The sequence below is a fragment of the Pseudomonas sp. SCPG-7 genome, assembly GCF_002156405.1.
Lineage (GTDB): Bacteria > Pseudomonadota > Gammaproteobacteria > Pseudomonadales > Pseudomonadaceae > Aquipseudomonas > Aquipseudomonas parakoreensis.
In genome coordinates this window covers 1-57,671 of sequence record NZ_MVOO01000007.1, presented here as the reverse complement: position 1 = coordinate 57,671, position 57,671 = coordinate 1, and the positions used below count along the sequence as shown (strand labels likewise).

General features: G+C 58.3%; 45 protein-coding genes and 4 pseudogenes (1 of these 49 running past the window's edge). 17 read left to right on the top strand and 32 right to left on the bottom strand.

The genetic code is table 11. The features are described 5' to 3' along the window. From B1722_RS14800 to ycaC, 8 genes and pseudogenes are all read left to right on the top strand, one after another. Positions 1-396, top strand: the end of a protein-coding gene (locus B1722_RS14800) for a hypothetical protein (protein ID WP_086793153.1). 1,497 nt of this gene lie to the left of the window's left edge; only the last 396 of its 1,893 coding nucleotides appear in the window; its start codon lies beyond the left edge, outside the window; the stop codon is at positions 394-396. 42 nt (positions 397-438) lie between these two features. Next, positions 439-2,325 (top strand): hypothetical protein, encoded by a 1,887-nt coding sequence (locus tag B1722_RS14795; RefSeq protein WP_140396020.1) that lies wholly within the window; start codon positions 439-441, stop codon positions 2,323-2,325. 128 nt (positions 2,326-2,453) lie between these two features. Beyond that, positions 2,454-2,573: pseudogene (locus B1722_RS29065) on the top strand (LysR family transcriptional regulator); the annotation flags it as partial. 215 nt (positions 2,574-2,788) lie between these two features. Further along, positions 2,789-4,459: a hypothetical protein gene (locus B1722_RS29060; RefSeq protein ID WP_140396019.1), complete on the top strand. Its 1,671-nt coding sequence runs from the start codon at positions 2,789-2,791 to the stop codon at positions 4,457-4,459. A gap of 237 nt (positions 4,460-4,696) precedes the next feature. After that, complete coding sequence (locus tag B1722_RS14785) at positions 4,697-5,113, top strand: DoxX family protein (protein WP_041066213.1); 417 nt, start codon at positions 4,697-4,699, stop codon at positions 5,111-5,113. Then, the gene (locus tag B1722_RS14780) at positions 5,106-5,732 is read left to right on the top strand and encodes an antibiotic biosynthesis monooxygenase (RefSeq protein WP_041066216.1); all 627 of its coding nucleotides are present in this window, start codon (positions 5,106-5,108) and stop codon (positions 5,730-5,732) included. The genes B1722_RS14785 and B1722_RS14780 overlap by 8 nt, the downstream gene beginning before the upstream one ends. Before the next feature lie 45 nt (positions 5,733-5,777). Beyond that, positions 5,778-7,616, top strand: a complete 1,839-nt coding sequence (locus tag B1722_RS14775) for an amidohydrolase (protein WP_086793150.1) — start codon at positions 5,778-5,780, stop codon at positions 7,614-7,616. A 68-nt stretch (positions 7,617-7,684) separates the two neighbouring features. Next, on the top strand, positions 7,685-8,308 hold the full coding sequence (gene ycaC, locus B1722_RS14770) for an isochorismate family cysteine hydrolase YcaC (protein WP_041066222.1): 624 nt from the start codon (positions 7,685-7,687) through the stop codon (positions 8,306-8,308). A gap of 199 nt (positions 8,309-8,507) precedes the next feature. Here ycaC and B1722_RS14765 read toward each other — a convergent pair whose 3' ends face one another. Together B1722_RS14765 and B1722_RS14760 are read right to left on the bottom strand one after the other, a co-directional pair. Continuing rightward, positions 8,508-9,935, bottom strand: a complete 1,428-nt coding sequence (locus B1722_RS14765; RefSeq protein WP_041066224.1) for a mechanosensitive ion channel family protein — start codon at positions 9,933-9,935, stop codon at positions 8,508-8,510. Positions 9,936-10,112: 177 nt separating this feature from the next. Beyond that, positions 10,113-11,129, bottom strand: coding sequence for an alpha/beta hydrolase (locus B1722_RS14760; RefSeq protein ID WP_086793148.1), 1,017 nt, complete (start codon positions 11,127-11,129; stop codon positions 10,113-10,115). 129 nt (positions 11,130-11,258) lie between these two features. Here B1722_RS14760 and B1722_RS14755 point away from each other — a divergent pair, with 129 nt between their 5' ends. Together B1722_RS14755 and B1722_RS14750 are read left to right on the top strand one after the other, a co-directional pair. Continuing rightward, positions 11,259-12,146 (top strand): LysR family transcriptional regulator, encoded by an 888-nt coding sequence (locus tag B1722_RS14755; protein WP_041066230.1) that lies wholly within the window; start codon positions 11,259-11,261, stop codon positions 12,144-12,146. A gap of 200 nt (positions 12,147-12,346) precedes the next feature. After that, positions 12,347-13,153 (top strand): class I SAM-dependent methyltransferase, encoded by an 807-nt coding sequence (locus B1722_RS14750; protein ID WP_086793146.1) that lies wholly within the window; start codon positions 12,347-12,349, stop codon positions 13,151-13,153. A gap of 307 nt (positions 13,154-13,460) precedes the next feature. Here B1722_RS14750 and B1722_RS14745 read toward each other — a convergent pair whose 3' ends face one another. The 17 genes from B1722_RS14745 to B1722_RS14665 form a co-directional block, all read right to left on the bottom strand. Beyond that, positions 13,461-14,153, bottom strand: a complete 693-nt coding sequence (locus tag B1722_RS14745; protein WP_041066238.1) for a GNAT family N-acetyltransferase — start codon at positions 14,151-14,153, stop codon at positions 13,461-13,463. A gap of 55 nt (positions 14,154-14,208) precedes the next feature. Then, positions 14,209-15,000: a ChbG/HpnK family deacetylase gene (locus B1722_RS14740; protein WP_041066240.1), complete on the bottom strand. Its 792-nt coding sequence runs from the start codon at positions 14,998-15,000 to the stop codon at positions 14,209-14,211. Then, positions 14,972-16,150 (bottom strand): GNAT family N-acetyltransferase, encoded by a 1,179-nt coding sequence (locus tag B1722_RS14735; RefSeq protein ID WP_086793144.1) that lies wholly within the window; start codon positions 16,148-16,150, stop codon positions 14,972-14,974. Before B1722_RS14735 ends, B1722_RS14740 begins: the two co-directional genes overlap by 29 nt. 4 nt (positions 16,151-16,154) lie before the next feature. Then, positions 16,155-16,844 (bottom strand): GNAT family N-acetyltransferase, encoded by a 690-nt coding sequence (locus B1722_RS14730; RefSeq protein ID WP_041066246.1) that lies wholly within the window; start codon positions 16,842-16,844, stop codon positions 16,155-16,157. A 176-nt stretch (positions 16,845-17,020) separates the two neighbouring features. After that, positions 17,021-18,940, bottom strand: a complete 1,920-nt coding sequence (locus B1722_RS14725; protein ID WP_086793142.1) for a hypothetical protein — start codon at positions 18,938-18,940, stop codon at positions 17,021-17,023. Continuing rightward, the gene (locus B1722_RS14720; protein ID WP_041066252.1) at positions 18,937-20,241 is read right to left on the bottom strand and encodes a lipopolysaccharide biosynthesis protein; all 1,305 of its coding nucleotides are present in this window, start codon (positions 20,239-20,241) and stop codon (positions 18,937-18,939) included. The genes B1722_RS14725 and B1722_RS14720 overlap by 4 nt, the downstream gene beginning before the upstream one ends. Then, positions 20,238-21,239, bottom strand: a complete 1,002-nt coding sequence (locus tag B1722_RS14715) for a polysaccharide deacetylase family protein (RefSeq protein ID WP_086793140.1) — start codon at positions 21,237-21,239, stop codon at positions 20,238-20,240. The genes B1722_RS14720 and B1722_RS14715 overlap by 4 nt, the downstream gene beginning before the upstream one ends. Before the next feature lie 13 nt (positions 21,240-21,252). Then, positions 21,253-22,389, bottom strand: coding sequence for a glycosyltransferase family 2 protein (locus B1722_RS14710; protein WP_086793139.1), 1,137 nt, complete (start codon positions 22,387-22,389; stop codon positions 21,253-21,255). Then, positions 22,382-23,350: a glycosyltransferase gene (locus tag B1722_RS14705; RefSeq protein WP_086793138.1), complete on the bottom strand. Its 969-nt coding sequence runs from the start codon at positions 23,348-23,350 to the stop codon at positions 22,382-22,384. The genes B1722_RS14710 and B1722_RS14705 overlap by 8 nt, the downstream gene beginning before the upstream one ends. Then, on the bottom strand, positions 23,347-24,714 hold the full coding sequence (locus B1722_RS14700; RefSeq protein WP_086793136.1) for an O-antigen ligase: 1,368 nt from the start codon (positions 24,712-24,714) through the stop codon (positions 23,347-23,349). The genes B1722_RS14705 and B1722_RS14700 overlap by 4 nt, the downstream gene beginning before the upstream one ends. Next, a complete protein-coding gene (locus B1722_RS14695; protein WP_041066267.1) occupies positions 24,711-25,802 on the bottom strand; it encodes a glycosyltransferase family 4 protein in 1,092 nt (363 codons plus the stop codon). Before B1722_RS14695 ends, B1722_RS14700 begins: the two co-directional genes overlap by 4 nt. After that, positions 25,799-27,391: a Wzz/FepE/Etk N-terminal domain-containing protein gene (locus tag B1722_RS14690; RefSeq protein WP_086793134.1), complete on the bottom strand. Its 1,593-nt coding sequence runs from the start codon at positions 27,389-27,391 to the stop codon at positions 25,799-25,801. The genes B1722_RS14695 and B1722_RS14690 overlap by 4 nt, the downstream gene beginning before the upstream one ends. 17 nt (positions 27,392-27,408) lie before the next feature. Continuing rightward, a complete protein-coding gene (locus B1722_RS14685) occupies positions 27,409-28,434 on the bottom strand; it encodes a polysaccharide biosynthesis/export family protein (RefSeq protein WP_041066273.1) in 1,026 nt (341 codons plus the stop codon). Between the two features lie 21 nt (positions 28,435-28,455). Continuing rightward, the gene (locus tag B1722_RS14680; protein WP_086793132.1) at positions 28,456-29,103 is read right to left on the bottom strand and encodes a CpsD/CapB family tyrosine-protein kinase; all 648 of its coding nucleotides are present in this window, start codon (positions 29,101-29,103) and stop codon (positions 28,456-28,458) included. After that, positions 29,103-29,849 (bottom strand): sugar transferase, encoded by a 747-nt coding sequence (locus B1722_RS14675; RefSeq protein ID WP_041066278.1) that lies wholly within the window; start codon positions 29,847-29,849, stop codon positions 29,103-29,105. Before B1722_RS14675 ends, B1722_RS14680 begins: the two co-directional genes overlap by 1 nt. An 18-nt stretch (positions 29,850-29,867) precedes the next feature. Beyond that, on the bottom strand, positions 29,868-30,905 hold the full coding sequence (locus B1722_RS14670) for an NAD-dependent epimerase (RefSeq protein ID WP_041066280.1): 1,038 nt from the start codon (positions 30,903-30,905) through the stop codon (positions 29,868-29,870). Then, the gene (locus B1722_RS14665) at positions 30,902-32,254 is read right to left on the bottom strand and encodes a UDP-glucose/GDP-mannose dehydrogenase family protein (protein ID WP_041066283.1); all 1,353 of its coding nucleotides are present in this window, start codon (positions 32,252-32,254) and stop codon (positions 30,902-30,904) included. The genes B1722_RS14670 and B1722_RS14665 overlap by 4 nt, the downstream gene beginning before the upstream one ends. Before the next feature lie 390 nt (positions 32,255-32,644). Between B1722_RS14665 and B1722_RS14660 the strand changes: the two genes are divergently transcribed. The 6 genes from B1722_RS14660 (at position 32,645) to B1722_RS14635 (ending at position 39,819) form a co-directional block, all read left to right on the top strand. Beyond that, a complete protein-coding gene (locus B1722_RS14660) occupies positions 32,645-34,342 on the top strand; it encodes a sulfatase-like hydrolase/transferase (RefSeq protein WP_086793130.1) in 1,698 nt (565 codons plus the stop codon). Positions 34,343-34,536: 194 nt separating this feature from the next. Then, the gene (locus B1722_RS14655; RefSeq protein ID WP_086793128.1) at positions 34,537-35,190 is read left to right on the top strand and encodes an ABC transporter ATP-binding protein; all 654 of its coding nucleotides are present in this window, start codon (positions 34,537-34,539) and stop codon (positions 35,188-35,190) included. Beyond that, the gene (locus tag B1722_RS14650) at positions 35,187-37,658 is read left to right on the top strand and encodes an ABC transporter permease (protein ID WP_086793127.1); all 2,472 of its coding nucleotides are present in this window, start codon (positions 35,187-35,189) and stop codon (positions 37,656-37,658) included. The genes B1722_RS14655 and B1722_RS14650 overlap by 4 nt, the downstream gene beginning before the upstream one ends. Beyond that, positions 37,648-38,718, top strand: a complete 1,071-nt coding sequence (locus B1722_RS14645; protein WP_086793126.1) for a lipocalin-like domain-containing protein — start codon at positions 37,648-37,650, stop codon at positions 38,716-38,718. Before B1722_RS14650 ends, B1722_RS14645 begins: the two co-directional genes overlap by 11 nt. A 157-nt stretch (positions 38,719-38,875) precedes the next feature. After that, the gene (locus B1722_RS14640) at positions 38,876-39,118 is read left to right on the top strand and encodes a hypothetical protein (RefSeq protein WP_086793124.1); all 243 of its coding nucleotides are present in this window, start codon (positions 38,876-38,878) and stop codon (positions 39,116-39,118) included. Between the two features lie 116 nt (positions 39,119-39,234). After that, entirely contained in the window at positions 39,235-39,819 is a 585-nt protein-coding gene (locus B1722_RS14635) for a hypothetical protein (protein WP_086793122.1), read from the top strand. A gap of 329 nt (positions 39,820-40,148) precedes the next feature. Here B1722_RS14635 and B1722_RS14630 read toward each other — a convergent pair whose 3' ends face one another. Further along, positions 40,149-40,955, bottom strand: coding sequence for a glycosyltransferase family 2 protein (locus tag B1722_RS14630; RefSeq protein WP_086793120.1), 807 nt, complete (start codon positions 40,953-40,955; stop codon positions 40,149-40,151). Positions 40,956-41,170: 215 nt separating this feature from the next. Between B1722_RS14630 and B1722_RS14625 the strand changes: the two genes are divergently transcribed. Further along, positions 41,171-41,983, top strand: coding sequence for a VanW family protein (locus tag B1722_RS14625; protein ID WP_086793118.1), 813 nt, complete (start codon positions 41,171-41,173; stop codon positions 41,981-41,983). 37 nt (positions 41,984-42,020) lie between these two features. Here the strand turns inward: B1722_RS14625 and B1722_RS14620 are convergent, their stop codons facing one another. From B1722_RS14620 to B1722_RS29045, 12 genes and pseudogenes are all read right to left on the bottom strand, one after another. After that, positions 42,021-42,518, bottom strand: a complete 498-nt coding sequence (locus tag B1722_RS14620) for a hypothetical protein (RefSeq protein ID WP_041066309.1) — start codon at positions 42,516-42,518, stop codon at positions 42,021-42,023. A gap of 68 nt (positions 42,519-42,586) precedes the next feature. Then, the gene (locus tag B1722_RS14615; protein WP_254616342.1) at positions 42,587-42,904 is read right to left on the bottom strand and encodes an Imm50 family immunity protein; all 318 of its coding nucleotides are present in this window, start codon (positions 42,902-42,904) and stop codon (positions 42,587-42,589) included. Between the two features lie 273 nt (positions 42,905-43,177). Then, on the bottom strand, positions 43,178-43,648 hold the full coding sequence (locus B1722_RS14610) for a hypothetical protein (protein WP_041066313.1): 471 nt from the start codon (positions 43,646-43,648) through the stop codon (positions 43,178-43,180). A 333-nt stretch (positions 43,649-43,981) separates the two neighbouring features. Further along, positions 43,982-44,482: a hypothetical protein gene (locus B1722_RS29050; RefSeq protein WP_140396017.1), complete on the bottom strand. Its 501-nt coding sequence runs from the start codon at positions 44,480-44,482 to the stop codon at positions 43,982-43,984. Positions 44,483-44,496: 14 nt separating this feature from the next. Next, positions 44,497-47,157, bottom strand: a pseudogene (locus B1722_RS29860) (RHS repeat-associated core domain-containing protein); the annotation flags it as partial. Positions 47,158-47,184: 27 nt separating this feature from the next. Beyond that, entirely contained in the window at positions 47,185-47,694 is a 510-nt protein-coding gene (locus B1722_RS14600) for a DUF2247 family protein (protein ID WP_086793117.1), read from the bottom strand. A gap of 439 nt (positions 47,695-48,133) precedes the next feature. Continuing rightward, positions 48,134-48,941: pseudogene (locus B1722_RS14595) on the bottom strand (RHS repeat domain-containing protein); the annotation flags it as partial. 319 nt (positions 48,942-49,260) lie between these two features. Then, positions 49,261-49,881, bottom strand: coding sequence for a hypothetical protein (locus B1722_RS14590; RefSeq protein WP_086793116.1), 621 nt, complete (start codon positions 49,879-49,881; stop codon positions 49,261-49,263). Further along, positions 49,878-54,695 (bottom strand): RHS repeat-associated core domain-containing protein, encoded by a 4,818-nt coding sequence (locus B1722_RS14585; protein WP_256578852.1) that lies wholly within the window; start codon positions 54,693-54,695, stop codon positions 49,878-49,880. Before B1722_RS14585 ends, B1722_RS14590 begins: the two co-directional genes overlap by 4 nt. Further along, complete coding sequence (locus B1722_RS14580; RefSeq protein WP_086793115.1) at positions 54,692-55,435, bottom strand: DUF4123 domain-containing protein; 744 nt, start codon at positions 55,433-55,435, stop codon at positions 54,692-54,694. The genes B1722_RS14585 and B1722_RS14580 overlap by 4 nt, the downstream gene beginning before the upstream one ends. Continuing rightward, entirely contained in the window at positions 55,425-57,467 is a 2,043-nt protein-coding gene (tssI, locus tag B1722_RS14575) for a type VI secretion system tip protein TssI/VgrG (protein ID WP_041066322.1), read from the bottom strand. The genes B1722_RS14580 and tssI overlap by 11 nt, the downstream gene beginning before the upstream one ends. A 131-nt stretch (positions 57,468-57,598) precedes the next feature. After that, positions 57,599-57,671: pseudogene (locus tag B1722_RS29045) on the bottom strand (type VI secretion system tube protein Hcp); the annotation flags it as partial.

The following is a 57,671-nucleotide window of genomic DNA, read 5'->3' as shown; positions in this document are numbered from 1 at the left end:
CGACATGCCGATGGCCGCACTAAAAGTTTGATTTCATGGGGGCTGGCAGCGGTGGGCGGCACGATGCCAAGTGATATCAAGCAAACGCTGATGGCCAGCAGGATTCGCAAGATTTACAACACCAATGGCGCTTTCGCGGCGATCGTAGACCAAGGCACAACCGAAGGCGTTGTGATTGCATGGGGGCGGTCGTCGCAGGACGGTGGACTAATACCGACTGGACTACGTAGTGCATTAAGCAGTGGCGTAGTCGAAATTTATACCATCCAGGCGATGCCTGCCCCCTCGACAGCTACTGTCCCGGCTGCTTTTGCCGCCCGCAAGTCGAACAACAAATTCGTGACGTGGGGAGCTCACGTCAAACAGGAAGAGTTCGAACCCGAAAGAAACAGCTGATATTCCGCAGGAACGCGGTTGATCAATCTAGAGGATTTCGAGATGAGCACTAAAGCCGAACCTATTGCACGTGACGTCATCATCATCGGGGATCCGGTAATGGGTGGTTACTTGCGTGGCAGCTATCGCTACCAAAATGCTGATGAAAATCCAGAAGGCAGCTCTCGCTACCAGTGGTATCTCAATGGCATGCCAATCGAGGCGCCGGAGGGGGTAGCTATCGACTTGAAAATCAAGAACGCCTACACCGATCGGACCATCATATTTGGCGTTACCCCAGTCTCCGCAACAGGAGAGGTGGGCGAAGAAGTGAGCTCTGCCGCCAAAGAAGTGACCTCCGGATTTCAAGGGATCAGTACAGAAGAAAATGAGAACAGTTTTTTGAAACAGTGGGGTAATTTTTCCTTTTATGGTGCGGAACCCCAGGATCGAGTGTTTGTATCGACGGGAGGCGCGTTTGGCCTGATAGACCCGGACACCCAGGATATTTATTTTGAAGGTCAAACGGGATGGGGCCTGCCGGTACCACCTGACATCGTTAACTTTTTGAAAAACAATCCAGCGGCCCGAATGTTCACGACTGAAAAAGATTTTGCAGCGTTAGTTGATAATGGGGAAAGCAATCAGTTGTTGGTCTGGGGTGCCAACATTCCCGCCAATCACTCAGTCAAATTGACGGATATCAAATCGGTATACAGTAACCGTGTCTGCTTTGCTTTCATTTATAAAAACGCTACAGGTGATGCCAATAGAATCGGTGCTATTGGTTTGAGAAACTCCGGTGATGTTATTCCCGAGCAAATCCAGGGAGCTCTGCGTTTTGATGAACCTGTCGCCATTCATGCTACGGAAAATGCGTTTGCGGTGCGAACCCAAGGCGGAAAGGTTTACGCGTGGGGGAATCAAACTAATGGAGGTTCAATAAGTGCCCAGGCTCAAGTACTCCTCAATGGTATGTTTGTTGATCGAATTATTGCCGCTGCCGCTTCTTTTTGTGCGATCAGCCGCGACGGCAGCATCGCGACGTGGGGAAAAGCTGCTGACGGAGGGGCGATTCCATCGAGTAAGTATGAGGCGATAATTGACGACGGTGGCGTGAGTTCGGTTATAGCGTCTACGACAGCATTTTGTGCGATTACTCACGATAGACATAAGGCCGTCAGTTGGGGGGTGGATGGGGAGGGAGGGTTGATGTCTGCGACGGCATCGTTGATCGCAGCGCGGGGCGGAGTAATGCTGTGCAAGGCATCACGCTGGGCTTTCTGTATGGTTACTGAACGTGGCGAGGCGGAGTCCTGGGGGGCGCAACGCTACGGTGGAGCCTCAATAACCGATTCCACTCGCAGGGAGATCGAAGCGGTGATCAAGGAGATGAATCCCCATCCCGGCTATGCCTGCAGTCATGTGGGTAGCCGTGCAATCACGATTCCAGGCGAGGTCAGAATTTACGCAAATGACCTGAGCTTTTTTCTGGTGAGCCAATATGCTGATGGTCGGACCCAAGCGGTCATACCCTGGGGCATGAATACGCACGGCGGGGCATTTGGTTCCGGGGTGAGGCAGGCATTGATGGCCAGCAAAATCACCGGCGTGTACAGCACAAATGGTGCATACGGTGTGGTTGCCACCCAGGGCGGCGTTTACGGCGCGGTCATTGTCTGGGGGGCGACTCTGGCCATGGAGGACGCGGGCGAGATTCCGCCAATCCCCCCGGAGCTGGCTGGATACCTGAGCAGAGATGTTGTTGAACTTTATTCGATCAAGCGTTACCCGTTTTATCAGGTGCCTCCTCCAACCCCCCCTCACAATGACCCATCGTTTGCAGCACGGCGTAGGGATGGTAGCTATGTGCTTTGGGGGGGGAATGTGAACAATCAGTATTACAAGCCGCAGCCTGGGCGGATATCCGGCATGTTGAAGCCTGAATAGAGTGATGGAATGGTTGCTGCACGTGCCTGGCCAGTGATTCTGATCGGGCACGATGTTGTGCGTTGCCGGACAATCATTCCAGCGGGTTGTGAGGTATCCCCGTCGAATCAACAGTGCACTCCTGCGGTGATGCGGCGCAACTGTCGATGGCGTGGAGCGGAGTGCATGACAACGACCCGGCGGAGCGCTGGCGGCGGTCGCGGATCAGTCAGTTCATGTCGGTGTCGCTGGATATGCCGGCAGTTTAGCGCGGTGTTCAAAGGTATTGTGGTTGCGTGCGATAAGCCACAAGGCCTTTCGGCTTTCGCCGAGCGAACTTTTTGCACGAGATACATCGAAGGTAATTATTCGATCGAGCCTTTTGTCGGAATAGGACAAAACCTGTAATTTCTGACAGTAGCCAACCCCTCTCATCTCGAGTCTAAATGCTCCGTCGCCTCTTTTGTTGGCAGGAGTTTTCGTCATGAGTTTTCAAATATCGGGAAACACTGTCTGCTCACCTTTTCACTTCTTTCTATTGGCAAGGCAATCGAAGGTCTTCGGATGTCTTGCATTCCTGATTCTTACGCTACTGACCGCGAACGCTCAGGGAGTCACGGGACCGGAAGTTGCACAGTTGCTCAATCGCAGTTTTCAATACAACACTCGAATGTGTCCGGGGGATAAACCGGCCTTTTTCTGTAGCGGTGTACTGGCGCGTGGAAGCCCGTCAGAGGGAGAGTTCTGGAAGCATGATGCGGTGTCGTCCCAACTGGGGGCGGAAAGCTTTGTTTACTTGCGCTCCGATCTCAGTACACGAACACTCGATGCAGCACATGGAGTTTTGTTCAGCGATGGATTCACGGCTATCGGCCAAGGCAAGGACCTGGAACTGCTTTGTGCGTATCCATTCAAGTTACCTCTGCAAGCGGCGCATCCCGAATTTGGTTGCGGATGGAAAGTGTCGACTGCCGCGGCAATGACCGATCCAAGCTCCTGTGCCAGCCTGGGGGTCAATGATTCGGCGAGTTGGATCGAACATTTTCGACAACATGACTGGCAGCCGGCAGCTCAATGTTCATTCAGCAGTCAAGAACCACAAACATTTGAGGCAAGTTTGATAGCTCATCAGGGGATCGATGCCGCGTGGTCAGCCCGTCCCACCCAAGTACAGATTCGCAACTGGGAGGCCAGCGCACCCTTGCAAATGCCGATTCTGGGGCTTTTTTATGACGTGACACATGAAGGAGCATTAGCGGGAGCTCAAAAAGATCAACGTGACTACTTCAAGGCCACCGGCGATTGGTTGCCCATATTACGTTTGGCTCTCGACTTGGCACCCGATAAAGTATTTGGCTTCAATCAACAAGATCAGCTCTATGTCGGTTATCAAGTGGCTGCTCAGCTCAATGCGAGATACATGAATACCAGTAAAACTTGTTCAGGCGGTAAAACGGCATTTCATTGCAATGGTGTATTGATAAGGGGAACCAAAGCCTCCACAAGCTACCATATGTGGAATCCCAGTCCGGGTTCTGTCATCAATAATGGGGTTTCATTTACCTATTTGCGCAAGGACGCAAACTTGAAAAAGCCGGTATATCAACAGGGTTTTATTGTTCGTGAAAGCTTCGCACCGGCGGCAACTCCTCTCAGAGTAATGTGTGCCTATCCCTTTGACGGAGCTACAGCCCGTCCAGTAGAAGACACCTGTCGAGTTCGGGGGCAGATGTGCGACGAACGGGGTGTCACTAGTGTAGAAAGTTGGGCTGCTCTCTATGCCGCACAGCCGCGCACAAGTTGTGCTTTCAATATTGATCCTGAACAGTTTCAACTTAACATCGATGTTCGCCCCAGCGTGCCGAATGGCGATGGATGGAATGAGGTCATGATTCAAACATGGCCTCAGGACATACCCTTACAGATTCCGCTTGAAGCTTTTTACTACAGCCTCAAGGGCCACTACACCAGCAAGGGCTTGTTGCAGGCTCAGTTTGGTCAACACGATTACTTCCAGACGACAGGTCGATTTTTGCCGATAGTAAAAGTCGATATGGAGGCATCAGATACTAACGTGTTCAGTTATAACCCCGATGATCAGATTGCACCTGGAGAGCCAGCAGCGGGAATGGACACTTCCTTTGGGGGCTATTGAAGTGACACATGAATGTTCTATTTACAAGTGTCAGCGATGAAGGCTCGTTTTTCTGTGGATCGCGCAATGGATCATGCTCGGTGCGTTGGCGGTGAACCGGGCGCTGGATAATCTGCAGTTGAAGGCTGAAGCACCACTGTAGCCCGACCGTTCCAAGGCAAAGAGAGCACACCCATCCAATTTCCCCTGGATCAATCGTTGCACCATTACCGGCAATGATTGATCAAGGGTGAGCCCATGAACGCTGTACAACGCAATGACCGGGCGCAAAACCTCGGCCTGCTGTTTCTGCGGGTGACCGGCGGGTTGTTTCTACTGTTCGTCCACGGCTTGCCCAAGCTGCTGGACTTCACCGCGCAACTGCAACTCATCGAAGACCCGTTCCATCTCGGTGCTCACCTCACGTTGATCCTGGCGATCTTCGCCGAAGTCCTCTGTCCGCTGCTGATCGTCGCCGGGTTACTGGTGAGACTGGCGTGCTTGCCTATTCTGTTTGTGCTGCTGGTAGCGCTGCTGCTCGTGCATCCGCAATGGAGTGTGGCCGAAGGGCAGTTCGGCTGGTTGCTGTTGATCCTCTTCACCACTGTGCTGATCGCCGGGCCCGGACGGCTGGCGCTCAATGCTCGTTTGCCCGGAGTGCTTCGCTATGCCTGATACCCCGTCCCTGAGAAAACCGGGAACCGAAGAAACCGTGACGCTGATCGTCAAGCATCGAGTCAAGGCCGGCTTCGAACAGCCCTACGAAGCCTGGCTGCGCAATATCGTCAGCGTAGCGGGGCGTGAAGAAGGGCACCTGGGTGTGGACGTAATGCGCAGTAAACAGGGTGGCCTCGCGCTGTTCACCTGCGTGCTGCGTTATTGCTCGACCGAGGCGATGCAGCGCTGGCTCGACTCCCCACAGCGTCAGGCGCTGATCGAAGAAGCCGCGCCGATGCTCGCCGACGGCGACCAGACCGAGGTCAATGCGGCCAACGAATTCTGGTTCACGCCACTGGTCGACGCTGCCACGCCACCACCGCGCTGGAAGCAGGCCGTCGTGACGCTGTTCGTGATTCTGCCGCACACCTTGCTGGTGCCGCTGATCTGGGGACCGCTGCTGCAACTCAATGCATTCCTGTCCAACTATGTGGTCGCCACGTTCCTGATCACCCTGACCATCGTGCTGTCGGTGGTGTACGTCTGCATGCCGGCCGCCACTCGCTTGTTCGCGCCGTGGCTGGCGGCCAGTCAGTCCCATGAACACCTGGAATCCAACGCCCATCCGCCGCGCTGAAGGGGCGGATACGGACTTCGTTTCACTTATCTCGAAGGAACTGCGATGAACGCCGATCTGATTCTGTTCAATGGCCAATTTCATACGGTAGACCGCGAAAAACCCCTCGCCAGTGCTGTGGCGATCAAGGACGGACGCTTTGTCGTCGTCGGCAACGACACCCAGGCCATGGCCCTGCGTGGTTCGGCCACGCAAGTGATCGACCTGCACGGGCGCTGCGTGATCCCCGGCCTCAACGACTCGCACCTGCACCTGATCCGTGGCGGCCTCAACTACAACCTCGAACTGCGCTGGGAAGGCGTGCCGTCGCTGGCTGATGCACTGCGCATGCTCAAGGAGCAGGCCGACCGTACGCCGACCCCGCAATGGGTGCGTGTGGTCGGTGGCTGGAACGAATTCCAGTTCGCCGAAAAACGCATGCCGACCCTCGAAGAACTCAACCAGGCCGCGCCGGATACGCCGGTGTTCGTCCTGCACCTGTACGACCGCGCGCTGCTCAACCGTGCCGCACTGCGGGTTGCCGGTTACACCCGCGACACGCCGAACCCGCCGGGCGGCGAGATCGTGCGCGATGCCAACGGCAATCCGACCGGCATGCTGGTGGCAAAACCCAATGCGATGATTCTGTACTCGACGCTGGCCAAGGGGCCGAAGCTGCCGCTGGACTATCAGGTCAACTCGACCCGGCAGTTCATGCGCGAACTCAATCGCCTCGGCCTGACCAGCGCGATCGATGCCGGCGGTGGTTTCCAGAACTATCCCGACGACTATCAGGTGATCGAGCAACTGGCCAAAGACGACCAGTTGACCGTGCGCATCGCCTACAACCTGTTCACCCAGAAACCGAAAGAAGAGCTGACCGATTTCCAGAACTGGACCGGCAGCGTCAAGTTGCATCAGGGTGATGACTTCCTGCGCCACAACGGCGCTGGCGAGATGCTGGTGTTCTCTGCGGCGGATTTCGAAGACTTTCTGGAGCCGCGCCCGGACCTGTCGCAGAGCATGGAACAGGAGCTGGAGCCGGTGGTGCGCCACTTGGTCGAGCAGCGCTGGCCATTCCGCTTGCACGCCACCTACAACGAATCGATCAGCCGCATGCTCGATGTGTTCGAGAAGGTCAATCGCGACACTCCGTTCAACGGCCTGCCGTGGTTCTTCGACCACGCCGAAACCATCACCCCGCAGAACATTGAGCGGGTGAGGGCACTGGGCGGCGGCATCGCGATTCAGAATCGCATGGCGTTCCAGGGCGAGTACTTCGTCGACCGTTACGGCGCGAAAGCCGCCGAAGCCACGCCGCCGATCAAACGCATGCTCGCCGAAGGCGTACCGGTGGGCGCGGGCACCGATGCCACCCGGGTTTCCAGCTATAACCCGTGGACGTCGCTGTACTGGATGGTCAGCGGTCGCACCGTCGGCGGTCTGGCGTTGTACGAAGAAGGTTTGCCGCGCACCACTGCGCTGGAATTGTTCACCCACGGCAGCGCCTGGTTCTCGTCCGAGCAGGGCAAGAAGGGCCAGATCAAGGTCGGGCAACTGGCGGATCTGGCGGCGCTGAGCGCGGACTTCTTCCACGTTGAAGAAGAAGCGATCAAGTGGATCGAGTCGGTGCTGACCGTGGTCGGCGGCAAGATCGTTTACGCCGCCGGAGATTTCGAAGACCTCGGCCCACGCTCGATCCCCGTGCTGCCGGACTGGTCGCCGGTGGTCAAAGTGCCGGGCCACTGGCGCCCTAACTCGCCTTTGCAGGCGCAGGTGCATCAGTGCGTCGGTGCCTGCGCGGTGCACGCGCACAGCCATGAAAAAGCCCGACTGTCGAACGCTCCGGTCAGTGACTTCGCCGGTTTCTGGGGCGCGTTCGGCTGTTCCTGTTTCGCGTTCTGATCACTACAAAAAAGCGCCGGCCACCCGGTCGGCGCCTCACGCAACAACCATCCACCGAGGAGTTTCCCATGAGCGTTCCCTACAAGCGTCTGAACAAAGATGATGCGGTCGTGCTGCTGGTCGACCACCAGACCGGTCTGATCTCGCTGGTACAGGATTTCTCGCCAAACGAATTCAAAAACAACGTGCTGGCACTGGGCGACATCGCCAAGTTCTTCAAGCTGCCAACCATCCTCACCACCAGTTTCGACGCCGGCCCGAACGGCCCGATCGTGCCTGAGCTGCGCGAGCAGTTCCCGGATGCACCCTTCATTCAACGTCCTGGCCAGATCAACGCCTGGGACAACGAAGACTTCGTCAAGGCGATCAAAGCCACTGGCCGCAAGCAACTGATCATCGCCGGTGTGGTGACCGACGTCTGCGTGGCGTTCCCGACCCTGTCGGCCATCGCCGAAGGTTTTGAAGTGTTTGTGGTCACCGACTCGTCCGGCACTTTCAACACCACCGTGCAACAAGCGGCGTGGGCGCGCATGTCGGCGGCCGGTGCACATCTGCTGAACTGGTTTGCCGTGGCCTGCGAGCTGCAAGGTGACTGGCGCAATGACATGGAAGGCCTGGCGCACCTGCTGTCCGAACGCCTGCCGAACTACCGCAACCTGATCAACAGCTACACCAAGTTCACTGCCAAGTGATTGCTTGAACTGAAAGTGCCCGCTTGATTGCGGGCATTTTCATGTGCAGTAAAAAGAGGCGCAATCCACCACCTCCTGTGGCGAGGAAGCTTGCTCCCGCTGGGCTGCGCAGCAGTCCCCGAAATCTTGTGAGCGCTGCGCACTCAAGCGGGAGCAAGCTCCCTCGCCACGAGGTTTGGCGTTCACCTGTTTGACAGGGCTAGCGCTTTTGCAGCCAACCCAGAAAACCACCCTTGCGCACCGCCACCGGTTTGGCCATCAACGCCAGCCGGCTGTTCTGCTGTCGCACGGCCTGCAATTTGTTCAGCGCCTGGCCGACTTCGCTGCGCTGCTCCATGCACTGACGGGTCAGGGCTTTGTCGAGGCGGTAGATGATGCTCGACGTCAGTGCGGTGAACGTCGCTTGCGACGGCGTATCGGCGAGGATGCTCTGTTCGCCCATGACCTCGCTTGGCCCCATGCGTCCGGCCTCGGTCTGGCCGTCGCCGTCGGGCACGGTCGCACTGACCACGCCGGTGGCGATGACAAACAGACTGTCGGGCACTTCATCCAGCCCCAGCACCACCTGACCGGCCGCGTATTGTTGTGCGACCATCGATTCGGCGAGGCGATCACGTTCCTCATGGCTCAACGAGCGGAAAACTTTCACTTCATCGAGCAACGCCCGGGCGCGGGTCGAGGGTTCGATCACACCGTCCGGATGCCGGGAAATACCTGCAGCTTCGAGATGCCGGTGGGCGAGGTCGAACAGTTGATTGCGCACTTCGCCTTTCTTGCCCAGTTCACTGATGAAACCGCTGGCGACATACTCCGACATCTCCTCGCCGGCCTCTTTCAACACGGCTTTGGGCGGCGGATTGAGCAGCAGACTGCTGCTGCCTTGCAGGGTGCGGTCGAGCGCGTCGAGCACCCGCCGTGGGCGAATGTGATTCGGCACCTTGATGCTGATCGAGACCCCGTGCAGGTTGGTCGGACGGCTGAGATTGACGATTTTCGCCTTGGCCGCCACCGAGTTCGGTACGACCGCCAGGGTGCCGCTGCTGGTCAACAAATGCGTGGCGCGCCAGTCGATGTCGATGACCTTGCCCTCGACACCGTCGATCACCACGAAATCGTCGACCTGATACGGCTTGGTGGTGTTGAGCACGATCCCCGAGAACACGTCGCTCAAGGTGCTTTGCAACGCCAGACCGACGACGATCGCCACCACCCCGGACGTCGCCAGCAAGCCTTTGACCGGCAGCTCCAGCACATACCCGGCGGCCGCGACGATCGCCGCCAGAAACACCAGCGCGCCAATCACGTCCTGCAACAGCCGACCGCTGTGGCCAATGCGTCGCATCAGAATCAGGCCGATCACTTCGGTCAGCACCCGCGCGGCGTACAGCCACCAGAGAATGCCCAGCGCCGTCGCCCCGAGCTGCGTCACCGGGTCATCGGCAAACAGTGGAGCCTGCAACGGACTGACGCCGGCATTGATGGCCAGCGCGCTGAATGCCAGAAACAGCACCAGCCGCACACCGACCCGCGGTGCGCGGTGCTTGAACGGGGCGAGGTGCCAGAGCAGCGCGTCGAGCAGCAGCAGGGCGGCGCTCCAGGACAGCAGGTGGGTGAGGAAGAAGGGCATGATGTGCTCCACGATGATGAGCGCTGTTGTGGCGAGGGAGCTTGCTCCCGCTTGAGCGCGCAGCGCTCACACAATTTCGGGGCCGCTGCGCAGCCCAGCGGGAGCAAGCTCCCTCGCCACAGAATGTGGTCAGGCAAAAAACTCGCCACACCGTCGGGTGTGGCGAGTGAGGGGACCTCAGTTCAGATGCGTCTTCAACTCCGCCGCGGCCTGGCGCACGGCCGCTTTCACTTCGGGAATCTGGTTCAGCGGATTGAGCAAGCCAAAGTCATGAATCATCCCGTTGTAGCGCACCGAGGTCACCGGCACGCCGGCCGCATCCAGATGCCGTGCGTAGCCTTCGCCTTCGTCACGCAGCACGTCGAATTCGGCGGTCTGTACCAGCGCGGCGGGCAGGCCCTTGAGCTGTTCGGCGCTGGCATTGAGCGGCGAGGCTTGGATCTGCGCGCGTTCGTCCGGGTTGGTGGTGTAGTTGTCCCAGAACCACTGCATCATGCCCTTGGTCAGGAAATGCCCCTCGGCAAATTGCTGGTACGAGCCGTTATCGAACCCGGCGTTGGTCACCGGCCACATCAACAGTTGGAAGCGCAGGGCCGGGGTTTGCTTTTCCTTGGCCATCAACGCGACGACCGCTGCCATGTTGCCGCCGACGCTGTTACCGGCCACCGCCAGACGCTTGCCATCGACCCCGATCTGCTTGCCGTTTTCCGCGACCCATTTTGTCGCCGCATAGGCCTGGTTGATCGCTGTCGGGTACTGCGCTTCCGGCGACGGCGTGTAATCGACGTACACCGCGACCGCTCCAGAGCCGACCACCAGATCGCGAATCAGGCGTTGGTGAGTCGGGTAATCGCCCAACACCCAACCGCCGCCGTGGAAGAACATGAACACCGGCAATTCGCCTTTGACCTTGGCCGGCCGCACCACTTTCAGGTTGATCGTCTGGCCGTCGACCTTGATTGCCTTGTCACTGACTTCAACTCCGGACAGATCAACCTTCACCGAGGCCTGAGCGCCGGTCAGCACCGCACGGGCATCCTTCGGGCTCAACTGTTCCAATGGTTTGCCACCGCCGGCGGCGAGGGCTTCGAGAAAGGCCTGGGTGTTGTGTTCGACGCCCGGGCTGCCGGCGGCGAATGCGTTGCCGATAGAGAGGGCGAGGAGGGATGCGGTCAGGGTTTTTTTGATGTTCATGCTCAATTCCATTTTCGAAAGTTGTTGGTGTTGTGTCGGGCTGTTTTCAAACCGTGAACACAGATTAATGAGCTGTCGAAAAGTGAAAAAGCGGCTATAAAGCGTTTAACTGTCCACCAGAGAGTGACAATGAACCCGTTCGAAGACATGCGTATTTTTTGCCAGGTCATGGACTCCGGCAGCTTCACGGCCGCGGCTGATCAATTGGGCCTGTCCAAGCAGTTCGTCAGCCGCCGTTTGATGCAGCTCGAAGAGCGCCTCGGTGTGCGGCTGTTGAATCGTTCCACCCGACGCCTCGACGTCACGCCGCTGGGCCAGAGCTACTACGAATCGGCGCTGCGCCTGCTGGGCGAAGTGGAGCAGGTCGAACAGGGCATCGCCGGGCAGACCGCCGAGCCACGCGGGACGATTCGCCTCAGCGCGCCGCTGTCGTTTGCCGTGGCGCATCTGGGTTGTCTGTTGCCGCTGTTTTTGCAGCGCTATCGCGATGTCACGGTGGAGGTGGATTTGAGTGATCGCCCGGTGGACCTGCTCGGCGAAGGTTATGACCTGGCGTTGCGTATCGGTGTGCTGGAAGACTCGACGCTGATCGCCCGGCGCATCGCCGCCATCGAACGGGTGTACTGCGCCAGCCCGGCGTATCTGGCCGAACGTGGCACACCGCTCAACCCCGAAGACCTGCACAGCCACGACTGCCTGCCGTACGGCCATGGTCGTTCGGTGCAATGGCGCTTCAACGCGGGGCAGGGCAAGCCGCTGCTGGTCAACGTCACCGGGCGCATGCGGGTAAACAACGGCGAGCTGCTGAGGGATGCAGCGGTGCAGGGAATGGGGATTACCTATCTGCCGACGTTCATCGTCGGCGCGGCGCTGAAGGACGGGCGACTGGTGCCGGTACTCGACGACTACAGGCCCGAACCGCTGACCCTGTCGGCGGTCTACCCGCAGCATCGCCAGGCGTCGCGCCCGGTGCAGGCACTGGTCGAATTCCTGCGTGAACGCCTGAATCAGATGTAAGCGTTCCGAACTACAGGAGCGAGCCTGCTCGCGAAAGCGGTGGTTCAGGCAATGAAGATGTTGGCTGGACCGACGCCTTTGCGAGCAAGCTCGCTCCCACAGTGGATCGGCGGTGCGGCTTACAAAGTCGCAACAACCGTATTGATTGGGCTGTTCTAGACTCGGGGCCGCTCAATCACGAGCATCGTCCGGAGTGCGCCATGGAAGTGCCCAACAATAAAACCGCCATCGACAGCAATCGACAGGCGTGGAACGATTCCGCTCGCCATCACCGTGAATCGGCGGAATGGCAAGCGCTGTTGAATGACGTTTCGCAGGCAGATTTTTCCTGCCTCGACGACACCTTGCGCGGTCTGCTGGAACAGGTCGGCGTGGACGGTAAAGAGTTGATTCAACTCGGTTGCAACAACGGTCGCGAAAGCCTGTCGCTGTTTGCTCTCGGTGCACGCAGTGTGGTCGGCGTCGATCAATCGGAGGCGTTTCTCGAACAGGCTCGCGAATTGAACCAGCGCTCGCCGTACAACGCTGAATTCATCGAAAGCGATATCCATCACCTGCCGGCTGCGCTGCACAGCCGCTTCGACGTGGCGCTGATCACCATCGGTGTGCTGAACTGGATGCCCGACATCGGCGAGTTCTTTCGCCACGTGGCGTTAACCCTGAAAACGGGCGGCAAACTGGTGATCTATGAAACCCATCCGTTTCTGGAAATGGTTGATCCTGAAGGCGAAGACCCGTACCGCCTCGCCAGCTCCTACTTCCGCGCCGAGCCATTCGTGCAGGAAGAACCGATTGTCTACGTCGGCAAGATCGAGCAGCAGGCTGCCAAGTCCTACTGGTTCGTGCACACCCTCGGCGCGATCTTCAGCGGCGCCATCGCCGCCGGCCTGAACATCGCGCATTTCAGGGAATATGCACATTCGAATCGGGAGGAGGTGTATGACCAGTATCTGAATCGCGAGGCGCAGATGCCGTTGTGCTTCACCTTGGTCGCCAGCAAGGCCTGAAGTTTTCCATCGATCCAACCGGCCTCATCGCTGGCAAGCCAGACTCCCACAGTTTTTTGGTTCGCACGAAAATAGCGAGGACACCTGAACACCTGTGGGAGCTGGCTTGCCAGCGAAGGCGTCGGCAAGATCTCAAGTCTGGCTGAAAGAATCAGAACCAACTTCGCCCGTTTGACCCTTCTGAATGTTTGAGCAAGCCTGTGCCACATAGGCGATGGCTCGAAGATGGTGTCGTACACAAATCCAATGTGGGAGCGAGCCTGCTCGCGATGGCGGCCAAATGGCCGCCATCGCTTTTACGATTGAATCACGCCTGCGCCGCCGCACTCACCACTGGCCGCCCAGGTTTGCGCAGGGGTTCCAGGCGTGAGCCGTCATAGCGGCTTTCGCGGTAGAAGCGCCAGCGGCCGAACAGGCCGTAGACGTGGGTGACGCGGCCCTGTTCGTGGTAGCCCATGCGGATGTGCAGCTTCAGCGCCGGGATGTTGTGGGTTTCGCAGACGTCGACGACTTTGTCGCAGCCTTGAGCCGCCATGGCTTCCCAGAGGGCGACTTGTACGTCCACCGACAGGCTGGTGCCGAAATACGGCCGGGCCATTTCGCCGCCGAATTCGAAGAACTCGCCAGGTTTCACCGGGAACCAGCAGCCGTAATAGTGGCGGTCGTGGTAGTCGCGAATGCTGCCCCAGATGAAGGCCACCGCGTGGCCGTCGGCATCGAGGTACATGTGTCCGGTGTGACCCTCGGCGGCGAGTTCGGCCATGGTGTCGACGCGATCGCCGAAGTGTTTGGCGAACGCCCCGGTGTTCAGCGGGGTGATATCGACTTTGCGCAAGCCTTCGTAGGGGCGCAGCTTGTGCGGCGGCACCGGGGAGACCAGGTCGCGCTCCATCCACAGCAGCTCCCAGTGGAAGAACACGTAGCGTTTCCACAGGGTGGCGAAGAGACGGCCGAGGCCTTTTTGACGGATGCGTTCGCGCAGCTTTTCGATAACACTCATGTTGCCCTCCGTGGCCGAGGCCCGGTGTGGTGGATGTTGCTGTTGTGAGAATGAATCAATCGAGTGCCGCGGCACCCCGTAAAAAATCCTTGTTCAAATCGGCATAGGACACCCGCGGTACCCCCGTCAGCCGCTGCTCCAGCACGCGGCTCAGGGATTCTCCGGGGTTGAGATAGGCATCGCCGAAATCGCTGTCGAGCTGATTGGGGTGGGCGACGATTTCCAGCACGCCGTCGCTCGGTGCGGGGGCGTTGCGCAGGTCCACTGGCGTGCACACGTAGTCCGCCGTGGCGCCGGCCAGACTCTGCAAGCGCCAATTGAGCAAACCTTTGAACAAGCGTTTTGGCAGACTGAGGTTCTGCCCCAGATTGCGCGCCAGGCGAATCGGCACGCCTTGCTGAGCGGCAAACCGCGCGACGATTTCACCAATCGGCCAGATGTTGTGCACGTGTTGGTGCGAGTCGATGTGGCTTGGCCGTACGCCATGCTCGACACAACGCTGCCACTGCGCCTGCAACTCTTCTCGTACTGCGTCGCGATCTTCGCGACTCAGCCACAGGCTATGGCGTGGCAGGCTCAGATCGAACACGCCATGCCCGTCGCAAAAGGTTCGGCTGCGCAGAATCGAAGCACTCAGCGGCCGACCGTAAGTCAGATTGAAGTGCAACCCGACCCGACCTTGCAGCGACGCATGCCGGGCCATCACACAGGCCGCCTCAAATGCCGGCATGTTGGCCATGGCCGTGGCCGAGCTGATGACCCCGGCCTGAAACGCGGCGAAGATCGTCGCGTTTTCGTTCGGGCTCAAACCGAAATCGTCAGCGTTGACTATGACTTGGCGAGGCATGATCGCCCTCCGTGGTGATGACGACAGGTGTGGGTGCCGGTCTGGCCGCACGTCGCGCGCGCCATTGCTGCACCGTCGGTTTCAAGCGATGCCAGAGGCGCAACCCCAGCCCCAGCAATATCCCGCTGGGGCGCCAGGAATAGAAACTCCAGCGCCAGTGTTCCAGTTGGCCGGTCATGCGCTCGTGTAACTGGTGGCTGGAGTTTTCCAGGCTGACCCGCGAGGCATCGATCCAGCGCCAGTGCTCATCCAGCCCCCAGCGAATCCATTCCTCCAGCAACACCCGACCGCTGCCCAGATCGGCGTATTGCGGCAGGAACGCGAGGTTGTAATCGTAGAGTCGACCCTGTTCCAGCAAGCCGAGGCGATAGCTGATGCAACGCCCGTTGAGTTCCAGCGTCACCACCCGCACCAGGCCCTGGCCGGCGAGGGCGGTGAAGGCGCGTTCGATCCATTGCCGACTGCGCTCGCTGGCGAAGATCCCCACGCCTTCGTCACCTTTCCAGCTCACCGCTTCGACTTCGCTGATCGCCCGCAACAGTGGACCCATGCTCAGCGCGTCGGGGGTAATGCGCCGCACCAGGGCGCCACACGCGGCAATCCGTTTGCGCGCCCGGCGCAGCTTGTAGCGCGGGTCACCGGAGACCTCCTGATGATCCGCCTCGCTGATCAGATGCACCGGCACCCGACAACTGAGACGGCGTTCGCCCGTCGAACTGTGGGCCATCCATGGGGTGAGAGCGCTTTCTTCACCCGCAGGCTCGGATAACTCGTTGAGTTGCAGCAGCGCGTGCGGCAGGTGTCGGCGGATCAGGCGCAGGGCTTCGCGCATGTCATCGCCCTCGAGCAACGACAGCAGCGCCAGTCGGTCCGCCAGTGGATGGCCCAAGTGATGCAACACGCGAAACGGCACGCCGGCAAAGCGCTCGCGGCCCGCCACCAGTGGCAGGCACAGGCGCAATTCGTCCGCTTCCCAACCGAGCAGGATGTGCAGGCTCTCGCCCGCGCTCAGTGCCTGCTCTGCCGCGCACAACCAGCCCAGTTGGTTGAACGGCGTGTGATCACTCACCCGCAGGCGCAGCGCCTCATAGGCGACTGCCGGGAAATCGGCGGCGCACAGCGAAGTGCACCATTCGAATCGCGTCACCATAGATTCAGGCCGCCGTTGCTGTGACAGGTGGACGGGACGGTTTGCGCAGCGCATCCAGCCGCGAGCCGCTGTAGCGGGTTTCGCGGTAGAAGCGCCAGCGACCGAACAGGGTGTAGACGTTCATGATCCGGCCTTGCTCGGTGTACCCCATGCGCAAATGCAGTTTCAGCGCCGGGATGTTGTGGAATTCGCAGACGTCCACCACCTTGTCGCAGCCCTGGGCCGCCATGGCTTTCCACAGTTCCAGCTGCAGGTCTACCGACAGTTCGCTGCCCCAGTAGGCGCGGGTCAGCTCGCCGCCGAACTCGAAGAATTCCCTTGGTTTTACCGGGAACAGGCATCCGTAGTAATGCCGGTCGAAGTAGTCCCGTGCGCTGCCCCAGATGAACGCCACGGCATCGCCCTGATCGTCCAGGTGCATGTGCCCGGTGTGCCCTTCGTTGGCCAGCTCGGCCATGGTCCCGACGCGGTCGCCGAAGTAGCGGGCAAAGGCGCTGGCGTTGTCGGCGGTGATTTTTACCACCCGCAGCGGCGGGTACGGTTTGAGGCTGTGCGGTGGCACTGGACTGACCAGATCGCGCTCCATCCACAGCAGTTCCTGATGGAAAAATACGTAGTGCTTCCACGCCTTGGCGAGGGTGGCGCGCAGGCCTTTTTGTTTGATGTGCTGACTGAGTTTGCTGACGGTACCCATGTTCTGTACTCCGGCGATATCGCAGGGCGAACGACTGTGGCGAGGGAGCTTGCTCCCGCTCGGCTGCGCAGCAGTCGCCAATGGGGTCGCAAGTATTGGGGCTGCTTCGCAGCCCGGCGGGAGCAAGCTCCCTCGCCACAATTTTGTTTTCGCCATGCATTGTCTGAAATTCGGGTTCATGACGCGCTCCAGCTCAACGCGAACAGGGTTTGCCCTGGCAAGTCGAAGCTGACGCGTCCTTCGCGGCAGGCAAATGGTGCGTCGCGGCTGCGGTTGTCTGCGCCGAAGTAACGCAACGCACCGTTGTTGAGTGGGCACTTGGCACCACTCAGGTCGACCCGCTGCAAACGCGTGCCCTTGTTCACACCGAGCAGGCCACGCTGGTCGTCGCCGGCCATCGCCAGCACATCGACTTCGAAGCCGTCGTTCTCCAGCCACAGCACCTGATGCAGCCAGTGCTGCGCGATGAACTGCTGGGCCAGCCCCACCGGTTTCAGCTCGAAACCCTCAGCGCCCAGGACCCGGATCATGCCTTTGGGGTATTCCGGCTCATCGGCGGCCTGAAACCAGTTGAGCATGCTCAGCAAACCGTCCTGCGAAGCGTTGATCACCACCGACGTCCACCACAGCGCGGCGTACCGGGTTTCTTGATCGTAGGGGCTGAGGCTGGAGCCGCTGGACAGGTTGGTCTGATCCAGCAGCAGAGCCTTGCGCGGTTGGCCGCGAGCGTCGAAGCCAACCAGTTCGGCAGCGCGGCGCACGCTGTCGCGGTAGACCCGGGTGGCGAGCAGGTCGCGGATCATCCATTCGTGCCACGCCAGCGCGTCGATCTGCTCGGCGGATTCACCGAGCAAGCGCCGCGCCCAGTCGATGCCACGCTTGTCTGCCGCGTTATCGGCGAACGGCCCGTTGACCAGCCGCGAACTGGCCGGCATGGCGATGCGCACGCCGGCCCTGGCATTCGCTGGATCGCTGCGCACTTGCCTGGCCATGCTGGCGAAAATCGCCCGGTATTGCTCGAAGCTCGAATAGTTGAGGTTCGGCTCATCGGCAAAACCGATGTAGTGCGTGCCTTTGCCGCCCAAGGCGCGGGTGCTGGCCAGCCACGCGTCGAGCCCGCCATTGCTTTGCACATCGGCGCGCAGATCGGCCTGACGCTGGCTGCCGGCGAGCAGGGTGATGTCCTGACGAATGCCGAAGCGCTCCTGATAAACCTTGCGGAACGCGTCTTCGAAGTGCGGATTCTTCGCCGTGACATCGACAAAACTGTAGTAACTGGCGGCGGTCGCTTTCAACGCATCCAGCACCGCATGGCTACTGGCGGGCGGCATCACATAGGGCAGGGCGATGCCCAGATCCGGCGTGCGTCCGAGGATTTTGTCGTGCAGGGTCAGGTGGATCTGGCCGGTCTCTTCGCGCACAGGTTTGAGTTGCTGCGCAGTCTGCGCAAACCGATTGGCCGTGCCGTCGAGCCAGAACGCCGCTTTGCCGCTGCCTTGCAGACGCAGGCGCCAGACCTGTTCGCGTTCGCTGACCGGCAACGCCAGTTGATCGAACTGCCAGTAGGCGCGATAGGGTTTGAGCGCCAGCGTCAGTGGCTGATCATCGCCCACCCGTTGCGCCTGCAGCGCGTTGACCCCGCCATGAAACTTGCCGGCCAGCACCGCGTGTTCCCCTGGCGCCACCTTGAAATACAACTCGTCGCCGTTCTGTGTCTGCGCGCTGAAATGCACCTTGGCCGGCTCGAACAGCGCCACGGTGTGCTCATCGTGTTCGACCCGATAATTGCGGAAGCTGTAGCCAGGAATTTCCAGACGATAACTGGCGGCACTCGGCAGCAGCGGCCAGCTCTGGCTGCCACGGGTTTCGCTGGCCTTGATCAAGCGTTCGCCCTGCAGTTTGCCCTGGCCGTCGAGCAGGTACAGATGCTCTTCGTTGGCCTCGGCCTGCCACGCCGGGGTCCAACGCACCGTCACGGTGTCCGGGCGATCGGCTTGCAGATACAGGCTGCCGTCGCGGATCTCGCCCCAGCGCATCGACGCGGCAAAGGCGTCCAGCGACAGGCCGAGACCGAGCAGCAGGAGCAGGCCTTTCATACGGCCTTCCGGTGCAGCATCTGCCACATCGGCGCGACATCGCTGGGCAGGATGATCAGGGTTTGCCAAAACGCCACGCCGCTTAAACGGCAGTACAACACCAGCATCGCCACGGTCACGGCCAGGTAGGCAATCGACGATGCCGCCGCTGCACCGACGATGCCGTAGGCCGGAATCAACACCAGGTTCAGCGCCAGGTTGAGCAGGGCGCCGAGGCCCATCAGCAGCGACACCGTACCGGGGCGGTTTTTCCCCAGCAGGTCCAGACGCAGGATGCTCGCGTAGCACAGCCCGAGCAGCCCCGGCAGCAAGGCGAGCAGCGCCGGATACGCCGGTTGGTAAGCGATGCCGAACAGGGTGACGATCAGCCAGTTGCCGATCACGGCCATGCTCAGGCACGCACCGAGCATCACCGTGGCGGTCAGGCGCAGGGCCAGCGGGGTGACCTTGTCCATGCCTTCGTCTTGTTGCAACAGGCGTTTCATCAGCGGCGTGGTCACCGCTTCCGGGACGATCAGCAGCAGTTCGGCGGCGGCGCTGGCCATCGCATAATGCCCCAGCGCGGTGCTGCCGAGCAGGGCGCCGATGAACAGGTAATCCGAGCGCAGAATCACTTGCTGGAACAGCAGGTCCGGATGGCTGCGCGCGCTGTAGCGCAGCAGTTCGTTCTGGCTGGCGCGATCCCATTGCAGGTGCAGCGGTTGCGCGCGTTTGAGCCAGACCCAACCGGCCAGCACCACCAGGCTGATCCCGGCCAGCCAACTGATCAGCGCCGCTTCCAGCGCCGCGCTTTTCCACATCCAGAACAGCGCGAGAAACAGCAGCAGCGGCGCCAGTGATTCGGTCAGGCGCAAGGCGTTGAACGCGACCACGCCACCGGAGGCGTTGTGCAGGGTCAGCAGACCGCTCTTCAGCACGGTCAGCGGTACCGCCAGCAGTAACAGCCAGGCCAGCAGACCGAGCTGCACGGTGACATCCAGTTCACTGCCGAACTCACGCACCAGCGCTACCACCAACAAGGTCAAAAGGCCGGCGAGCAAGCAACCAAACACCAGCACCTGACTCAGCAGCAGCCCCATCGGCCGTTGCTTGGCGGCCTGATAACCGACGGCTGAATTCAACCCGCCACTGGTGGCAGCGCTGATCAGATCGGGCAAGGTGCTGAGCAGCGCAAACAGCCCGCGCTCACTGGGGCCGAGGATCCGCGCCAGCAACACGTTGCGCAGCAAACGCAGGGCGATCATCGCCAGTTTGGTGCCCATGCTCAGCGCCAGATGCTTGAGGTAATGGCTGCGGCTCATGGCCGGTTTCCACGAAAGATACGCCACGACAGCAGCTCGGGATTACGCGCGGTGCGTTGGCTGACGCCGAAACGTGGCAGGTTCAGTGGATCGCCTTCGCCGCGATAGATGCCGGTGCCGGTGCCCAGCGCGAACGGGTAATCGTGGGCAGCCATCTGCTTGCGCACACGGTCGTCGTTGTTGCCGTTGGGGTAGCAATACACCGGCAGTGGCCGGTTGCAGCCGTTGTTCAAGGCGTCGCGGCTGCGGCGGATTTCTTCGCTCAGGCGCACATCGTCCAGTTCCGTGAGGATCGCGTGGCTGGCGCCGTGCGGGCCGAAACGCACCAGCCCCGAGGCTTCCAGCGCCCGTACCTGATGCCAGTCCAGTGCTTGCGGCTGCGCTTCGGGCGGACATTCGTCAGTCAGGCGTTCGAGCATCGCCGGTTCAAGGTTTTTCAGGCTTTGCAGGTAATGCAGCAGCGACAGGCTGCGGCGATCAACGTCGATGTCATCCACCAGCACCGGCACCGGGTGGTGGATCATGTGCAGGTATTCGATCAAGTGCATGCGGGCCTTTTCGCCATGGCTGCCCCACAGGGTCTCGCCAAGGCTTTCCCACCAGAAGCGCTGGCGGCTGCCGATGAAATCGGTGGAGAGAAAGATGCTCGCCGGCACCTGATGTTTTTGCAGCAGCGGGAACGCATTGACCGCGTTGTCGCGCCAGCCGTCGTCGAACGTCAGTGCCACCCGTGGACGGTCGCTGCGCAGTGAGGTGGGCGCAAGGATGTCCATCAGCGGCACACAATCGAAGTGTCGGCGCAGCCACACCAGCAGGTGCTCGAAGGCTTTCGGTCCGACACACAGCTCATTGCGGTGCGGCAGGTCGGCGGCGCGGTCGTTGGCCAGCACCCGGTGCAACATCAGGATCACCCCGGCGCCCTGCAGCTGATTGCGTCCCACCGGGGAATTGAGGTAAAGCCAGCCACTGGTGCGTTTTATTATTTGTTTGATCGCCATGGCTTCGCTCCTTTCAACGGTTTTGTTCAGGATTCCACTGGGCGTAACGCTGGCCGCGCAAGAACTGCCACAGGCCGATGCTCATGCCTGCCAGTGTGACCAGCAGAAATGCCGCAAGGCGAAACGGTTTGGGTAACCGGTGTTGCGAATCCAGCAGTCCGGCAATCGCCACGGCGTAACCGAACAGTTGGGCGATCAGGGCCAGTCGATAGAATCCGTGGTCCTCCCACAGCCAGAAATTGCTCAGCAGCAATGGCAGCAGGAGGATCGGTGCCAGGCGGCGGATCAGCTTGTGGCTGATCAGCGCAATCGAATACAAGCCATGTTTGAGCGGGTTGAGCAGTTCACGGCGCTGGGCGAGGCTTTGCAGGCCACCGACGGTGACGCGTTGACGGCGGCGGAACTGTTTGTCCGCTTCGTCGACACCGTGGTCGATCACCTGCGCCTCGGGCACATACACAATGCGCTTGAAGGCCACCGGCGCGCAGGTGCTGAGAAAGAAGTCGTCATTGACCTCCGCCGGTACGCTCTGGAACAGCTCGCGGCGCAGGGCGAGCAGGGCGCCATCGGCCGAGACCATGCAACCGGTGCGATTCTCCACCCGGCGCAGCCAGCCCTCGTAATGCCGGTACAGACTGTCGCCGATGCTCAGGCCGCCACCGGTCACCGGAATCACCATGTGCCCGGCGCAGGCACCGACGTTGGGGTCGCTGAGTGGCGCGAGCAGGTAGCCGAGGGTTTCCCGCGACCATTGGTTATCGGCATCGGTGAACACCAGGATATCGCCGGTCGCCAGTGCCGCCCCGGCATTCAGCGTTGCCGCTTTGCCCTGGCGCGGCAGGTCGAGGACAGTGATGCGCGAATCAACCACCTTGTGCGCGCGGGCCACGGTGTCGTCGGTCGAGCCGTCGCTGGCGAGAATGATCTGCAGCGTGGCCGGCTGATAGTCCTGCGCCAGCAGCGTGCGCAATTTGTGCTCGATGTGCCGCGCCTCGTTGTGCGCGGCGATCACGATGCTGATGTTCAGCGGCGGCGCCGGGCTGTGGCGCCAGGCCGGGAACAGCGGCGCCAGCACCGTCAGCAGCAGCGGGTAGCCAAGGTAGGCGTATACCGGCAGCAGCAGGCACAGCCAGAAAATGAATTCAGCCACGGGCAGGCCTCCTGGCATTCCAATGACACAGACTGAGAATGAACGCGGCGCCCGCCAGGTGCAGACGCACCCAGTGCAGGCCCCACAGTTGCAGGGTCAGGCCGATGTCGCGGTGTTTGATACTCTGCCGCACGCTCAGCACCAGCCCCGGCAGAAGGGTCAACGCGACCATGGTCGCGGCGTGATGCGGGAAGCCGTCGAGCAACGCTGAAATCGCCAGGAAGTCGAGGATCCACACCGCAATCGACAGCAACGGAAAACGCAGCAGGCGCAGGCTGAACCCGTGGGTGCGCAGCAGTTGCAGGTGGCTGCCCTGGCGCCACATTTCCTTGCCCATCCACTCGCGCCAGTTCATTTCGTAGCCCCAGTGCAGGGCGACGTGGTTGTTGATCGAGAGCAATACGGCGCCGTTGTCGCGCAGGCGCAGGGTGAATTCCTTGTCCTCGCCAGTGCGCAGGTGTTCGTCGAAACCGCCGACCTTGTCGAACCAGCGCCGGCGCATCAGCAGGTTGGAGCTGGGTAGCCAGTCCACCGGGTGCGAGTTCTGGCTGGACGGGCGCAGCGTGCGCCGTTGCCAGGCAGCGGCGTACCACGGCGCGGCAGCGGGAGTGTGCAGATCCAGACCGAACACATCGGCCTGACCATCGGCTTGCAGTTCGAACAAGGGCTTGAGCCAGTCTTCGGGCATCTCGACGTCGGCATCAATGAACGCGATCCACTCGCCGCTTGCCAGCAGCGCACCGCGATTGCGCAGCGCACCGATCAGCAGGCCCGGCAGCACCAGCACCTGTGCACCGAACTGGCGGGCGATGTGCGGGCCGTCGTCGCTCGAACCGTTGTCGACAACGATCAACTCGCACTCGACATCGGCTGCATGTGCGGCTTTTTGCGCGGCCAGCAGCGTGCGGCCAATGTGCCGGGCCTCGTTGAACATCGGGATGATGATGCTGATCCGGCTCATGTCCTGGCCTCGTTCAGTGGCGCCTGTTCGGCCTTGAGGCGCAGGACGCTGGTCAGCGCGAGCATGATCCACACGTATTTCTGATTCGGTGCACTGAGGAACATCAGGAACAGGGTCAGTGACAGGAAGCTCACGCCGAGGTGGGTCATCAGGTCCGCCTGTTGCCAGTCGCGCCGCAGCATCCACGCGGCGCGGGCGCGGATCAGGTTGTACAGACCGAGGCCGAGCATGCCGACAAACAGCAGGCCGGCGGGGATCCCCAGCTCACTGAAAATTTCCAGATAAGTGTTGTGGGCACGGCGGTACAGGTCACCGATCTTGCGGTTGGCGGAAAACGCCTTGGCGTAGCCGGTGGTCGCGTAGTGCAGCGGGAAGGTGCCGGGTCCGGAACCGAGCAACGGGTTCTCGCGGATCATCTGCCCGCCGACCACGATGTACGAGGCGCGGCGGCCGAGGGATTCATCCTGTGCCTTGGAGCCGGCGCTGAGAATACTCAGCGACTGAATGCGCGCGGCGTAGCCGGCGGGCATCGCGTAGATTGCCAGCGGGATCACGATGGCTGCACCGAGCATGGCGAAGCCCAGGTGCCGAGGGCGAATCCGCGTCAGTTGCGCGCGGTAGTGCCAGCAACCGATCAGCAGACTCAAGGCCACCACCACCAGCCCGGAGCGCGATTCGGTCTTGGTCATGCCACCGAGCAGCAGCAGGCAGCAAGCGCCCCAGAACAACCGGTGGAGCAGGTTAGGCCCCCGAATCACCAGCAGCAGGCCCAGCGGAATGGCGAAGGCGATCAGCAGGGCGAAGGCGTTGGGGTCCTCCAGCAGCCCGGCGGCGCGGCCTTGATCCTGGAATTTGCTCGAGAACATTGCCATGGCGCAGGTGGCACTGACGCTCAGGGTCACCAGTCGGGCGAACAGGTCAAGATTCAGTTCACGACCGATCAACAGGGTAATGACAAACAGGATCAGCCCGACACTCAGTTCACGCAGATGCCCCAGCGACATACCGAGGTCATCAGTGTTGAGCAAACTGAGGAAATACAGGACGAGGAACCACAGCAGAAACCGCCAGATATTGCTGCGCAGGCGCTCGCCGGGAATCTGATGCAGGGCCAGTTGCAGCATCAGGATCACCGCCAGCGAGGCGCCGATCAGTTTGCTTCCGGACAGCGCACTGTCCTTGAAGAAACCTTCAAACGGTACCAGCGCGGCAATGCCCAGCAGGCCCCAGGTTGGCTTGCGGTACAACACCGTGAACCCTACCAGACCAATGACCGCACCCGGTGCGAGAAATGGATATGGGCTGGCGAGCAGACCGATGCACACCAGACCGAGCAGCGTGACGATCGAGAGCGGGAAAATCATGCGCGTGCCTCCCGTGCCGTGCGGATGTACAGCTGCGACCAGCGTTCGGCCAGGGCCTTGAGGTCGTAGCGATCCTGTTGCGTACGCTTTGCGTTGTCACACAATTGCCGAGCCAGGTTCGGCTCGTTCAGCAGGTTATCGAGCTGGCGGGCGAGGTCGGCGCTGGCGGCGGGTGTCGCCAGCAAGCCGTTGTGCCGGTGCTCGAGTACATCGGGAATGCCGCCGACCGCAAACGCCACCACCGGCACGCCGCTCTGCATCGCTTCGAGCAGAATCATCGGCGTGCCTTCGGTGCGCGAGCTGATCACCAGCGCATCCAGTTGTTGCCACCACGGCTGCATGGCGGTCTGGTAACCGGGCAGGCGGATTCGTTGCTGCAAACCTGCGGCGTCGATCCGCGCCTGCAGCGCCTCACGTTCCGGGCCGTCACCGAGCATCACCGCGTCCAGTTGCGGATGCTGGTGACACAGCGGAATCAGGGCATCGAGAAACAGGTCCGGGCCTTTCTCGCTGCTCAAGCGTCCGACGTAACCGGCGAGCCAGCGCTGACTGTCAGTGGTGCTGATCAACGCTTCGGCGGCGGGCAATCCGTTGGGGATCACCTGAAGTTTGTCCGCCTGCACGCTGGCCTGACGATGCAGCACGGCGATGCTCTCGGCCACGCACACCACCCGATCCACCGAGGCGGTGCGGCATAACTGCAGACTCAGCCAGGTATAGAACTTCTGTTTGCGGCTGCGCGGGGTGAAGCCGTGTTGGGTGATGACCAGCGGCAAACGCAACAGCGTCGCGCCGACCCAGCCGAACAACAGCCCTTTGAAGTTGTGTGTATTGATCAGCGGCCGTTCACTGCGCCGGGCCCGCAGGTGGCGCAACAACTCGCCCAGCCCGGCACAACCACGACAGTCCACCCCGGCCTCGCGAAAGCGCGCGATCAATGCGGGCGGTGCATCGAGAAACAGCACCTGGTGCTGCCCCGGTGTCGCCAGGCAGTGATCGAGCAACATGCGCTCGGCCCCATAGAAGCCGCCGCTGCTGAGCAAGTGAATGATCGGCAGCGCGGCGTTCGGGGTGGACAGCGTGTTCAATTGCGCACCCAGTGCACGAAGCTTGGCACGGTCCAGTTCTTGTGCGGATTGCTCGGCAGCACGTTCTCGTCGTTGATCACCAGCAACACCGGCAGGCCCAGTTCGTGGGTGATTTGCGCCGGGTGTTTGAAACGGTGATCGAAGAACTCACGCACATAGACAAGGGCAATCGCCAGCAGCAGGCCGGTGAACAGCCCGAACGGAATGATCAGCAGCGGTTTGGGGAACGCCGGCTCGGTCGGCTCGAACGGCGGGCTGAGCACCTTGGCGTTCGACAGGTCGTCGTTGAGCGAACCGGCGGTGCTGCTTTCGGCAAAGCGTTGCGCGTAGGTCGAGAACGCCGTGTGCAGCGCGTCGATTTCCGTGTCCATCTGCCGCAGCTTGCTCTGGGTCTGTTGCAAGGTGTGGATGCGGTTCTTGAACTCGGCGATGCGTGCGGTTTTCTGATCGATCACCTGTTGCACCACGGCCAGGTCATTGGTGCGTTCCTGAATGCGGTTGCTCACCACTTTGAGGAACTGCTGGCGAGTGCGGGCGATCTGCTCACGGGTCAGCAGCATCGGCTCGCTGCCGGGCTGGAACACCGCGAGGTCATTCATGTAGCGGCTGACCTGAGTGGTCAGTTGCTCGCCCAACTGTTTGATTTCCCGATCCTCGAACGCCACGTTATCGACGGTGGTGGTGAAGGTGAAGGGGAAGGTGTAGTCGTTGAGCTTATTGCTGCTGGCGGCCGTCAGCGCGGTTTTCAGGTATTCGAGCCAGCGCTGGCTCTGCAACAGGCGATCCTGATACAGGTTCAGGGCCTGCTCTTCGGTATTGATCGCGTTCAGGCGGAAGGTGATTTCTTCCTTCGGATCGGACGATGCAACACTTTCCAGCAGCGCTTGCCGATTACCTTCCAGCCCATCGAGGCGCACCTGATACAGGTGCTTCTTGGTTTCGTAGAAGGATTGCGGCAGGTCGATCGATTGCAGCGCCTGACGGCTGACCAGATAGTTCTGCAGCAGGGTCGCAACGAACGTGGTGCCCTGATGCGGATCCGGGAAGCTGTAGATGATCGAGATCACGTTGGAGCCGGGCAGGGTCTCGATCTTCAGGTTGTTGATCGCATCTTGCGTCAAGCCATCGAGCACCGTGTCACGCACCGGATCGGTTTGCAGCCCGAGCATGTTGCGCAGCGGATTGATCACGTACTCACGCAGTGGCGAAGAGACGTAGCGCCGGATCGGATCGCTCACCAGTTTGGCGAACATACCGACCGGCGGGTTGTACTCGCCCTTGTCGCGCAACTCGCTGATGGTCTGGCGGATCAGCGCCGGGGACCGCAGGATGTTGCTTTCGGTTTCCATGTCCGCCAGCGACGGCGGAATGAAGGTGGCGTTATCGACCGTCAGTGACGTGGTGGCGTCACCCTGGGAGAGTTTTTTCGACTGCACGATCACTTGGGCGGTGATATCGAAGCTCTGTTTGAGCACCAGCGGCAGTACCAACGCGATGACTGCAAAGATCAGGAAGACCCGTTTCACCAGCTGCTTGTTGGCGAAGAAGATCCTGAAGAACTCATGCAGGTAGTTTTCCTTTGGATTCATGATCGGTCACCTGAGAGTCAGTTGTTGTTACTGCCTTTGTTGTCGACGCGGTAGCCGAAGCTGAAACCAACGCCCTGGAACAACACCACGTCGGCCAGTTGCCGGGCCAGATCGCCGGCACTCGCCAGTTTGGTTTTTGGCACGAACAGCATGTCGTCCGGTTGCAGGTAGGCGATCTGCGACGCATCGCCCGACAGGGCTTTTTCCACGTCGTAGTGCACGGCCTGCACCTGATTGCCGTTGCGGCGCATGATCACCACCGAGTCCAGACGCGCTTTGACATTGGTGCCGCGCGCCAGGGTCAGCGCTTCAAGCACCGACACTGGACGGCGGATCGGGTAGGAGCCCGGTTGGCCGACCTCGCCCAGCACGTAGATCTCGTTGCCGGCGGTGGACTTGAGCATCACATCGACGCTCATCCGCCCCGGCAATTGCGCGTACTTCTGGTTGAGGAAGGTTTCCAGTTGATTGATGGTCATGCCTTGCAGCGGCACCGCGCCGATTTCCGGAAAGCTCGCATAACCGTCGTTGCCCACGGTGATCTCGCGGCTCATGCCGGTGGCCGGGTGATTCAGCGCGCTTTTCAGGTTCTGCTCATTGGTCAGCGGACTGATGACCTGCACCGTCAACTGATTGCGGTTGGGCTGGAACAGCTGTTTACGCTGGTAGGCACGCTGGATTTCATCGCGCGCTTCATCGGCGGTCAGGCCGGCGATTTTCACCGAGGTGTTGGCGCCGGGCAGGTTGATGGTGCCGTCGGGCAGCACCAACTGGTTGCCATTGAGCTGGCTGGCGGCGGTGAAGTTCAGGCCGATCTGGTCACCCGACTGCACGCGGTAGGCGTCCGAGCCGCTGGTGCTGATGTGGAAGATCACATCCAGCACGTCTTGCGGACGCAAGGTCTGCTCGATCTTCGGCATGTCGGTGGCCTGGGCGTTGGCCGGGGTGGCGGTGAGAATGTTCACCGGCATGTTCTGGGTTTCGGAATTGCTGGAGCAGCCTGCAAGCGGCAGCATCAGCAGAACCAGTATCTTGGCGTTCATGGCGTCATCCCTCGCGTTTGCTTACAGGTTTTTGTAGAGCCACTTGGGCATGTAGTACTTGCGCCGGTTGAATACGCTGCCGACCACTTTTGCCCCGGCCTGGGTCAGGCGTTGCACGGCGGCCTGGGCGACTTCCCAGCGGGTGTCTTCGGCGCGCACCACAAACACCACGCCATCGACTTGAGTGGCGAGCACCAGCGTGTCGGCGGCGGAATACACCGCGTCGCCGTCGATCACCACGAAGCGATACTGCGTGCCCAAGCGGTCGAGCAGCGGGCTCAGGCGCTCGGCGGTCAGGTGTTCGAGGGTGCGGATCGGCCGGCCGTTGGGCAGCACGTGGAACGGCAGGCTGGAAACCTGCACCACGCAATCCTGCAACAGCGGCGGGTTGTCCGGGTTGAACAGCAAGTCGCGCAGGCCGCGTTCCTTGCTCAGGTTCAATTGCTGCGTGAGGCTGCCCGCCGACTGGCTGGCATCGACCAGCAGCACCTGGCCGCTGCTCATCTGCGCCAGTTGGCTGGCCAGCGCCAATGCGCTGGTGGTGGTACCGGCGCCCGGGTTGGCGGCGGTCAGGAACAGGATCCGCAGATCCAGATCCAGCACGGTCGAGATCAGGTTCGATTCGCTGGGGTTGGCAATGCTCAGGCTTTTGTTGGTTGAACCGTCCATTAGCTTGCTCCGTGGCCACTGAATACTTTGAAGGGGGTTTTCAACAAGATCTTCAGATCAAGCAAAAGGCTTTGCTCGGCGATGTAGCTGAGGTCCAACTCAACGCGCTGGTCGAAGTCGATGTTGCTGCGCCCGGAGATCTGCCACAGGCCGGTCATGCCGGGGTAGATGCTCAGGCGCGCGAGGTGATTGTCCTTGTAGCGGTAGGCGTTGAACGAGGTCGGCCGCGGGCCGACCAGGCGCATGTCACCGCTCACCACGTTGAACAGGTTGGGCAGTTCATCGAGGCTGGTGCGCCGCAGGAAACCGCCGATACCGGTGATGCGTGGGTCCTTGTCGATCTTGAAATCGATGGCGTCGACCCCGTGCTTGTTGAGGTGACGCAGCGATTCCTTCAGCTCTTCGGCGTTGCAGACCATGGTGCGGAACTTGTACATGCCGAAGGTGCGGCCGCGATAACCGGTCCGTTTCTGCACGAACATCACCGGTCCCGGGCTGGTGAATTTGATGGCCAGTGCCAGGCCCAGCAGCAGCGGCGAGAACACCACCAGCAGCACCAGCGCACCGAAGCAGGCCAATACCCGGTTGGTGCGTGACAACGTCCATGGCCGGCCACCGTCGCGGCCGGTCAACCAGCCACGGCCCTGCATGTGGATGGCGGAATCGAGGCGCATTCGGTGCTCGGGATCCATGCGCTTGTCGCGGCGCATCTGATTGATCGGTACACCTTGTTCATGTCCAGTCATGGGGTCCTCCGCTGATGTTCAGCCGCGAGCGGCGCGTGGGCGATAGGCAGTGGGGTAGTAGTCGCGAAACCAGGCGATGAAACGCCCCAGTCCTTCATCCAGCTCGATCCGGGGCTGGAACCCGGTGGCCTGGGCCAGATCATCGGTCTCGGCACAGGTGTTGAGCACATCGCCCGGTTGCAGGGGCAAGAGCTCGACAATGGCTTTCTGGCCGAGGTGTTTTTCCATCAGCGCCAGATAGGTTTTCAGCTCCACCGGGTGATGGCCGCCAATATTGAACAGGCACCACGGGGCCATGCTGCTGCCGGCGTCGGGGTGTTCGCGGTCCCACTCCGGGTGGTTGTGCGGCGGATGGTCGGTGAGGCGCGCGATGCTTTCGACGATGTCATCGATGTAGGTGAAATCGCGCTGGTGCTCGCCGTAATTGAACAGCTTCAGCGGCGTGCCTTCGGTGATCGCCCGGGCGAACTGGATGGGCGACATGTCGGGCCGCCCCCATGGCCCGTACACAGTGAAAAAGCGCAGGCCGGTGCAGGGAATGCCGAACAGATGGCTGTAACTGTGGGCCATCAGCTCATTGGCTTTTTTGGTCGCGGCGTACAGCGACAGCGGGTGATTGACGCCGTCGTGCACCGAATACGGGGTGTGCTGGTTGGCGCCGTAGACCGAACTCGATGAGGCGTAGATCAAGTGCTCCACCGGATGGTGCCGGCAGCCTTCGAGAATGTTCAGGAAGCCGCAGAGGTTGCTGTCCAGATAGGCTTTCGGATTTTCCAGCGAGTAGCGCACCCCGGCCTGCGCCGCGAGGTGGATCACCACTTGCGGTTGCTCGCGGACAAACAGCGCTTCGATCGCGGCGGCGTCGGCCAGATCAATGCGTGCCAGCGGGAAATGCCCGACCTGATCACGCACCCATTGCACGCGATCGTGTTTGAGCTGCGGGTCGTAGTAGCCGTTGAAATTATCCAGGCCGACCACCGCATGCCCGTCGCGCATCAGCCGCAACACGCAATGGGCACCAATGAAGCCGGCAGCGCCGGTGACCAGGATTTTCATGGGCGCAATCCTTCCGGTGCGATGTGGCGCAGGCCGATGCCGCTGTAGTGCAAACCGGCGGCGGCCACGTGTTCCGGGTTGTAGAGGTTGCGACCGTCGACAATCACTTTGGAGCGCAACTTGCTCGCCAGCAGCTCGAAATCCACTACGCGAAAATTCTTCCATTCGGTGCAGATCACCAGCGCATCGGCATCTTCCAGGGTGTCGTCGCGGGTGGCGCACAAGTGCAGATCGTCGCGATAGCCGTACAGGCGCCGGCACTCGGACATGGCCTCCGGATCGTAGGCCTGCACGCTCGCGCCTTCGGCCCACAGCGCGTCCATCAGGTAGCGGCTGGGGGCTTCGCGCATGTCATCGGTATTGGGTTTGAACGCCAGGCCCCAGATCGCGATCGACTTGCCGCCCAGGCCTTGCGGAAACTGCGCCTTGAGTTTGCTGAAAAGAATGTGCCGCTGGCTGTCGTTGACATCAGTGACGCTGCGCAGCAGTTTCAGCGGCATGCCGTTGTGTTCGGCGGTGTGCAGCAGGGCGCGCAGATCCTTGGGAAAACACGAACCGCCGAAGCCGCAGCCGGGGTAGATGAAGTGGTAACCAATGCGCGGGTCGGAACCGATGCCTTTGCGCACCGCTTCGATGTCGGCGCCCAGCAATTCAGTGAGATTGGCCAGCTCGTTCATGAAGCTGATACGCGTGGCGAGCATCGCGTTGGCCGCGTACTTGGTCAGCTCGGCGCTGCGGTTGTCCATGAACATCAGTTTTTCGTGGTTGCGGCAGAACGGCGCGTACAGCTCGCTCATCTGTTCGCGCGCCGCGTCATCACGGGTGCCGACGATGATCCGGTCCGGGCGCATGCAATCGGCGAGGGCGCTGCCTTCCTTGAGGAATTCGGGGTTGGACACCACCCGCACCTTGAGGCTGCTGCGGCCGCGGCGCTGCAATTCTTCGCTGGCCTTGGCGGCGACCTGATCCGCCGTGCCGACCGGCACCGTGGACTTGATGATCAGGGTGCGATCGGCCTCCATGTGCGAGGCGATCTGCCGGGCGACGTTGAGCACGTGCGTCAGGTCGGCGGAACCGTCCTCATCGGCCGGGGTGCCCACGGCGATGAAGATCAACTCGGCATGCTCCACCGCGTCGCTGGCCTGGGTGCTGAACAGCAGACGGCCGGCCTTGATATTTTCTTCCAGCGCGGCGGATAAACCCGGTTCGCTAATAGGCGGTACGGCCTGTTGCAGTTGTTTAATCTTGTTCGGGTCAATATCCACACATAAAACCCGATGTCCGACATCGGCAAGTGCGGCTGCTTGAATAAGGCCAACATAGCCCGTACCAAATACGCTCACGTCCATATTGGCGTGCCTCGTAAGACGGTGGAAGAAGATCAAAATGGAACTGTCAAAAGGGGTATAGCGCAGGTGTGGAAAAGCGTGTCAGCAAAATGACATGTTGCACGTGTATAACACCGGGCTTTTTTCAGGCTATTGGCCATCAAGTGCTTGCTATTGCTGGATTTGTCGCGTCCTTGACCCTTTTTTCACATCCTGAAGAAAGCGATAAACGGTCGAAAGCCTTTAAATTAACGACTTGTAGCCGCTGGAGTGTGTCAGGAATGAGTCAACAGTTTTTTGACGCTTGACAGAAAAGTCAGGCTTTTCTTGCGCTTTGATGGCCGGGTGCTAGTGTCAGATTTTGACCGACAAACTATTGACCCAATGCCGTTTCGTACGACCGGAATCGCCATGTTTCGATATTTAAAAGAACTGCTTTTAGTTATTTATCTGCTGCTTTATTCCGAATATTACATTGAGCGGTTAAATGCTATCGGGGTCGGTTTTGCTGTGCTTCTTTTTGGCGCGATGTTTTTGGCGCTCACTTTAGCGTTATATCTAACGGCTTATATTCGTCAGGCATTGATTCGACACTTATTCGCAATAACGCTATTTGCTTCGGCGGTATTCTTTGATGTCTATACCCGGGTCACCGCGGATTACCTGAGCTACAGCAGCTTTGTCTCGCTGGTTTACTCCGGCGGCTTCATTCAGGAAGCCGCTTACCAGTATCGCGACGCGATCATTCATGGTGCGCTCAGCGGCCTGCTGTTGCTGTTCGGCATCGGGCTCAAACCGCGGCATGCGCTGGTGGTGCCCAATGCATTGCGGGTGGCGGCGCCGGTGTGTGGTGTGCTGCTGTTGAGCGCGGTGTTGTTCCTGCGGGCGGGCGAGGGCGCGCGGGGCTTGCCGATCATGTACACGCCGCTGGCCTATCTGAACCTGTTCACCTATGAAGCGCTGCACAACACGGTCGGCCCGCGTGAGCCCGTGACGCTGGCGCGCAGCGCTGCGACGGTCAATCACGACATCGTGTTGATTATCGACGAAAGCATCTCCGGCAATTACCTGGACATCAATGCGCCGTTCGGGGTGCACAGCAACCTCAAGCAGGCACATCCGGGGGTCGAGATTTTCAACTACGGCTACGCCGCGTCCATTGCCAACTGCAGCGCCGATACCAACGTTACGTTGCGTTACGGCGGTACGCGTGCCGACTACATACGGATCAACAGCACGCTGCCGTCGATCTGGCAGTACGCGAAAAAGGCCGGGTTGCGCACGGTGTACATCGACGCCCAGCGCACCGCCGGCAATCTGCAGAACCTGATGACCGACACCGAGAAAAAGGACATCGACGAGTTCGTGCAGTTTGACCAGACCAGCGTGCGAGACCGCGACATGGCTGCCGCCGCGAAGCTGATCGAGTTGCTCAACGACGATCAGCCGGAGCTGGTGGTGATCAATAAAGTCGGCGCGCATTTCCCGGTGCACGACAAGTACCCCGACGCCTTCATGGCCTACCGTCCGACGTTGCCGCGCGGGCAGTTCACCGAAGTCGCCGACACCGGCAAACGTGACGGTTTCAACGGCCAGCCGGACGATTGGCTGTTATACCGCAACGCCTACAAGAACACGCTGTTATGGAACGTGGGCGAGTTCTTCGCCCGGGTATTTGCTCAGGCCAGGCTGAACAATGCGCTGCTGATCTACACCTCCGATCACGGCCAGGACCTGCATGAGCGCGGCAACCCCGGGCTCAATACTCACTGTGGTGGCGATCCGGTGGAGGAAGAAGGGCTGGTGCCGCTGGTGGTGATTCAGGGCGATCAACTGCACGGCCCGGATTGGGCGCAGTCATTGCCGGTGAACAAGGACCGTTCCAGTCACTACAACATTTTCCCGACGCTGTTGCAGCTGATGGGTTACGACCTGGCGGGCATCGAGGCGGTATATGGCAAACCGCTGACGCTGCCGACGGCGGACGATTTCACCTTCAACTACCGCTTCAATGCGCGGCTGGGGGCCAGGCCTGAGTGGAAGCACATTGATCTGAAAACCATTGTCACGCCGGGGGAGGCGGCCACTAGTGTGGCGACCGGGGATTGAGCGTTGTGATGGGTTCACTGGCCTCATCGCTGGCAAGCCAGCTCCCACAGTGTTCTAGGGTGTACTCAGTATTTTTGAACAACCCAAGCCCTGTGGGAGCTGGCTTGCCAGCGATGGGGCCAGTTCAAACACCACTGATCTGAAGAGGCCGCTATCCGCTATCCTTGCCCCACACTGATCCAACGGATGGCGGCATGCTTCAGGTTCAAGGCGTTTTCAAAAGTTACCTCACTCCCCAAGGCTCATTGCCCGTGCTGCAAGGCGTCGACCTGACGCTCGAACCCGGCGGCAGCCTGGCGCTGATGGGCGAATCCGGCAGTGGCAAAAGCACTTTGCTGCACCTGATCGCCGGCCTCGACAAGGTGGATCGCGGCAGCATCCACAACGGCGAGCATCGACTGGAGCAGATGAACGAAGCGCAACTGGCCGACTGGCGCCGCACGGAAATCGGTCTGGTGTTCCAGCAGTTCAACCTGATCGGCAGCCTGCGGGTCGAGGACAATCTGGCGTTTCAGGCGCGTCTGGCCGGGCGCCATGAGCCGCGCTGGCAAGCGCATCTGGTGCAGCGTCTGGGTTTGGGTGATTTGCTCAATCGTTATCCCGAACAACTGTCGGGCGGCCAGCAGCAGCGGGTTGCTTTGGCCCGGGCGTTGGCGTCGCGACCGAAACTGCTGCTGGCCGACGAACCCACCGGCAGCCTCGACGAAGCCACCAGCGATGAAGTGCTGCGTCTGTTGCTGGAGTTGCTCGACGACACGCCGACCACGCTGCTGATGGTCACGCACAGCCCGCGCGTGGCGGCGCGACTGGCGCAGCGGGTGGTGTTGTCCAAGGGCCGCCTGACGTGAACGTGTTCTGGCAAACCCTGCGTGCGCTGCTCAGCCATTGGCGGCGGCATCCGGTACAGTTCTTCAGTGTGCTGACGGGTTTGTGGCTGGCCACCAGTCTGTTGACCGGCGTCGAAGCACTGAACAGCCAGGCCCGCGACAGTTACGCCCGGGCGAGCCAGATGATTGGCGGCGAACCACAGGCCAGCCTTGCTACGCCCAATGGAGCGACGTTTACCCAGCAATGGTTCGTTGACCTGCGCCGCCAGGGCTGGCCGGTTTCGCCGCTGCTGCAGGGGCGGCTGGTACTCAAGGATCACCCGGATCAGCGCCTGCAACTGATGGGCATCGAACCGGTGTCGCTGCCGGTGGATTCCGCCGTGGCCGGGCAGGCGATGCCGATCGAGCGCATCGTCGCGTTCTTCTCGCCGCCGGGCAGCACGTGGATTTCCCCGGAAACCCTGCACGCGTTGGGCCTGACCGAAGGCGCAACACCGCAGGCCGTCAACGGACAAAGCCTGCCACCGCTGCACGCGCAACAAGACATGGCGCCGGGCGTGTTGCTGGTGGATATCGGTGTCGCGCAAACCGTGCTTGAGCAACCCCGGCAACTGTCGCGCTTGTTACTGCCCAAGGATTTTCACGCCGAGTTGCCGGCCGCGTTCAATGGCCGGTTGCAGCTCAAAAGCAGCGCCGAGGAAAACAATCTGGCGCGCCTGACCGAGAGCTTCCACCTGAATCTTGATGCATTGGGATTTCTCTCGTTCGTGGTCGGGCTGTTCATCGTGCACGCGGCTATCGGTTTGGCACTGGAGCAGCGTCGTGGCCTGCTGCGCACGTTGCGTGCCTGCGGGGTCAGTGCGCGGATGCTGATCGGCAGCCTGATCGTCGAACTCGGTGTGCTGGCGCTGATTGGCGGGGTGTTCGGCGTCGTCAGCGGTTACTGGCTGGCGAGCGTGTTGCTGCCGGATGTCGCCGCTAGTCTGCGTGGTTTGTACGGCGCGGAAGTGGCGGGGCAGTTGCGTCTGAGTCCGTGGTGGTGGTTCAGCGGTATTGGTTTGAGTCTGTTCGGCGCGTTGCTGGCCGGCGCCAACAGTCTGTTGCGTGCGGCACGTTTGCCGCTGTTGGCGGTGGCGGATCCACAGGCCTGGCATCAGCAGCATGCACGCTGGTTGCGCCGTCAGGGTTGGCTGGCGGCGATGTTGGCGCTGATTGCACTGCTGGCGTTGGTCTGGGGCGACAGCCTGAGCAGCGGTTTCATGTTGATGGCCGGGTTGCTGCTGGGTGCTGCGCTGGCATTGCCGGTGGTGCTCAGCGCGGTGCTCAATCGATTGCTTGGGCGCAGTCGTTCGGTGCTGGGTCAGTGGTTTCTTGCTGATTGCCGCCAACAGTTACCGGCACTGAGTCTGGCGCTGATGGCGCTGCTGCTGGCGCTGGCGGCAAACATCGGCGCGGGCAGCATGACCGCCGGTTTTCGCCAGACCTTCAATGACTGGCTCGAACAACGCCTGAGTGCCGAGCTGTACCTCAACCCGGTGAATCCGGCGCAATCGCGCGAGATGTACGTCTGGCTCAAACAACAGCCGAACGTCAGCGCGGTGCTGCCCAACTGGCAAGTAGCCGTGACCCTGCAGGGCTGGCCGGCGGATGTGTTCGGGGTGATCGACCATCCTTACTATCGCCAACACTGGCCGTTGCTCGAGGCGATTGCCGGCGATCCGTGGGCGCACCTGGCGACGGACGATGCGGTGATGCTCAGCGAACAACTGGCGCGACGGCTGAAGGTTCGCGCGGGGGATCATCTGAGCGTGCCGACGCCGGGCGGACCGTGGTCACCGCGCATCGTCGGCATCTACGCCGATTACGGCAATCCCAAGGGCCATTTGTTGGTCAACAGCAACCACCTGCTGCGCCTGTGGCCGACGCTGACGCCGAACCGTTTCAACCTGCGCATCGCGTCGCCTGACATCCCGTCGTTTTTGACTGCGCTGCAAACGCGCTTTCAGCTCGATGACAGCCGCATCGTGGATCAGGCGCGGCTCAAAGGTTGGTCGGTGCAGGTTTTCGAACGCACTTTCGCCGCCACCGCCGCGCTCAACAGCCTCACTTTGGCGGTGGCCGGTGTGGCGCTGTTCATCAGTTTGCTGACCCAAAGCCAGAGCCGCCTCGGGCAACTGGCGCCGCTGTGGGCCTTGGGCGTGACGCGCCGGCAGTTGATGCTGCTCAACCTCGGCCAGACCTGGTTGCTCGCGCTGCTGACGCTGGTGCTGGCGTTGCCGCTGGGGATCGCCCTGGCGTGGTGTCTGGACTCGGTGATCAATGTGCAGGCATTCGGCTGGCGCTTACCGTTGCGGATCTTCCCGCTGCAACTGCTGCAATTGATGGGATTGGCGTTACTGGCGACCTTGCTGGCCTCGGCGTGGCCGCTGTATTCGTTGTACCGCACGCAACCGGCGGATCTGCTGAGGACGTTTGCTCATGAGGATTAAGCGGGTTGCGTTGCTTTTCACGCTGCTGCTTTTGGGCGGCTGCGATCAGCCTGTGCCTGAGCAAAAGGGCTTTGCCGGGCTCGGCGATCAGGCGGCTCAATTCACTCCCGTGGTGCCGGGGCGGGCGTTCAGCTTCCCGGCGGATCACGGCGCCCACGATGGATTTCGTATCGAGTGGTGGTACGTCACCGCCAATCTCAAGGATCAGCAGGGCCACGATTTCGGTGTGCAATGGACACTGTTTCGCAGCGCCTTGAAACCTGCGCCAGAGCAACCGGGCTGGGCCAACCAGACAATCTGGCTCGGGCATGCCGCGGTGACGTCGGCCACCGCGCACCACGCTGCCGAGCGCTATGCCCGGGGCGGAGTGGGGCAGGCCGGGGTTAACGTGGCGCCGTTCGAGGCGTGGATCGATGATTGGCGCTTCGCCAGTCAGGCGCAGGATCCGCTGACGGATGTGCAACTCAGTGCCCGCGACCAAGCCTTCAGCTATCAACTGCACCTCACCTCCAGCCGCCCGTTGGTGTTGCAGGGCGACAACGGTTTCAGCCGCAAATCCGAACAAGGCCAGGCCTCGTACTACTACAGTCAGCCGTTCTTTCAGGCCAGCGGCACCCTGCAAATCGACGGCCAGACCTACACCGTCAGCGGCCCGGCATGGCTGGATCGTGAGTGGAGCAGTCAGCCGCTGGCGGCCAATCAGACCGGGTGGGACTGGTTTTCCCTGCACCTGGACAGCGGTGAATCGCTGATGCTGTTTCGCACCCGACAAACCGATGGCGCGCCGTATCTGACCGGCACCTGGATCAGCGCCGACGGCCGTACCGAAACCCTGCACGGCGAGCAGATCAGACTCACACCCAAGGACAGCGCAAAAATTGCGGGGCACACGATGCCGGTGCGCTGGTCGATCCGCATTCCCGACAAACACCTCGACATCAGCCTCGACGCGCTCAACCCCAAGGCCTGGATGAACCTGCGCATTCCTTATTGGGAGGGCCCGGTGCAGATCAGCGGCAGCCGTGGCGGACGCGGCTATCTGGAAATGACCGGGTACTGACTGCTGCCCCGCAACCAATGTAGGAGCTGCCGAAGGCTGCGATCTTTTGATTTTGATCTTTAAAAAGATCGCAGCCTGCGGCAGCTCCTACAGGGATTGGGTTGAACTCTGTTTTATTGCGCAGCCTCTACAAACTATTACCCGTGGAGGATTAGCCATGAGCGACGACCTGCAACCCCCAGACCTCAACACCTGGCAGCGCCTGTTCGACGATCAGACCTACTGGCAGCAGTCCCCCGATGCTCACTATTTCGACCTGCAACGCATCGCCGACGACCTGCTCGGTCAAGGCGCGATCGATCTGGAGCAGTGGCAGATCCTGCGCGCCAAGGCCGACGACCTGCACAAGGATTCGCCCGCCGCGAATGTCGCCAATGAACTGGATGACCCCGAAGCCTGAGGCCCCGGCATAAACAACAGCCAAGCCCTGAACAGCGTCTATGCTCAGTGGCACATTCGGTGCCAAACACGCGTTGGCGCCGGTTGCTGCCATTCACTACAGGGAAAGTACCGCTTATGAAGCTCCACGCTCTGGCCAAGGCCATCACCCTCGCAACCGTCCTGTCCGCCACCAGCTTCGTTGCCATGGCGGCGGACATTCCGCTGTCCGCCACCATCGAGGCCGATCAGGTCACCACCAAAGTGCTGGCCGTCGATGCGGCCAACCATCAGGTCGTGTTCGAAGGCGCAGAAGGCCGTCAGGTTCACGTCCAGCTCAGCGACAAGGCGAAAAACCTCGCCAACCTCAAGGTCGGCGACCTGGTAAAACTCGAAGTACAACGCTCGGTGGCGGCTTACCTCGATACCGATGTGGATAAAGGTCTGCCTGGCACCGTCGAACGCAGCGGTGAGCTGCGCAAGGCGCCGGGCAGCGAAAACCCGGGCGGTGAGGCCTATCGCCAGATTCAGGTGCAACTGAAAATCACCAAAATTGATTTGAAGAATAATCAGGTGACCCTGCAAAACCCGCAGGGTCAGTCGAAAACACTCGACGTGAAAAAGCCTGAAATCCAAGCCAAGCTGAAAGATCTGAAAGTCGGGCAGAGCGTAGTTGTCACTTATACCGATGTATTAAAAGTGACCAGTCAGCATGAAAGTTGAGTATTGACTCTACAAGATGGTTGTTCTTGTACAGATTATTGTATGAGAACAATCATCTGAAATGAGTTGAGCTATGCAGTGAAAGTTTCACGAAAGGATTTCGTCGATAAATATCTATTAACTTTTTCGTACATAAAATTTACCTTTGTATATGACGACATATCCGCCAACTTCTATTAAAATCCTTCCCGTTCGCCCAGTGTCAGGGCTCTTTACCGGTGCATGGATTGCCAGGCCATTACACTGGGCGAACACCTCTTCGGAGCGGATGTATACAATTTCGGATTAAAAAAAGGGCGACTTTGCAGTCGCCCTTTTTGTGTTCGTGATCAAACCGATGCTTGCTTTTGAAAACGTTTGAGAGTGGCCTCATACATTCTGGTGCGACGGTGGTTTTTGCCGTAGGTGCCGGCGGCAGCGACGGTGCCTGCCTGGATGTGATCCAAATAGCGGAAAATCTTGCGCGGTGACAGCAGCTTGATGCCGTAGCCCAAAGCGACCATTCGATCCTGCAGGGTATAACCGGGAACTCGGTCATCCATGCAAAAGTGCAGTCCCTGAGACTTCATCAACCTGGCGTTCCACAACGTGCAAAAACTTTTGAGGTGAGTTTCCCGATAAGGTTTCGGCTCTTTACTGCGCAAACCCAATGCCGTTTTCGCCCGGCGAATATAGTGTTTGCAAAACCGCGAAGTTAGTCGCCAGGTGTCTCTGACAATCCCGCGATTGATTTGCTCGACACACCCGACTGCAGCGATGTCTGCAGACTTTGCGCACTCACGCAGCATCATCGCGAAGACTTCCTTGTCGTAGACAAAAGTGTCGGTGTGCAGCAAAAACAGATAGTCGGTTTTAACTTTTCCCAGCGCCAGATCCAGCGCCTTGCCATGCGCAATATGTCCCGCTTCTTTGCCGGGAGAGGAGCGTTCGATCAGATTGATCCAGTCCAGCGAGCGCAAATAATCCAGACTGGCGTCGGCAGAGTCATTGTCCACCACCCAAACCGGGATGCGCTGCGCCTGGACATGCTCGCGCAACAGCTCCAGGCACATCCGGGTGATGTCCGGGGTTTTGTAATTTACCAATACAAGACTGAAATTCGGCTGCGTAACGGCTGGTAAATCAAACTGGTTCATTCAGGAAGCTCATCCGCGGTTGATCGGCGACAGGTGTCTCTCGGGCCGGGATGCTAGCGACGCAAGCTTAGTTGAAGCTTAATTTGCTGTTCAGGAAGTGAGGCGAGGTGTTTCGAGACAGGACATCTCGCGCACGACGCAAGCCGGCCCACAGGCTAAACTGCGCGCCCCTCAGATGCTTCAAGGAAGAAACGGCACCTGCCGTCGCCCCACGGATGAAACCACTTTCCCTCTACCACCCGGCCCTGTACTGGCTGCGCGTGTGGCAAAAAAGACTGTTCCGCCAGATCGCCTGGCACTGCTCCAGCAATCGCTACGCACGCCTGGTTGCCGGCGCTGACCGTCTGCCATTCCGCTACCTGAAACACACCTCAAAACTCATCCGCAAACTCGGCGACTCCGACCTCGCCCTGCAACACAACAAAGTCATCAACCTGAAACTCGCCGTCGCCGCCATCGACGGCCTCATCATCGCCCCCGGCGAATACTTCTCCTTCTGCCGCCTCGTCGGCCGCCCAACCCGCAAACGCGGCTACGTCGAAGGCATGGAACTGTCCTTCGGCGAAGCACGCAGCGGTATCGGCGGCGGAATCTGCCAACTGAGCAACCTGATCCACTGGATGGCGATTCACTCACCGCTGGTCGTTGTTGAACGCTCCAACCACAGTTTCGATTCATTCCCGGATGAGGGGCGAGTGCTGCCATTCGGTTCCGGTGCGGCAATTTTCTACAACTACGTTGACCTGGTACTGCACAACCCGACGGATCGGAGTTTTCAGTTGAAGTTGAATGTGGGGGACACGCAGCTGGAGGGCGAGTTGTTGTGCGATCAGGTGCGGGAGTATCGGTATCACGTGTTTCAGGAAGGGCATCGGTTTGTGCGGGAGGGGGAGCGGGTGTATCGGGAGAATGAGATCTGGCGGGAGGTGAGGGAGAAGGGGCAGGTGGGGGAGTTGGTGGAGCGGGTGAGGTTGTATCGGAATCGGGTGGTGGTTAAGTATGAGGTGATGGACGAGTTGATCGGGTAGGGCGCGCCAATAGCAACATGATATTGGCGCCCACTGGTCAGTTTCTGAAATAAAGCTCGTCCAGTTGGCGTTTGCGTATGGACAGATACTCTTCCCATACCTTGGGGAAGTCTTCATCTTTGGTCAGCGGGAAGGTCAGATAGATGTACCTTCCAACCACACTGATATATTGCCTCGCACGCTTGAAGGCGGGTTGTTCGTAAGCTGCCACGCTTTCGTCATAGGCGTCATGGTAGTGATGGATGCTCACTCGGTGCGGGGCGATCATGCACCGCGAGAAATCGATCACCCAGCAGCTGTCAACGGCTGTGCTCAAATAACCGTAGACACCGTCGCTGGATAGACGAATGCACGAATTAGCCTGGGTGCCGTCGTCATCGTTGACCAAAATGATCTTGTCCGCGAAGTAATTGATATTTCTGCCGTCAGGCCCTTGCAGGACCAAGCTCCAGCCTTCGGCTCCCATGCGGAATTCACCGTTGTTTTCGAAGGTGGCGATCCAGTTGTTGGCGAGTGTGATTTGATGTTTATTCATGGGTGCTCATGTAAACCGAAGGGTCGCAAAGTAATGGGTATTTTATTTTGAACTCCAATAGAGAGTTTTCATTTTCTGCACGGATTAAAAAAATACTCGTCAATTTTCTCTATTTTGATAGTGAGGCTCTCTTGAGTAGGTATGTTTTTTAAGAATAATTCCTTGACTCCGTTGCAGCTCAAGCCAATGCGGCAAGTGTTGAATCCCATCTTTATCCATTTTTCAGGTGCGGAGTCGGGGATTTCTGGGATATCGAATTCGAAGGTTATGTTAGGTCTGTTGTTGTCGATTGTTATTTGGAATAACTTTATCGTGCTAATTTTAATAGGTTTGGTGAACACTCTATTGAATAAGGTGTTGCCATCAAATTCATTCCAGGTTTTCATTTTTTTCCTTGAAGGGGGAGTGTTCTTTGGTGCCGGGGACCTTTCCGGTCCTAGTGTCATCGAAGGCAAAAGAGGCAAAAGGGAACAGATTTATTTTGATTGCTTTTTTGGGCTGCCTACACAAAAAATCTGTGCACTTTATTCGTTTTTATATAGTGTCGGGTGGTCGCTGATATTAATATGATATTTTTATGGGGTTAGCAGAGTTTTTAGACTTTGAATTCTTTAAATGTCTATCATCAGCTGTGCCGAAGTCGTGATCTGCATGCTTTTTCAAAGCTGTTCAAGATTAAGAGTGCATCCCTTGAGCTTTAATCGTTTGATTTCCTCATCAAAAGTGTACTTTGGCAGATCTTTGTTTTTTAAATCGTACTGTTGCCTAAGCAAACGAAATAGTTTTCCTATATCTTTCTTGCTTCTCTCGTCAAGACTTTCGATTAAGTCGTAACTATTGCTCGATAAAAAGGCTATTTTATTTTTAAGTGTGTAGTAAGCGCTTATATTTGAGAATAATCCTTCGGCATCTGAATAATCTTCCTTCAAATATTTTGCGTAATCTTCAAATATCGATGTGAGTAAATTTTGTGCGGCTTTCTGATTTTTTAAAACACTGCACATTTCCTGCCAGTTGCTGATAAAAAGATGGTCTCCCCAGTCGGAGTCTCGAGCAAAATATTGTCCATTTCCTTTAAAGAAATCAGATATTTCGTGAAGGTCTAAAGCAGTTTCAAAAGTGGTCTTCATTGAAGATTTTTCCAGTCATCGAAATTTTGCAATGAAAAAGGGGGCGGATTTATTTTCTGAAAAGAAAGCCAAAGGGAGGGCGTTCAATCCATTTTGATAAAAAGTGGCAAGCTGAAGCAGTATAGGTATGCTCAGTTTTTTGGTGAGTGATTTCACCAGAAATAGAAATCCATTATTTTTTATAAATTGAAAGCGTTTACGTGTTTATGTCATTCAGTTATGTTGAGTTGCCATTTTTATCGGATGACGAATGGTTTTTTTTCGATATTCTTTAAGTTGAGTATTAAATATGGATTTGTAGTTTTTATCAGTTTATATATTTATGGGAAAAATTCAGAAGTAAAAAAACAATCCAGTATTATGTTTTATTGCTGATTCATTAAGCTTTAAGATTTTGTTTATTGTTTCAGTGTTGGTGGTTTTTAATGCTTCTTGGAATATGTTGAGGGATGTTTGTAAGTCTGAGATTCCTTGTATTTTTTCGTCTTCGTACTCATCTATAAGTATTCCTAATGTTGAGTTAATTTTTTCAATTGCTCCGGTCTTTACAAGGGTTGAGAATTCATCTTCGGAAAGAAAAATTTCTTCCAGATCTCCCGGTAAACATGCATCAAAGTCTAATCGATTCATTGCTTCCACGGTTACTGGCACTGAAATTGTTTTCACTTCTATGGTTCCTTTAAAATGCGTAACTTCGTTGTATTCGCTTTGCGATCTGCCTGTTTGCTTTCCGTTCGGAAGCGTTTTGTTGCTAGGTACAATTAAGTCAAGGTTCAGATATTTACGTTTTCCGGGAAGTGAGGGGGCGTAAACTCTAAAATAGTTTCCATTCATGTCTTCTACTACTTCTACTCCGTTTTGAGGGTTTTTGTATATTTTCTTACTCTAAACAGTTTGCTAATTATAGGGTTGTTGCCGGCGAATTTTTCCACAGCATTATTTAAATTTGCTTTAGGCCAATTTGCAGAGTATTGAGCAGCTCGAGCTGCGCCTCCTGTCTCAGGTGCTTTTTGATCGCCCTCATTTACTTGTGGTTTTGTTGCAGCATCGTCAGCCCCCACTCCAGGCGTACAATTCTCGCCGCCAGGACAAGTGTTCAGACCAAGCGGATCCACCCACCCCGTAGGATTAGGCACGTACTGGTAGTTATTCAACCCGCCCGCAAGCTTGATCGGGTCCGGCGTCAAAAACCGCCCAGTCCCCGGATTGTAGTAGCGGTGCCGGTTGTAATGTAACCCTGTCTCAGCATCGAAATACTGACCTTGGAAGCGCAGCGGGTTATCGATCTCGCTGACGTCCAGCGCAGCGAGGTTACCGTAGGCGCGGTACCTGGCCGACCACATGATCTCGCCACTGTAGTCGGTGAGTTCCTGCGGCGTGCCGAGGTGATCGAGTTGGTAATAGAACGGTGTGGCCTTGCGCGGGCCTTCGCCGTCGAGCATCGCCAGTGGACGGAAGCTACCGGGCTCATAGATGTAGCTGCGGTAGCGGTTGTCGGCGCTTTCAGCAATCAGTCGTTCGCCTTGCCACAGGAACTCCGTGATCTGGCCGTCAACGGTCTTCTCGATACGGCGGCCGAAGGCGTCGTATTTGTAGGACGCGTTGCTGCCTCCGGGCAGGCTTACGCCGATCAGGCGATGCTGGCAGTCGTAGCGATATTCAGTGACGAGTTTCTGGCCGGTACCACGGCGTTCGCGGATCAGGTTGCCGTAGGCATCGTAGTCATAGTGGCGGTCGCCTTGCATCAGCAGGCGGTTGCCTTTGACGTTGGCGAGCTTGGCTGTGCCTTCGTTGTTCTGACCGAGCAGGTTGCCCGCCGGATCGTGGGCGAAGCTTTCCGGTGTAGCACCGCGCACGCTGATCAGGCGATCAAGCGGATCGTAGTGATAGCTGCGATTGCCCTTGCGGCTGTCGTCGATGCCGGCGAGGTTGCCGTTGGCGTCGTAGTTGTAGCGTCGCTGGAACAGGTTTTTATCACGCTGGCCGACTGTGTGTGCTTGCAGTCGGCCTTGTTCGTCGTACTGGTATTGGCTGAGCAGCAGGCCTTGCTGGCGCTGTTGTTCGCGACCGGCGCTGAACTGGTGAGCGGTGAGACGTGAGCCGTTGAGGTCGATGCTGCTCAGGCGTCCGCCGGACAGGTGGCGGTAGTCGAGTGTGCTGCCATCCGGTAGGCGACAATGGCTCAGCTGGCCGACGCTGTCGTACTCGTAGCGCAGGGTGCCCCAGCCTTGGTGTTCCTCGATGAGGCGGTCTTGCAGGTCGTACTTGTAGGCGAGCGGCCAGTGGCCGTCGTCGACGTTTACGAGGCGACCGAGGGCGTCGTAGCTGTAGTGAATCTCCTCGCCATCGGCGAGGGTTTTTACCAGCAGACGGCCAGCGGCGTCGCGTTGATACTCGGTAACGAGTTCGCTGCCGTCATCGCCGAATTCGGTTTTCTTCAGCAACTGGCCGTTGAGGTCGTATTCATAGGCCGTGCGGCGACCGTCGAAGCCGGTTTCCTGCTGGATCAGGCCGTTCGCGTAGTAATCGAGCTGGTAATGCTCGCCGCGCTCGTTTTCGATGTCGGTGAGCAACAGACGCGAGTTGTCGTAGCGGTAGCGCAGTTGGCTGCCGTCCGGGTTGATGCGGCGGCTGACCAGGTGCAGGTTGTCGGCGTATTCGTAGCGAGTGATGCGGCCGAGTTCGTCACGTTCGGCGGTGACGTTGCCATAGGCGTTGTAGGTGAAGGCACGTGTTGCACCGCCCGGCAGCGTGACTTGTGCCAGGCGGTTGGCCGCATCCCATTGGTAGTGGGTGATGGCGCCGGATTCTTCCTGGCGGGTAATCTGCCGACCCAGTGCGTCGTAGCGATATTTGCGTTGACCGCCGTCCGGCAGGCGTTCTTCCAGTAAGTGTCCGAGATTGTTCCAGCCGAGTTGATGGCGGCTGCCGTCGGGGTGGCGGATCTCCAGCAGGCGACCCTGGGCGTCGTAGCTGTATAGCGTGGCATTGCCATCCGGGTCGATTTGCTGGGTGATGTCGCCCTGACGGTTGCGTTGGTACTTCCAACTGGCTTTGCCGCGATGAACATCGCTGACGAAACCATTGATGTATTCATACGTGGTGGCTTCGTCTTCCGGCGGGATGACAGCAGTCATCAGTCCGTTGTCGTCGTACCGGTATTCGGTGACAGCACCCAAAGGATCCTTTTCCGCGATCATCTGACCTTTGTCGTTGTAGGCCTTCAGATGTTCGGCGCCGTCCGGGTCGATCTTGCTGATCAGTCGCGCCTGGTCGTCATGGGTGTAGACCTCTTCGCTGCCATCGGCGTTGGTTACCGTTACGCTGCCTTTATCGTCCCAGGCGTAGTGCGCTTCCATCTGCGAGAAGTTGGCCCAGTGACGGATGCAGCGAGACAGTTTGCCTTCGTTCTCCCACTCCCAGTAGAAGGCCGCGCCGCCTGCCAGTTGGCGCTCCAGAATCACGTGCTGATCGTTGTAGCGATAGCGCTCGGCTTCGCCGGCCGCGTTCTACATCTCGATCATAGATGCTGAGCATCAGTGTTGTTTGAGCTTGTTCTGAAAGTAATCTTCGTAATTGGATAATATTGTTTTCCAGTTTTCGTATAGTAGTTCCTCAGAGCCGACTGCACCTTCAGGTAATGGCATATATCTAACTATTGGTGCAATTTCTTCCGGGTAGTCAAGATCTGCATATAATTCTTCTATGCTTTCAAAGGGGTCTTTTGATAGGTCTTTATTTTCGTATAAATAAGAAAGGGTCAAATAAATCCAAGGTTTGATTGCTTCTTCTTCAGTTTCTACTTGATGCGAGTCTTTGTTGATGAGGGTTTGCAATAATTCTCGCAGTAATTGATGCTCTGTCGCGTTCAAAGTGGCGATTTCATAGGCCTCCGGAGGAGAGGTTTTTGTCAGTCCGTTGCAGATATAGTCAGAAATACCTTGCTCATTGATGAAGCCTTTTTTCAGGCCAACGTTTAGTTGAGACCAATTTAACCAAGGGGTTTTGGAAAATGTGTAGTTGCCGTTTAGGGGTAGTAGATTCATTTGTTTACTTTGGAAGCCTCGATGGTATTTGATTCGGGGTGCCGGTTATTCTTCCGTCAGGTATGAATCTTTGATGTGTTAATTCCATCTTTGAATTAACAATCCACTCAAAGATTCCGGGTTTGTTATTCATCGATCCCGGCATTTGTGTGAGGGTGTTATTTGTACCGTCACCTCCGCGGAGAGGAAATACTCTCCCTTTATCAGGTATTTGGTCAACTACGTAACTAGGCGCTCGGTGCATAGGATCGTCTTTTAAAGCGCTGCCGATGGGTTTAGCACTTTTAATTTCGTCGGCGGCATATCCCGCGCGAAGGCGCTCAAAGCGTGCCGCGTTGTAACCCGATTGATCCTGAGGTTTAGGTGAATTCGGAGTGCCTTCATCAATAGTGGCTGCGGTCGATGGGGTTTTCGCACCACCTGTGGATGAGGAATTATTATCGGGACAGACACTCAACCCCAACGGATCCACCCACCCCGTAGGGTTAGGCACGTACTGGTAACTGTTCAGCCCACCTGCAAGCTTAATCGGATCAGGCGTCAAAAACCGTCCAGTGCCCGGATTGTAGTAGCGGTGCCGGTTGTAATGTAACCCTGTCTCAGCGTCGAAATACTGACCTTGGAACCGCAGAGGGTTATCGATTTCACTGACATCCAGCGCTACCAGATTGCCGTACGCACGGTATTTCGCCGACCACATGATCTCACCGCTGTAGTCGGTGAGTTCTTGCGGTACCAAGGTGGTCGAGTTGGTAGTAAAACGGCGTGGCCTTGCGCGGGCCTTCACCATCGAGCATCGCCAGTGGGCGGAAGCTGCCAGGCTCATAGATGTAACTGCGGTAGCGGTTTTCTGCGTTTTCGGCGATCAGCCGCTCGCCTTGCCACAGGAATTCGGTGGTGTGACCGTCGACAGTTTTTTCGATGCGGCGGCCGAAGGCGTCGTATTAGTAGGACGCGGTGCTACCGCCCGGCAGGCTTACGCCGATGAGACGGTGCTGGCAGTCGTATCTGTATTCGGTGACGAGTTTCTGGCCGGTGCCACGGCGTTCGCGGATCAGATTGCCATAGGCGTCATAGTCGTAATGGCGGTCGCCTTGCATCAGCAGACGGTTGCCTTTGACGTTGGCGAGGTTGGCCGTGCCTTCATTGTTCTGACCCAGGAGGTTACTCGCCGGATCGTGGGCGAAGCTTTCCGGCGTAGCGCCGCGCACGCTGATCAGCCGATCAAGTGGGTCGTAGTGATAGCTGAGAAAAAAGGGGACGGATTTATTTTCTGAAAAGGGGGCTAAGAAAGGCTGTCTTCAAAAAAACTTTTGAATCAAAAAAAGGGGGGCAAGCCGGAAAATAAATCTGTCCCTTTTTTGCAAGCGAAATAAATCTGTAAACTTTTTTTGCCTGTTTTTGTCCTTTGATTTGTCTATAAAAATGCTATCCATCAGTTACGGTTCTTGTTGTGTGTGCTGCAACTATTTATACATTCAGGTTTTCGTGAGGATACCTCTGGTTGAAACTTTGTTCAAAAGCTCCTGAATAATCTCTTCCATATGGCCCCGGTCCGTTACTTTTCTATAATTTGTATACTCGATAGCCTGCGTCAAAGTCGCTTATCATATGAGAATTGCTAAAGTTAGTATCGAATACTCCCTGGATTTCAGGTTGGGAGCGATTTGCTTGTGAGTTCAATATTTCTACTGATTTCTGAAGTTCTTCGTATGTGGGTATATAGGTGTGGTTTGAAGCGCTGAAGTCGAGGGTTACTTTTTTTGGTGAAATTATTGCGAGGTTAATTAATAATTCAGGAGTTGAAAACGATCTTCCGCCGATGTCGTATATTTTATCTTTGTTCTCTAGTTTTGGGCCGTAAGACTCGTGCGTCAAGTAGCCATTTTCCTGGTTCAATAGGCGTATTAATTTTTCGTGACCTTTTATTTTTTCAAATGTGATAATAGCTTTCTTAATGACCAGGAATCCGTCCTCGTCCATCTTTTCTAGAAAATTTGGATTCTGGTTTTCTATTGAAGAAATTACTGGTTTGTCTATTAAGTTAAGTACAAAATTAAATAATTCGAGTCGAAATTTATCTTGAATATTTTCGTTCGGGGGTATATTTATATGTGAAATAACTCCGCCGGCATTATCGAAATCGATAGCGCCAAAGGATTCTGTAATGTCAACTGAGAAATTCATTTTGCTCTCTCGATTACAAACTGATCAAGTTGTTTTGATTCGATTTGGTTGCCGTCAATTGTTTTAAAGCCTTTTGGGTCGACTTTGGTTTGTGAAACTATTCTTAGCCCTAATTCATCTATTCTTTTTAGTGATTTCTTTATGTATTTGTTTGCGAATGCGCTGCCTGTAATAGTGATTTTTCCATTTTCGGATAATACCCTTAATATTTCTGGGTTTAAAGGGTCGTAGCCGTAAGGGTTATCCATGTTGATATGACTTTGTGATCCTGATTTTATACCCGACAAATCCGTTGCATTCCCAGCGTGTACTCCCGGAGCTTTAGGATCAATATCGATATTGTAATAACCCTCTATCGGATTTGTACCGGCACCAATGTTTAAAGAACCATCAGCTTCTGCGGGTTTGTCTAAATATCTGCCGCTACCCGGACACTGATTAAGCCCAAGAGGATCCACCCAGCCTGTGGGGTTTGAGACATACAGGTAATTATTCAACCCCCCAGCAAGCTTGATCGGATCCGGCGTCAAAAACCGTCCAGTCCCCGGATTGTAGTAGCGATGCCGGTTGTAGTGTAGGCCCGTCTCGGAATCGAAATACTGACCCTGGAAGCGCAGCGGGTTATCAATCTCGCTGACGTCCAGCGTAGCGAGGTTACCGTAGGCGCGGTACTTCGCTGACCACATGATCTCACCGCTGTAATCAGTGAGTTCCTGCGGTGTGCCGAGGTGATCGAGTTGGTAGTAAAACGGCGTGGCCTTACGTGGGCCTTCGCCATCGAGCATCGCCAGTGGGCGGAAGCTACCGGGTTCGTAGATGTAGCTGCGGTAGCGGTTTTCGGCGCTTTCCGCGATCAGTCGTTCGCCTTGCCACAGGAATTCCGTGGTCTGGCCGTCGACGGTTTTTTCGACACGGCGACCAAAGGCGTCGTATTTGTAGGACGCGGTGCTACCGCCCGGCAGGCTTACGCCGATCAGGCGGTGCTGGCAGTCGTAGCGGTATTCAGTGACGAGTTTCTGGCCGGCACCACGGCGTTCGCGTATCAGGTTGCCGTAGGTATCGTAGTCGTAATGGCGGTCGCCCTGCATCAGCAGGCGGTTGCCTTTGACGTTGGCCAGGTTCGCCGTGCCTTCATTGTTCTGACCGAGCAGGTTACCCGCCGGATCGTGAGCGAAGCTTTCCGGTGTGGCGCCGCGCACGCTGATAAGTCGGTCGAGTGGGTCGTAATGGTAGCTGCGATTGCCTTTGCGGCTGTCATCGATACCGGCTAGGTTGCCGTTGGCGTCGTAGTTGTAGCGACGCTGGAACAGGTTCTTGTCTCGCTGGCCGACTGTGTGCGCTTGCAGGCGACCCTGTTCGTCGTACTGGTATTGGCTGCGCAGCAGACCTTGTTGGCGTTGCTGTTCGCGACCGGCGCTGAACTGGTGGCTGGTCAGGCGGGAGCCGTTGAGGTCGATGCTGCTCAGGCGTCCGCCGGACAGGTGACGGTAGTCGAGTGTGCTGCCGTCAGGGAGACGGCAGTGACTCAGTTGGCCAACGCTGTCGTATTCGTAACGCGTGGTGCCCCAGCCTTGGTGTTCAGTGATCAGGCGATCTTGCACATCGTATTCGTAGGCGAGCGGCCAATGGCCGTCGTCGACGTTTATCAGACGGCCCAGTGCGTCGTAGCTGTAGTGAACCTCTTCGCCATCGGCAAGTGTCTTGACCAGCAAACGGCCAGCGGCATCGCGTTGGTATTCGGTAACGAGTTCGCTGCCGTCATCACCGTACTCGGTTTTCTTGACCAACTGGCTGTTGAGGTCGTACTCGTAGGCAGTGCGACGACCGTCGAAGCCGGTTTCCTGTTGGATCAGGCCGTTCGAGTAGTAATCGAGCTGATAGCGCTCACCGCGTTCGTTCTCGATCTCGGTGAGGTTGAGTTGCGAGTTGTCGTAGCGGTAGCGCAGTTGGCTGCCGTCCGGATTGATGCGGCGGCTGACCAGGTGTAGGTTGTCGGCGTATTCGTAGCGGGTGATACGGCCTAGCTCGTCGCGTTCGGCGGTGACCCGGCCATACGGGTTGTAGGTGAATGCGCGAGTGGCTCCGCCTGGCAGGGTGACTTGGATCAGGCGATCGACGGCGTCCCATTGATATTGAGTAATCGCGCCGAACTCGTCCTGACGGGTGATTTGCCGGCCAAGTGCATCATAGCGGTACTTACGCTGACCGCCGTCCGGCAGGCGTTCTTCCAGCAATTGGCCGAGGTTGTTCCAGCCCAGTTGATGGCGGCTGCCATCGGGGTGACGGATTTCCAGCAGTCGGCCCTGACGGTCATAGCTGTAGTAGGTTTCGTTGCCGTCCGGGTCGGTTTGTTGGGTGATATCACCCTGGCGATTACGCTCATATTTCCAGCGCGCTTTGCCGCGCTGTACATCAATGAGTTGACCGTTGAAGTAGTTGTAACGGGTCGGTACACCTTCTGGCGGGATGACGGCGATTAAGCGCCCAGCTTCGCTGTACTGATACTCAGTGATCGCGCCCATTGGATCTTTTACGGCGACCAGCCTTCCCTGATCGTCGTAGGCATTTTGCGTTTCGCCGCCATCGGGCGCGGTCTCGCTGACCAAGCGTGCATTTTCGTCATGCACATAGACCAGCTCACTGCCATCGGCGTTGTAGACGGTCACCGAGCCTTTGTCGTCCCACTCGTACCGCGCTTCCATTTGCGCGTAATTGGCCCAGTGGCGGACGCAACGGGAATGTTTGCCTTCACGTTCCCATTCCCAGAAGAAGCTGGCGCCGCCGGCCATTTGCCGTTCGAGGATGACGTGCTGATCGTTGTACCGGTAGTGCTCGGTTTCACCGGCTGCATTTGTGGAAGAAACAAGTTGATTGCGTGCGTTGTACCGGTAGGTGACGAGCGTCTGAATCGTCAGCCATGGATCCTGGCGCTCACCACGCTCGTTGTATTCCGGGCGCTGTTGCTGCTGATCGACGGCCACAATGTGTCGGTCGTCGTAACGCAGTAACAGGGCACGGCCTGCGCCGTTATCGATACGCTGGATGCGGTCAACGAAGTCGTAACTGATGTGCAATCGATTTTCGTAAGCGTCGCTGATGGTAGTCAGGCGGCCAGCTCGGAAATGGTAGAAGCGAGTTTTGGGGCCGGCCTGGGTAAGAACCAACTCTCCGGGAGTGTCCCCCAGGAAGATCGCTGCCTGGGCAAGGCTGTTGGTGATGGCCGGACGCTGCTCGGTCGGCATCGGGAAACGGGTCTGGCGGTTCTCATTGTCGGTCCAAAGCACGCCTTCATTGTCTACCAGCAGGTGATGAGAGAGTGAATGGCTCCAGCCATGGCCGAGGCGGCTGTCGATTTCCACCGCACTGCTGCGATAAAGGCGAGTCCACTCGAATGGCAGTAGACCACCCAGTTCGCCATCAGTCAGCGTGAGCAATTCTTCACCGGTCACCATCGACACGGGTTCGCCGTTGGAGCAGGTTTTGTCGACGCATTGCGCAGGTTCGTCAGCCGGGTTTTTCGACTGTTTGGGCGCGTTATCGACGGGTTCTACCTGTTCGACACGCGAAGCCGGCTCATCTTTTTTACGGGCCTGAATCTGCGCATCGGATTCCACTTTTCCACCGCTCACCGGTGGCTTGTTCTTCGGCGCTGTGGCGGTTTCGGCAGGTTTAGGCGACGCAATCTGAACATCTGCCTTGCGTGCCGGATTGAACTTCGAATCACCATTAAGCAATAACGGCTTCGACGCCTCGGTATGCGGCGTCGCTTTGGACTTGCTGACCTTCATCAGCATGCCGGTAAAGTCTTCAATCAGTTTTATGACCTTACCGCTGCTCTGTACACCTTTGATTGCTTTTGTACCGATACGCACGGCCAGGCCCAGACCACCCGTCAGAACCACACCGACCAGAATGTTCAGCAAAAATTCTGTGCTCATCTGCGCCAGCACTTCTGTGCAGGTCTGTGGCGGCAGCATTCTTATCCACGCCACGATGGCAGCGACGTAGATCCACATCAGCGGTTCGTCGCTGGCGATCAGCAGGGCCGTGTGGATGGCCTCTGACGAGGCGTCATAAATCTTCTTGATCTGTTCTTCAGTGAAGAAATTTTTCAGTTTTTCGTAATTTTCGCGGGGGTGTGCAACGAGGTCGTAGAGGCTTTTGATGTCGCCCCACAAACCCATGATTGCTTTGAGAAAACCTTCCCACGCTGCTTCCAGCTCTTGCAGGGCGCGGCCGCCTAGTGACGCATCGGTATGCGCTTGCCACAGCGGCAGGAAACTGGTGCTCCACTCGGTTTGCAGCCATCCGCCCAATTCACCAATCACTCCCTGATAGGAGTTGAACAGGCTGTCGATCTGGGCAGGCGTGGGATTTGGAAAGAATGTGATCTTGTACTGCTGATTCGGAGTAAGTCCGGATACTTCCAGAATCCCCGTCGAGTCGATGGTTTTGTTGATGGTCGGACCGACTTCGTTCTTGCCAATAAAGCGGCCATCTACCACTGGCGTCAGGCGTACCGGCGTATTACCGATAGGGACAAAGCGTGCGGATTCGAAGCTATGCACCAGTACCAGCTTGCCGTTGGCCGGGCAGTTGGCATAAAGGGTATTTTCCTTTTTGCTGTCCTTGTCTGCCGTGCCGACTTCGTCCCCGACCTTGAACTGCTGCTCGGCATCCAGAATGCCGCCATACCAGGCTTCGGCGTGTTCACGGTAATCTTTCAGGCACTTCTTGAAGTCGGCGATGATCGCCTGAGCATCAGGTTGCTTTGCTGTGAGGCCGCCAACGATCCCACCCATCAAAACGCTCATACAACCACCTCACTTTCCAGATGGGCTTTCAGCAGCCCGGCAAAATTTTCTTCCGTGAGCGGCGTGCGTTTTACAAAGCGTGCCACTTTTTGTTTCAGGTTCGATTCGGGGAACGAGAAGTACAGATCGGCATGTTCATCCAGCAACCACTGCATCATGTTGCCAATAATCGTCGACGGATTCTCGGCCATCAGACCATCCAACAACTCCTTCGGCACCTCCCACCACGGCCAATCCTTCACCTTCGGCAACACCCGCGTCCCGACCTCCAGCGTTTGCCCATTAATCAGATACCGTTCAAACATCGGCATTACTTCCCCAGACTTCTCCCCAAGCCCCTTCAGAATCGGATAGATATGCCGCCCATCCCAAAACCGGAAAAACACCTCAGTCCCGTCCGGCATCTTCACCTGTGTCAGGCTGCGCAGGTGCTCGAACACGTCGTTCGGTTCGGCGCGTGAGACGGCCAGCCAGCCCCAGTCGAGGGCGTCGGTTTCGGCGATCCAGGGCAGGAATGCCGAGTTCGGTTTGAGTTCGGTGACGTAGGGCATCACCGGTTGCCAGGTGGAGTAGGGCGTGCCGCCCCAGATTGGCAGGAGTTGGGCGGTGGGTTCGGTCAGGTACAGGGTTTTCAGTGCGTCGGCATCGCTCGCTGCGCTGATGATCAAGTACAAACGCTCGCCAATCTGCAGCGGCTGTTGCGCCAGCCAGTCCTTGGGTGTCAGTCGATCAGATGGCACAGGCACCTGCCTTGCATTTTTCGCATTCTTCGCAGAACGGCGCGTTGCGTTTGAGGGTGTTGATCTGGGCCGGGGTCAGGACCTGGCCGGCCTTGTCGGCGTCGGCCTGTTTCAGCACGCCGGGCATCAACGGGGCGGCGCCGGTGCCGCTGCCGGGGCTGCCGCCGGAGTTGATGTTGATCGTCGGGCCGCTCATGGTCACGCCGCCGGCGTCGATCTTGATGAAGCTGCCGCCGCCGACCAGGGTCAGCTCGGCGCCGGCTTCGAGCACGACTTTCATGCCGCTGCTCAGGTGGATTTCCTGGCCTGCATCAATGAACTGGCCGGTGCCGATCTTGATGTGCTGGTTGACGCCAACGGTCAGGTGGTCGTTGGCGCGGGCTTCGACTTTTCGATCTGCGTAGACGGTGTGGTGTTCTTCGGCCTTGAATTCCGTGTAGCTGTTCTGCTCGACGGTGTCGTGGCGTTCGTTGCCGACGCGGATCTTCTGGTCGTGCTCGATGTTCTCGTCCCAGTCGCGCTGGGCGTGCAGGTAGATCTGCTCCTGACCTTTCTTGTCTTCGATGCGCAGTTCGTTGTAGCCGCCGCCACCCATGGAACTCAGGGTCTTGAAGGTGCTGCGGGTCTTGTTTGCCGGCAGATCGTACGGGACGGTGTTTTCCTTGTGGTACAGGCAGCCGCTGATCAGCGGTTGATCGGGATCGCCCTCAAGGAAGGTGACCAGCACTTCCATGCCGATGCGCGGGATGGCGATGCCGCCGTACTGGGCGCCGGCCCAGGCGCTGGAAACACGCAACCAGCAACTGGTCTTATCGTCGGCCTGACCTTCGCGGTCCCAGTGGAACTGGACTTTGACCCGGCCGTACTCGTCGCAGTGAATCTCTTCACCTTTGGGGCCGGTGACCACGGCGCTCTGGCTGCCGAGGATGCGCGGTTTCGGGTGGCGTAGGGGCGGGCGGTTCGGCACGTCCCACGGGGTCGCCTGGAAGCGGTTGCGATAGCCCTGATGGAAATCGTCTTTCAGTGCGGTGGTGTCGCTGGTCACCGACTCTTCGAGCACTTGCGGCTGTTTGCCTTCGTGCAGGACTTCGGTCAGCAGCCACAGGTCATTCCATTTGGCTTTCGGGTGCTCGGTCAGGGCGAGGAAATGACCGCTGACCAGCAACGGCTGGTCGCTCTTGCCTTCGGCGAGCTGGAAGTCGCTGCGGTGGCGTTCGAGGGCGCGTTTGGCCAGGTGTTTGCCGCGCTCGCGGTCGATGAACCGGCCCGGGTAGTCGTAGTCTTCGAGGTCGGGCAGGGCGTCGCCGCGGTTCTCGCTTTCCAGGGTCAGGCGCGGTTTTTCGAAGTCGTAATCGCGGCGCGTGGTGCGGCTGGTGCGGGTTTCCAGGCGCAGGTCGAAACGTTTGATCACCGGATTGCTGGCGACCATGCCGGAGTCTTGCTGGTAGGCCACAGGCTGGAGTTTCGGGAACACCGTCTGGTCATCGCCGAACACCAGCTTGTGCGCCGTGGCGCTGTGCTGGAAGTGGTAGTGGATACCTTCTTCCTCGCACAGGCGCTGGATGAAGTGCAGGTCCGATTCATCGTATTGCACGCAGTAGATGCGCTCAGGATAGATCGAACCGGTCTTGAATTCGTAGGCGTTGCTCTGGATGCCGTGCTCTTCGAGAACCATGCCGATGATTTTCGGCACTGTGAGGTTCTGGAAGATGCGTTGGTTGACGCGATGCGCCAGGTACGACAGTTGCGGGCGCAGGGTTACCGAATAGCGCGTCAGGCGCTTGCCTGAGTCACCTTGCGCGGCGCGGTAGATCTGGCCATGAATGCCGCTGCCATCGGGCGACAGCTGCAGGAAGGCCGGTTTGTGCAGCAGGGTTTCGAGGTCCAGCGACGGCTGCTCACTGACCAGCTCCACCTCAAAGACAAAAGGCTGGCTGATGGCTTCCCGGCCGGTCAGGGTGAATACCTGAAAATCGGCGGAGAGCCCTTCGATGGTCAGGGCAAAGTGGGTTTCATTGGCCGGCGCGAACATCCCTTGTTCCTCGTGCTGTACAGCGGCGTTCGTCGACTACCGCCAGGCGGTTCAACGCACGCGAAATTCTGGAGGGGCGTAAACAACATCGACCAGCAGTGCTGGTCGATGCTTGTAACGATCAGCCGTAATTAAACGACTGGAGCACGCCAGTCATCGGAACCCGAAGTACCGGATACTTCGTGGGTCCAGGTGATTTTGCGG

Coding starts and splice junctions, on each gene's coding strand:
- B1722_RS14795 (WP_140396020.1), top strand. CDS start 439: ATGAGCACTAAAGCCGAACCTATTGCACGTGACGTCATCATCATCGGG.
- B1722_RS29060 (WP_140396019.1), top strand. CDS start 2,789: ATGAGTTTTCAAATATCGGGAAACACTGTCTGCTCACCTTTTCACTTC.
- B1722_RS14785 (WP_041066213.1), top strand. CDS start 4,697: ATGAACGCTGTACAACGCAATGACCGGGCGCAAAACCTCGGCCTGCTG.
- B1722_RS14780 (WP_041066216.1), top strand. CDS start 5,106: ATGCCTGATACCCCGTCCCTGAGAAAACCGGGAACCGAAGAAACCGTG.
- B1722_RS14775 (WP_086793150.1), top strand. CDS start 5,778: ATGAACGCCGATCTGATTCTGTTCAATGGCCAATTTCATACGGTAGAC.
- ycaC (WP_041066222.1), top strand. CDS start 7,685: ATGAGCGTTCCCTACAAGCGTCTGAACAAAGATGATGCGGTCGTGCTG.
- B1722_RS14765 (WP_041066224.1), bottom strand. CDS start 9,935: ATGCCCTTCTTCCTCACCCACCTGCTGTCCTGGAGCGCCGCCCTGCTG.
- B1722_RS14760 (WP_086793148.1), bottom strand. CDS start 11,129: ATGAACATCAAAAAAACCCTGACCGCATCCCTCCTCGCCCTCTCTATC.
- B1722_RS14755 (WP_041066230.1), top strand. CDS start 11,259: ATGAACCCGTTCGAAGACATGCGTATTTTTTGCCAGGTCATGGACTCC.
- B1722_RS14750 (WP_086793146.1), top strand. CDS start 12,347: ATGGAAGTGCCCAACAATAAAACCGCCATCGACAGCAATCGACAGGCG.
- B1722_RS14745 (WP_041066238.1), bottom strand. CDS start 14,153: ATGAGTGTTATCGAAAAGCTGCGCGAACGCATCCGTCAAAAAGGCCTC.
- B1722_RS14740 (WP_041066240.1), bottom strand. CDS start 15,000: ATGCCTCGCCAAGTCATAGTCAACGCTGACGATTTCGGTTTGAGCCCG.
- B1722_RS14735 (WP_086793144.1), bottom strand. CDS start 16,150: ATGGTGACGCGATTCGAATGGTGCACTTCGCTGTGCGCCGCCGATTTC.
- B1722_RS14730 (WP_041066246.1), bottom strand. CDS start 16,844: ATGGGTACCGTCAGCAAACTCAGTCAGCACATCAAACAAAAAGGCCTG.
- B1722_RS14725 (WP_086793142.1), bottom strand. CDS start 18,940: ATGAAAGGCCTGCTCCTGCTGCTCGGTCTCGGCCTGTCGCTGGACGCC.
- B1722_RS14720 (WP_041066252.1), bottom strand. CDS start 20,241: ATGAGCCGCAGCCATTACCTCAAGCATCTGGCGCTGAGCATGGGCACC.
- B1722_RS14715 (WP_086793140.1), bottom strand. CDS start 21,239: ATGGCGATCAAACAAATAATAAAACGCACCAGTGGCTGGCTTTACCTC.
- B1722_RS14705 (WP_086793138.1), bottom strand. CDS start 23,350: ATGAGCCGGATCAGCATCATCATCCCGATGTTCAACGAGGCCCGGCAC.
- B1722_RS14700 (WP_086793136.1), bottom strand. CDS start 24,714: ATGATTTTCCCGCTCTCGATCGTCACGCTGCTCGGTCTGGTGTGCATC.
- B1722_RS14690 (WP_086793134.1), bottom strand. CDS start 27,391: ATGAATCCAAAGGAAAACTACCTGCATGAGTTCTTCAGGATCTTCTTC.
- B1722_RS14685 (WP_041066273.1), bottom strand. CDS start 28,434: ATGAACGCCAAGATACTGGTTCTGCTGATGCTGCCGCTTGCAGGCTGC.
- B1722_RS14680 (WP_086793132.1), bottom strand. CDS start 29,103: ATGGACGGTTCAACCAACAAAAGCCTGAGCATTGCCAACCCCAGCGAA.
- B1722_RS14675 (WP_041066278.1), bottom strand. CDS start 29,849: ATGACTGGACATGAACAAGGTGTACCGATCAATCAGATGCGCCGCGAC.
- B1722_RS14670 (WP_041066280.1), bottom strand. CDS start 30,905: ATGAAAATCCTGGTCACCGGCGCTGCCGGCTTCATTGGTGCCCATTGC.
- B1722_RS14665 (WP_041066283.1), bottom strand. CDS start 32,254: ATGGACGTGAGCGTATTTGGTACGGGCTATGTTGGCCTTATTCAAGCA.
- B1722_RS14660 (WP_086793130.1), top strand. CDS start 32,645: ATGTTTCGATATTTAAAAGAACTGCTTTTAGTTATTTATCTGCTGCTT.
- B1722_RS14655 (WP_086793128.1), top strand. CDS start 34,537: ATGCTTCAGGTTCAAGGCGTTTTCAAAAGTTACCTCACTCCCCAAGGC.
- B1722_RS14645 (WP_086793126.1), top strand. CDS start 37,648: ATGAGGATTAAGCGGGTTGCGTTGCTTTTCACGCTGCTGCTTTTGGGC.
- B1722_RS14640 (WP_086793124.1), top strand. CDS start 38,876: ATGAGCGACGACCTGCAACCCCCAGACCTCAACACCTGGCAGCGCCTG.
- B1722_RS14635 (WP_086793122.1), top strand. CDS start 39,235: ATGAAGCTCCACGCTCTGGCCAAGGCCATCACCCTCGCAACCGTCCTG.
- B1722_RS14630 (WP_086793120.1), bottom strand. CDS start 40,955: ATGAACCAGTTTGATTTACCAGCCGTTACGCAGCCGAATTTCAGTCTT.
- B1722_RS14625 (WP_086793118.1), top strand. CDS start 41,171: ATGAAACCACTTTCCCTCTACCACCCGGCCCTGTACTGGCTGCGCGTG.
- B1722_RS14620 (WP_041066309.1), bottom strand. CDS start 42,518: ATGAATAAACATCAAATCACACTCGCCAACAACTGGATCGCCACCTTC.
- B1722_RS14615 (WP_254616342.1), bottom strand. CDS start 42,904: ATGAAAACCTGGAATGAATTTGATGGCAACACCTTATTCAATAGAGTG.
- B1722_RS14610 (WP_041066313.1), bottom strand. CDS start 43,648: ATGAAGACCACTTTTGAAACTGCTTTAGACCTTCACGAAATATCTGAT.
- B1722_RS29050 (WP_140396017.1), bottom strand. CDS start 44,482: ATGAATGGAAACTATTTTAGAGTTTACGCCCCCTCACTTCCCGGAAAA.
- B1722_RS14600 (WP_086793117.1), bottom strand. CDS start 47,694: ATGAATCTACTACCCCTAAACGGCAACTACACATTTTCCAAAACCCCT.
- B1722_RS14590 (WP_086793116.1), bottom strand. CDS start 49,881: ATGAATTTCTCAGTTGACATTACAGAATCCTTTGGCGCTATCGATTTC.
- B1722_RS14585 (WP_256578852.1), bottom strand. CDS start 54,695: ATGAGCGTTTTGATGGGTGGGATCGTTGGCGGCCTCACAGCAAAGCAA.
- tssI (WP_041066322.1), bottom strand. CDS start 57,467: ATGTTCGCGCCGGCCAATGAAACCCACTTTGCCCTGACCATCGAAGGG.